Below are 57,671 nucleotides of genomic sequence, written 5' to 3' on the forward strand. Positions count from 1 at the left end.
CATTATCGAGAGAAAATCGAGAATTATCTTTTTTGCAAACAGCAACTAGGTTTCGATAAAATCACCCAAAAAGGTGATTTCATCTCAACAAGTTGCAGTATAATGCGAAAAAAGATAACATAGGTCAAGCTAATAAGAGCATAGGGTGAATGCCTAGGCACCAGAAGCCGATGAAGGACGCGATAAGCTGCGAAAAGCTACGGGCAGGCGCAAATAGCCGTTTAATCCGTAGATGTCCGAATGGGGAAACCCACCTGAGATAAGCACTCAGGTACCTTAACATGAATTCATAGTGTTAAGGAGGGAGACGCGGGGAACTGAAACATCTAAGTACCCGCAGGAAAAGAAAACAAAAGTGATTCCGTAAGTAGTGGCGAGCGAACGCGGAGAAGCCCAAACCGGACTACAGCAATGTAGACCGGGGTTGTGGACTGGCATAATGATTCTTGAGACTTAGCAGAAGCAGTTTGGAAAACTGAACCAAAGAGGGTAAGAGTCCCGTACGCGAAAAGTTGAGAGACAGGCCAGTATCCAGAGTACCACGAGACACGTGAAACCTTGTGGGAAGCAGGGAGGACCACCTCCCAAGGCTAAATACTAACTGGTGACCGATAGTGAAGCAGTACCGTGAGGGAAAGGTGAAAAGAACCCCGGGAGGGGAGTGAAATAGAACCTGAAACCCTATGTTTACAAGCAGTTGTAGAGCATTAAGGCTCGACAGCGTACTTTTTGTAGAACGGTCCGGCGAGTTATTGTACGTAGCAAGGTTAAGTACTTAAAGGTACGGAGCCGAAGGGAAACCGAGTCTTAATAGGGCGATAAGTTACGTGTAATAGACCCGAAACCGGGTGACCTATCCATGGACAGGTTGAAGCGGGAGTAAAATCTCGTGGAGGACCGAACCACATGACCGTTGAAAAGGTCTGGGATGAGCTGTGGATGGCGGAGAAATTCCAATCGAACTCGGAGATAGCTGGTTCTCCCCGAAATAGCTTTAGGGCTAGCCTCAAGGGAGTCTAACGGAGGTAAAGCACTGAATGGGCTAGGGGCCTTACCGGGTTACCGAACCCTATCAAACTCTGAATGCCGTATAGATGCTCCTTGGGAGTCAGACAGCGTGAGATAAGTTTCGTTGTCAAAAGGGAAACAGCCCAGACCATCAGCTAAGGTCCCAAAATCACAGTTAAGTGGAAAAGGATGTGGGTTTGCTAAGACAACTAGGATGTTGGCTTAGAAGCAGCCACTCATTCAAAGAGTGCGTAATAGCTCACTAGTCGAGTGAGCCTGCGCCGAAAATTACCGGGGCTAAAACTGTGTACCGAAGCTATGGCTTTGTGTGTGTTCAATGGTGTTACTTTAATAAGCAGTAAAGTGAAGGGAAGCTTCACGAAAAATATCCTTGTGAAACAAATAAGATATTTTTCGTTAAATTGTCCTCAAGCTAAAGCTGTGAATTAGGGAGCAGCATTGAGCACACACGAGGGGTAGGGGAGCTTACTGTTGTAGGCTGAAGCATGATCGTAAGGACATGTGGACGAAGCAGTAGTGAGAATGCCGGAATAAGTAGCGAGAGTAAAGTGAGAATCTTTACCGTCGAAAACCTAAGGTTTCCTGGGGAAGGTTCGTCCGCCCAGGGTAAGTCGGGACCTAAGCTGAGGCCGAGAGGCGTAGGCGATGGACAACAGGTTGAAATTCCTGTACTACCGTTAGCCGCTATTAGAGAAGTGGGGACGCAGGAGGATAAGTCAAGCGAGTGACTGGAAGAGCTCGTTCAAAGAAGGTAGACAGTTTGGTAGGCAAATCCGCCAGACGGTTCGAATATCTTATGAGGAGGGAAATTAGAGTACCGAAGTGACAGATTCCACGCTGACGAGAAAAGCCACTATCGAGGATGATGGTACCCGTACCGCAAACCGACACAGGTAGGTGAGGAGAGAATCCTAAGACGATCGGGAGAAGCGTTGTTAAGGAACTCGGCAAATTGACCCCGTAAGTTCGCAATAAGGGGTGCCTCAGCAATGAGGTCGCAGAGAATAGGCCCAAGCAACTGTTTATCAAAAACACAGGTCTCTGCTAAATCGAAAGATGAAGTATAGGGGCTGACGCCTGCCCGGTGCTGGAAGGTTACGGGAATCTGTAAGTCGCAAGGCGAAGCAGTGAACTTAAGCCCCAGTAAACGGCGGCCGTAACTATAACGGTCCTAAGGTAGCGAAATTCCTTGTCAGGTAAGTTCTGACCCGCACGAATGGCGTAATGACTTGGGCACTGTCTCAACAACGTACCCGGCGAAATTGTAGTACTTGTGAAGATGCAAGTTACCCGCGACTAGACGGAAAGACCCCATGGAGCTTTACTGTAGCCTGATACTGGGTTTCGGTATTCTTTGTACAGGATAGGTGGGAGGCTTGGAAGTAGTGGCGCTAGCCATTATGGAGCCAATGTTGGGATACCACTCTAAGAGTACTGGAACTCTAACCAGAGTCCGTAATCCGGACTTGGGACAATGTCAGGTGGGCAGTTTGACTGGGGCGGTCGCCTCCCAAAAGGTAACGGAGGCGTCCAAAGGTTACCTCAGCACGGTTGGAAATCGTGCATCGAGTGCAAAGGCATAAGGTAGCCTGACTGCGAGACAAACAAGTCGAGCAGGTACGAAAGTAGGGCTTAGTGATCCGGTGGTATGAAAGTGGAATTGCCATCGCTCAACGGATAAAAGCTACCCTGGGGATAACAGGCTTATCTCCCCCAAGAGTCCACATCGACGGGGAGGTTTGGCACCTCGATGTCGGCTCATCGCATCCTGGAGCTGTAGTAGGTTCCAAGGGTTTGGCTGTTCGCCAATTAAAGCGGTACGCGAGCTGGGTTCAGAACGTCGTGAGACAGTTCGGTCCCTATCTGTCGCGGGCGCAGGATATTTGAAGGGATCTGTCCTTAGTACGAGAGGACCGGGATGGACGAACCTCTAGTGCACCAGTTGTCACACCAGTGGCACAGCTGGGTAGCCAAGTTCGGCAGGGATAAACGCTGAAGGCATCTAAGCGTGAAACCCACCCTAAGATGAGATATCCCACCGTAAGGGTAAGACCCCATGTAGACTACATGGTTGATAGGTCAGGAGTGTAAGTGCAGTAATGCATTAAGCTGACTGATACTAATAGGTCGAGGGCTTGACCAATTAAAACAGGTATTTATAAAGAGAGTCTTTATCATAGTTAAATCATCAATTCTTGTCAATATTACTTCATTATATAGTTTTGAGGGTATATAAGAAATCATTTAGACATTACTTCCGATTCGAGCGGGTGTTGACGAAACTAAGTCAACACATGAGCGAGATTAGCGGAAGTTAGGATAAGAGATTTCAAGAAATCATTTAGACATTACTTCCGATTTGAGCGGGTGTTGACGGAATTAAGTCAACACATGAGCGAGATTAGCGGAAGTTAGGATAAGAGATTTCAAGACCCGATAATTAAATAGTCAAAAGTTGATAGGCAAAAGCCTTATCAATTAAATTTTCTGGTGATGATTACGAGAAGGTCACACCCGTTCCCATCCCGAACACGGCAGTTAAGCTTCTTAGTGCCGACGATACTTAGACGGTTGCGTCTTGGTAAAATAGGTAGTCGCCAGATTTATATCAGAGCCTTATGTTAATAGCATAAGGCTCTGTTTGTATTTTGGAAAATAAATATCAAGATTACATAAGAGAATTATTTAACATTGTTTAATTACATCAGAATGTTGGAATTTATTAATAGTCACAAAATACTTTTAGCTATTTATTAGTTTAACCTTTGAAGCATATATTGGCGATTTGTATAAAGTTAAAACATTAATAATAGTAACATTGATCACTATAATATGGTATAATGTGAGTTGACTTAATATAATGAAGCACACAATTTTGAATTAAATAGGGATAAAAATATTGTTATGACTTATACAAATAAGGGGGATAAAAGTGCCGTTAAATGAGAGCATAATGAAAAGCTTTATAAGCAAGGTAAAAAATGGGCTTTATAAAAAGGTTATTCTTAACTTATTTAAGTCATCAAGTAAAATTGTATTACTTTACATTACTCTAAGTTCAGTATGGATTTTATTTTCCGACTCTTTTTTAAAATCTTTAAAATTAAGCAGTTCCACAATGGCTCACTTATCTATTGTAAAGGGATGGTTCTTTGTAGCAGTAACGGGTGTTATGCTGTATGTACTAATTGATCGAAGTATGAAAAAATTAAAATTATCTGAGGAAGAGTTAAGAAAAAAGGACGAAATGTATAGATTGGTCATTAACGGGACTACTGACGGTCTTTGGGAGTGTAATATTGAGAATAATAGTTTATATATTTCACCGAATCTTGAGGATAAGATTGATGCTAAATTTAATGATATTTCAAACCCTTTGGATATTTGGAACAAAATTGTTCACCCAGATGATATAAACGTACTGTTAAATAGCATGGAGGACTATATTAGCAGAAAAATAAGTAAGCTTTCATGTGAATGCCGAGTGAAAAACAAAGAAGGTGATTATTTTTGGATTCAACTCAAAGGCCAGGGGATTTGGAACAGTCATGGAAAAATACATAGTATTATAGGAACGCATACTGATATAACAGAAAAAAAGCTGGTTGAAGAGAAGCTTAAACATGCTAGCCATGAAAACCTTAGATTGTTAAATGAAATAATAGAGTACGATAGGCTCAAAACTGAGTTTTTTACAAATATATCTCATGAGTTTCGAACTCCTTTAAATGTTATACTGGGATCTGTACAATTAATCGAATCATACAGGGATAATAAAAATCCAGATGAGATAAAAAACAAACTACATAAGAATATAGCTTCAATCAGACAAAATTGTTACAGGCTTTTAAAAATAATAAATAATCTAATTGACATAACAAAAATCGATTCGGGGTTTCTAGAACTAAATCAGCAAAGCTGTAATATAGTGGATGTTATAGAGCGGGTTACACTGTCGGTTGCCGAGTTTATTGAAAGCAAGTCATTGAGCCTTATTTTTGATACTGATACTGAAGAAAAATATATGGTATGTGATATAAATAAGATTGAAAGGGTAATGCTTAACTTACTTTCAAATGCAACTAAATTTAACAGACCTGGAGGAAGTATATTTGTAAAGCTCACCGATATGGGAGATAATATATTGATTTCAATTAGAGATACTGGAATTGGAGTACCCAAGGATAAAAAGAGCGAAATATTTGAAAGGTTCAGGCAGTTAAATACATCACTGACTAAGGAAAGTGAAGGAAGCGGTATCGGATTATCCATAGTGAAATCACTTATAGACATGCATGGAGGAGAAATTAGTATAGAAAGTGAGTTGGGGCAATTTACTGAGTTTATAATAAAACTCCCTGCCAATGCAGAAACATCATGTGTACAAACGGCCAATGAAGATACGAAATCCAGGAAGTATTTGTATATGGCCAGCGTTGAGTTTTCTGACATATATTCATGATACAGAGATATGATTAATTATAAATTATTATGTATTAAGCAAATGCATAAGTCATTGGCCGAGATTTCCAAGGTTATAAAAATGGAATTCTATATTGAGATTGTACATTCTAGTTATGCTGAGTAATTGCGGAGCAGGTATTATCGCATTAAATGCCTTGTGTTTTAAGGTAAGATACTTATCTTTAAGCATTTTATATAAATATTTGCAATACTGTACAGTAGGGAAATTAACTATTCTACTGCACAGTATTGATAAATGGATACTGTTTGGTAAGGAACTTATTAAGTTGAGGTTAATTTCTGAGCTAACTTAACTGCTTCATAAGCATCCTTTGAATATCCATCTGCACCAATTTCAATAGCATAATTTTCATCAATAACTGCCCCGCCAATCATAAATTTGGCTTGTAGGCCAGCTTGCTTTGCTGCATTAATTACATTTTTCATTTCTACCATTGTTGTTGTCATTAATGCTGAAAGTCCAATAATATCGGCATTCAATTCTTGGGCTTTTGAAATTATTAATTCAGTAGAAACATCCTTGCCAAGATCATAAACATCAAATCCATAATTTCTAAGCATCAGGCATACAATATTTTTGCCTATATCATGTATATCACCTTTGACTGTTGCAAGGATTACTTTGGATTTGTTCGTGTATGATTCCCCAGTATATAATAATGGTTCTAAATGGCTGAAGGCCTTTTTCATTACTTCTGCACCTTTAATTAATTGTGGGAGAAAATATTCTTTTGAATCATAAAGATGTCCTACTTTATTAATTCCAGGTATCAAACTATTATCAACAATTTCACTTGGACTTTTGCCATTGTTTAATGCTTCATCTATAAATGTAATAATTTCTTCTGAGTTACCTTTAACTACTGCTTCGAAGATTCTTTCTTCAATGGGCATTTGAGCAGGACTTTTTTGAATATTGTGCTCTTTATTCTTTTTGTCAGGGTTATTTTCAGCAAAATGCTTTATGTAGTTATTTGCACTTTTATCATGTTTTATAAGTACATCACAAGCAAATTTTAGATTGGATACCATATCACTTGATGGGTTTGCTATAGCCATAGAAAGGCCTTTACATATGCCCATTGCGAGGAAGGCTGAGTTTATCCAGTTTCTTTCAGGTAGCCCAAAGGAAACATTTGATAGTCCAACTATTGTATTACATCCAAAAGTACGCGAGCACCATTCAATTACTTCAAGAGTTTCAAGTGCAGCATTTTCATCTACTGAGACAGTCATTACAAGACCATCTACAACAATGTCACTTTTGGTATATCCGTATTTCTGTGCTATATCATAAATATCTTCGACTAAACGGCATCTTTGAATGGCAGTCTTGGGAACTCCATCATCACTTAGAGGTAAGATAACAAACATAGCTCCATATTTAGCTGCAATTGGAAGTAATTTTTCAATTTTTATCTTTTCAGCAGAGATTGAATTTATTAAAGCTCTTCCTGGATATAGCCTTAAGGCTGCCTCAATGACATCTGGGGAGGATGAATCTATGCAAAGCGGCAAATCAACCATATTACTTAAGAGATTTACAACTTTAAGCATGGTTTCCTTTTCATCAATTCCAGGCATACCTACATTTACGTCCAATATTCCGGCACCTTTATCAACCTGCTCTGTTGCAAGACGTCTTACTTCTAGAGTATTTCCTAAAATCAAGTCCTGCTGTAGCTTTTTCTTACCGGTTGGATTTATTCTTTCCCCAACTATAACTAAAGGATTGTTGTCACCTATGAAAACTGTCTTTTTTGAAGAGGTAACAGCAGAAAACTTAGACTGAATATTTGGAGAAGGTTTTAAGGCTTTCGTTTTTTCACTTATTTGTGCTATATAATCAGGTGATGTTCCACAGCAACCACCCAATATGTTTGCTCCGACTTCTATGAATTTAGGCCCATATGAACCAAATTCTTCAGCACCCATATCAAATACCGTTTTGTTATCAACAAGTTTTGGCATACCGGCATTTGGTTTTGCCAGAATAGGTACTCTAGCATACGGTTTCATTGCCGATATTATATCCAGCATACCATCTGGTCCAACAGAACAGTTGCAACCAACAGCATCTGCTCCTAAACTTTGTAATATTATAAGTGCAGTGACAGGATCAGTCCCTGTTAATGTTCTCATATTATTATCGAAGGTCATAGAAACACAAACAGGCAAATCACAACTTTCCTTAACAGCTAGCAAAGCTGCTCTTGCCTCCTGAATATCCAACATAGTTTCTATAAAGAAAAAATCAACTCTGCCTTCCAGTAATCCCCTAATTTGCTCTTTATATATATCAACGGCTGCATCAAAAGCTAATGATCCAAATGGTTCAATAAGTAATCCGGTAGGTGCAATATCACCTGCAACTAAACAATTAGGGCCAGCAATATTTTTTGAGAGTGCTGCTAACTTTTTATTAATTTCAACAGTTTTATCTCCTAGACCAAACTCATTTAATTTGGTACTATTACCTCCAAATGTGCACGATAGTATAGCATTAGAACCAGATTTTATATAATTTGTTTGTATTTCTACAAGAGTATCGGGATGTTCCAATACCCATTTTTCAGGACATTCGCCCTTAGGAAGGCCAAGTTTTTGCAACTCTGTGCCGGTAGCACCATCTAGTATCATTATGTTTTCAGTTAAAAACTGTTTGAATTGTTTCTTATCCATTAATGCTCATCCTTTCTATTCCGCTTATTGCGATTACTGATTTTTCTGGTTCAAGCATACAGCTATCGGTAATTTTTACGCCTAAATTATCAAGCTCTAAAAGGTCAAATATAATCTTTTGAAAATGAAGGGATAAATCGCCATAACCTGGACTATATCTGTATTTAGTAAGCTTTTCTTGATTTCTTTTCAATAACTTATTAATGAATTCAGTTATCCACCCCACAGCAGCATCTGCTGTTTGGGAAGCTGCAGAATCCAATATTACACCCAAGGATGCATCTCCGGAAGATATTTCATAGTTTATTCTTTCCGAAACTTCATATCCTACTGTAGCAAACATAAAGACGGCTTTTTTACTGTCTTTCAATAATTCTGAAAGATTGGAACTTTCAATTTTCATGTTATTTTCAAAAGAAATAATACTACCATCATTTTCAATGATGTCTAGAATACAATATATACCCTGAGGCTGGCAGAGAATTAATCCTTCTTTGATTCCATTATTAAGAAATTCTTTTTCGCTGTCACATAAAGTAGTAACATTGTTTTTATACCCTAAACGAGTTAATATCATTTCCTTTTTAGGGTTTGAAGGAATATATTGAAAATAGTGTTTTCTCATTAAAATCACCTAGATTCTTTTAAATTCAATTAAATACTACCTAAATACCATTAAATGCAAATTTTAGTATGAGTATATATTAAATTGCTAATATAGTCAATAGTTAAATGAGAGATTCATTTTTTCATGCATACCAAATAAAAAGTATAAATTAATGCATTACATTTTATAGAAAGTATTGACAAATTAAGTATATTAGCCTAGAATTAAATTACTATATAAGAAAAAATTAATATAATAATATAAAAGGGAGTGGAAACATGAGTGAAGGTTGTTCTTTATGTGATCCTACAAAAATAATGTTGTTTGCTTGTTCTGGTGGCGGAGCTAATGTAGGTCAGATATCTAACCAAGTAGCATTAGAACTAACAAAAGAAGGAAAAGGAAAAATGTACTGTCTTGCAGGTTTGGGTGGGCATGTACAGGGACTAATCGATAACACATTAAAAGCTGATAAGGTGATAGTAATTGATGGGTGCTCTGTAGCTTGTGCTAAGAAGCTAGTAGAACACGTAGGAGTAAAAATTGACGGCTATATAGATATAACTCAAGCTGGTATAGAAAAAACTCCAGGTAAATATGAGATTTCTGATGAAGATATAACTAAAATTAAATCTTTGGTAGAAGAGATGTTGTAGAAAAGAGTTAACTACAATAATCTGAACATTTATATCAATTAAATAAAGCCTCTGAAGTAATTAATTACGTCAGAGGCTTTATTTAACTTGGTGGGTATTAGATCAAATATTTCCAGATATATATTTAATAATAAAATTTATACATAATTCGTCAAAATTTTCTATGTAGTATTGACGATTATATAGAATTCTGATAGTATAATTATGTAAATAAGTAGATTATAATATACTAAATTAGATGTTGCTAATATAAAGAAATGATAAATAGATTGTTTTGATAATTTAAAGGGGAGTTTTAAGTCTCATTCTTTTACCTTCTATTAACTTGATTTGAAATTACTTAGGGGTGTTTTATATTTACACTTTCTTAATCATTAAGTAGCCTGTTTAGTAGATAGTCAGAATTAATGAAGTACTTAAAGAATCTTCTCTAAATTATCTTTACATAGAAAATAATTTTATTGAGGAGGTTTTAAAATGAAAAAATTTTTGACTATTCTAGGCTCTCTAACTTTGGTTCTTGGGATAGCCTGTCTAACGGGAGAGATCATAGGCTGTTTTATGACCCCTATTGATGGATTCCTGTATCTTTTTGGCACTACAAGCCATAATACAATGGCATTTCTGCTAGACATCCCGCAATATCTTATTAGTGCAGGTATAATTATACTTGCTATAGCTTTTATCATGAAAGGAAAAGGTTCTAAAGAAGATGACAAACTAAATTTGCAACTGGCAAACACATCAAAATTCGGGCCATGGAAAAAGAAAAGAACTGTATTTCAGTATGCTGTTTTAGTAATAATATTTGTTCATCTCATATTGACTGTCCTAGGTTTGACTAATATTAAAGGAGTTTGTCCGAGATCTCTTGGTGATATGGCTGTAAAAGGTGAGCTTGGGATATCAGCAGTATTTTGGACTTCAATAATTGTTCTTTCACTTGTATGGGGAAGGGTTTTATGTGGTTGGTTATGTGTTTATGCCCCAGTACAAGAGACAGCAGCAAATATGCTGACTGGTATTGGAGCTAATCCATTAAAAAAGAAGTTTGTAAAGAAGGGGCTTATTTATATTACAACCATAGCCTTTTGGGGAAGTATTTTATTCAATATCATAAAAAATATAAACCATATAGATTTTAATATTAATAATGGTGACAGTGTAAATAATATCTGGTTGTATGTTGGTGGATTAATCACAATGCTTCCTTTGACCTTACTTTTTACCCACTTATTTGGAAACAGATTCTTCTGCAAATATATATGTCCAATAGGAGGTTTGCAAAGTATTTGGAATAAAGTAAGCTTATTAAAAGTTAAAATAGATCATAAAAAGTGTGTTAATTGTAATGCATGCACAAAGAATTGCCAAATGGGAGTAGCTATTGATAATTATATAAAAGAAGGAGACTCATGTGTTAGAGATGGCAATTGTATAATGTGTGGTGATTGTATTGACAAATGCCCCAAAAACGCATTAAAGTTTGGTATTATTGAAAGAAAAAGTTCATCTCAAATCAATGAAAATGAAAAAAGAAAAACAGCCTAAACTTTAAAGAATTCATAAACAAGATCGTTTGTGCAAGAAACGATCTTGTTTTTTTATGTCTAGGAAATTCAAAAAACCAAAACCTCTGTTCTTGGTTTTACATTAATATAATTCCCAGTTGCAATCTTTCAAGATGAGCCTCCAAAAATTATTATATCATAATATTTTTTTAAGCTTCAAATAAAGTCAAATGTTATAATAGGTCAAAAATGGAGTTTAAGTAAATTTACTTGAAAATTATAGGTCTATTCGTCTTTCTGATATCAATTTTTTGATAATATATTTTGTACAATTAACAGGTATTTTTAGCTTTAAAGCAATATCCAATGAGTCTATACTTTTAGTTTCATTTACATATAATAACACTTCGTCTTCAACCATTTTGAGCCACTCATTAAAACATACTTCTATTTCCGGATCTACTTCAGTTGAAGTGGATTTGTTAGATTCTGAATTAAAAAATATACTCATCATGTTGCGGCACATATCCATCATATTATTTGACTGCTGCTTTGATTCCCCTTCAGCATTATTGCTGAAGAAATTATACATTCTGCCTAGCATATTTGTCTGCCGCCTCCTAATAAATGTATTAGTTATTAACATATAAAAATTTGATTAAGTTTCATCCTTGTTCAAATTTATCTTTTTTTCTTTACTTAACTTTTCTATAAAGTACATGGCACTACTACGTGATATTTTAAGTTTTAGTGCAATTTGATCAGGATTTAAATCTTGTGTTTCATTTATATATGTTAGTATTTCACTTTCCACTTGATTTAACCAATCAGTAAATAAATTTTTCAAGTCATTATCTGCATTGTCTGAATGTGATGATGAATTCCGTGGCATTCCCATCATCATATTCATCATATCCATCATTGACCAGTTCCCATTTCTCTGGTTGCTTTTTTGATTAGATGAAGATCCACCCCCCATCATCATATTCATCATGTCCATCATTGACCAATTGCTTGATCCTTGGTTAGTGCTTGTATCTCCGGAAGTGCTTGAAAAATTGCCCATCATTCGGCTCATCATTTCTGACATTAGCTGTCTTTTTTCTTCTTGACTCATACTCGCAAAAAAAGAATCCATCATTGAACTCATCATATTCTTTTTGTCTTCAGTAGACATGCCCTCAAACATTGATTCCATCATTGAACCAGGAAAATTCATATTAATTCCCTCCCATCATATACTTAATCATTTTTGGCATCATGTGATACATAATTCCTATTTTTTCATCGTCGCTCATGTTTGTGAAAAACTTGCCACTCATTTCGTTCATCATACGGTCTTTCTCATGATCAGGTGAGTTTGCCATCATTACATCCATCATAGATCTCATAACAATAGGCATCATTTCATGTATAATACTTAGTTTTGCGTTGTTACCGACATTTTCAAATGTTCTATGAACCATTTCTTCCGGATTATTAGGGTTAAATGCCCCTGCTTGCATAAAGTATGGTGCTATTTTAGGCATCATATAGTTTTTGATTCTTTCTTTCTGCTCCCAAGATATGTTCGCAAAGCATTTGTCCATCATTTCACTCATCATTCCGATCTTTTGATCATAAGACATGTTTTCCATTAATCAGGCATCCTTTCGTTTAGATATTTTTTTGTTACTCGGTAAAATTAAGCATATTCTCTAGCATTCTTTTCCATATAGGTGGGCATTGAAATACTACATTATCTGTCGATTCAATAGTTTCTCTAGGTAGTAGCTCCCAAAATAAACCTAAGACATCCAATAGTTTTGGATTTTTAAGAATATGATACACAAATGGCCCATCTCTTAAAGTTTCAAGTATTTGATTATCTCTTAGCACCTTTAAATGGTGGGATACAAGTGGCTGAGAGAGACCCGTCTCCTCTACTATTTCAGAGACAGTTCTTTTGTTATTTCCTATAAAATTTATAACTCTAAGCCTGTTTGCATCACCAAGAATCTGAAAATACTTTTGCATCATTTGTTCTTGTCTCATATATTTTTACCCGCATATAAATATTTATTTATATAAATAATTATTTATATAAATGACGGTTTATATTTATAATTTATCATTAATTCTTTTTATTGTCAATTATTAATTTCAAATAATTAAATTTAGTAGATATTTATTTCAATATAAAGGAATGCAAGGGCAATTCTCAAAAACGGTTTTACTGCACTTTTCGAATATATTGACAATATATAGTGATAAATATATAATACGTAATATTAGAATCAACTAATATAGTCATGATCAAAAAATCATGCCATAGTAAAGGGACAAAAATTATATGTTAAATAGATGTGGTTGTAAACCTTCAGAAATTGTGATTTTTGTTTGTGCTGGTGGAGAAAATGTGGGGCAAATTGCATATAATTCTGCACTTAGCATTACGAAAAGAGGTAAAGCTACAACTTATTGCTTGATTGGCATAGGGGCTCATGTTCCTGGAATAGTAAAGTTAGCTAAAAGTGCTAAAAAAGTTATAGCGGTAGATGGTTGCCAATCATCATGTTCTAAAAAGACACTTAAGCATGCAGGGGTAAAAATCCATGATCATATAATTGTGACTAATGAAGGTATTGTTAAAAAAGAACATGCATCTGACATTACAAAGAATGATATTGAAAAAATAAGAGTTATAATAGAGTCAAAGTTTGAGTGATAGAATTGAATTATATAGTAAGGAGTATGGAGTATGGGAAATATGGGAAATCAGCTAGTAGCCAATATTTTTAAAGCTTTATCACATCCAACAAGGCTACAAATATTACGGATTCTTAAAGAAAAGCCACTTTGTGTATGTGACATTCTTCCAATGATAGAATCAGAACAGTCTAATGCATCACAGCACCTTTCAGTTTTAAGAAACCAGGGAATTGTGGAAAGTAGAAAAGATGGGTTAATGGTCATATATAAAGTAAAAAGTCCAGAGATTTATCAAATGATCGAAATTGCTGAAGCTATTTTAATTCGTCAGATCGATGAGACTAGAAATTCCTTAGGAAAGTAACCCAATAGCTTAACAAATCTTTAAAAAATCCATTAATGCACCTATAATAAAGATAATTAAATTGTTATTATAATTATTTATTGACAATTCTCAGCATATTAGCTAATATTATATTCATAATATTAGATTTTACTAATATACTAAATATAAAGGTATTACATTTATTACATAATATGGATGAGAAAAGATTGTACAATATATCAATAAGGTTAATCAGATTTTCTTGAAAAACCTTTTTGTAATTTAACCATCTCAAAAAATGTATATTGAAAGGGGTTTTATTAAAATGTCGAAAACATGGTATCCGGTTATTAGTTATGAAAACTGCACTGAATGTTTGGCTTGCTTTAACAAATGTAAAAATGGTGTTTTTACATTAAAAAATTCATGTCCGGTTGTTGTTAACCCTGAGGGATGTGTTCAGGGATGTCATGGATGTGGTAATCTCTGTCCGGTTGGAGCTATAGAGTATGTTGGAGATGATACAGGCTGGGTTCCGCCAGGCAAGAAAAACGCAGAAAGTGAATCTTCTTGCTGCGAAGCTGGTAAGATTAACTGTTGTGAGGGTTAGGAGTTGCAGTAATTAAAGGGGTTGATAATTTTGTTTGTATTCCAATGGTTAAATGAGCAATTGCTTAAAATGGAGTGGCTTTCCACGTTAATAAAAGTTTTAGTTGAGAAAGTATTTGGTTTGAATACCCAGGAACGATTGGGTGGAAGTATTCACTTTTTCATATATGATGTAATTAAAATATTTATATTGCTTACACTTCTGATTTTTGCTATTTCATATATCCAAAGTTTTTTCCCCCAGAAAGAACGAGAAAAATATTAGGCAGATATAACGGAATTTCAGCAAACATTTTAGGAGCTCTGCTTGGTACTGTAACACCATTTTGTTCATGTTCCTCAATACCATTATTCATTGGATTTACAAGTGCCGGTTTACCTATAGGGGTTACGTTTTCATTTTAATATCATCTCCTTTAGTAGATTTAGCTTCTGTAATAATGTTAGCAAGTATATTTAATTGGAAAATTGCTATAGCATATGTTATTGTAGGAGTTATCCTAGCTGTAATAGGAGGAACTGTGATAAGCAAATTGAAACTTGAAAAGTACGTAGAACCGTTCGTTTTTAACAACAAGGTCCTTGATGTTTCTCAGGAAGAATTAACTATGCGAGATAGAATTGACTTCTCCAAGGATCAGGTGCTAAATATCATAAAAAAGGTTTGGCTCTATGTTTTTATTGGTGTTGGGATAGGAGCAGCTATACACAATTGGATTCCTGAATCCATAATATCTGCAGTTCTTGGTCAGGACAAATGGTATTCAGTTATATTAGCAACGATATTTGGTGTTCCAATGTATGCTGATATTTTCGGAACCCTTCCGGTTGCCAGGGAACTTGTTCTAAAAGGTGTAGGAATTGGACTGCTCTATCGTTAATGATGGCTGTAACCGCCCTTTCATTGCCATCAATGACTATGCTCAATAAAGTGGTTAAAGTAAAGCTTCTAGCTATATTTGCAGGTGTTGTTACCATTGGTATTATTATTATTGGGTATATTTTCAATGCTTTTAGTCATCTTTTGTATTAAGTTTAGTTTATAAATTAATAAGTGGAGGAGTAAGTGTTGTGAGTGAAAATAGTAATTCAAATACTAAAATAGGCAGTGTTATAAAAATTATTATTCCTGTAGTTATATTATGCATTCTTGTTGGTTTATGGTTTATTAAGAATAATAGAAACCATTCCGGTTTGGATGAAACTGTAAATTCTGGAACACTACAAACAGGTAACTCAGATTATGATCTTGATGTTACAGAGAAGATCGATCTCGAGAAACTTAAGTCATTTGGTCTTCCTATTGTTATAGACTTTGGTGCAGACTCATGTATTCCCTGCAAACAAATGGCTCCAGTATTAAAGGAGTTAAATGAGGAATTAAAGGGAAAAGCTATTATTAAATTTGTTGATGTATGGAAGTATCAGGAATTAGCTCAAGGATATCCTATAAGCCTTATACCAACACAGATATTAATTGATTCTAACGGTAAGCCATATAAGCCAAAAGATCCAAATGCTTTGCAGATTAAGGAATATAAATCAAGAGAAACCGGTGAACATATATTTACTGCACATGAGGGAGGAATAACAAAAGAGCAATTATTAAGTGTCTTAAAGGAAATGGGGCTAAAATAATGGATACTGTAATTAACAGTTGGCTTGAATCGTTTTCAGCTAATATAACTCAAAATTCATGGATGGCTCCACTTTTTGCATTACTTGCTGGAATTCTTACTTCATTTACTCCTTGTGCACTTTCAAGCGTTCCACTTGTTATTGGTTATGTAGGAGGAACCGGACAAAAGGATATAAAAAGATCCTTTTTGCTGTCAGTAGTATTTTCAAGCGGCATGGCTGTTACTTTTACTATTTTAGGTACAGCTGCATCCCTTCTTGGGAGACTTATGCAGGGAACAGGTTCATGGTGGTATATTATTCTTGGAATACTAATGATGCTGATGGCACTTCAAACATGGGAAATATATAATTTTATACCATCTACCTATGCAATTAATAAAAATGCAAAAAAAGGCTTTGTTGGAGCTTTTATTACAGGAGTATTAGGAGGCTTTTTTTCATCTCCATGTGCTACACCTGTACTTGTTGTATTGCTTGCCATAGTGGCTAAAGAAGGAAGTATGCTTTGGGGAATATTATTATTACTGTTATATTCACTAGGACATAGTTTTTTGGTATTGATTGCAGGTACATATGTTGGTTTTGTTCATAAGATGTCATCAAATGAAAAGTACGGTGCAGCGAGTAAAATACTGCGTATTATTACAGGTTCGCTAATTATGCTTATAGCTTTTTATATGTTTTACTTAGGATTTTAAATAATGTTAAGGAGAGGAATATTATGATAATTAAAATTTTAGGCTCTGGATGTAAGAATTGTGAAACTTTAAGGGCGAATACTGAAATTGCACTAAAAGAAACAGGCATTAATGCAGAAGTTGTTAAGGTAACAGATTTTAAGGATATAATGGCGTATGGTGTAATGTCTACTCCGGCATTAGTAATTGATGAGAAGGTTGTGTCTTTTGGTAAGGTATTAAAACCAAAGGATATTGAGAAAATTCTTAATACGATAACTTAACACTGCTTTAGCGAGTACGAAGGGTCCTTATTCTTTCATAGGAGAATTTCCAAAATATCTTTTATTTTAATATGTCACATTATTCTGCTCTAGCAATATATTGTTAGAGGATACTACCCAAAATATAAAGGTTCTACAAAATGTTATTTAGGGATTGTCCAATATTTTTATTCCTAATGTAGATATTTATAAATTTAATATGAGGGGTATGAATATGTGTGATAGCATGAATAAAACAGTTTCCTGCTGCGATGTAGGAAATTGCGAAAGTTCAAATAAGAGTATTATAAATATTGACTACGAAGTTATAAATATTGAAAAGACTAAAAATGTTTGCTCTCTATGTGAGGATTATGCAAAGGAACAATCTGAAAAGCCTATTGTTATTATGAGTTGCGAAGGTGCATGTTTACGAGGAGAGGTTTCAAGGCGTGCTGCAAATATTATATGTCATTCACTTCTTCCTGAAAAGACAGTAAGGTTATGTTTAGGTGGTGCATTTACTAAAGATGGAGGACAGCGAAATCTGGTCCGTAATTCAAAAAAGGTTGTTGCATTAGAAGGTTGCCTTATTAAATGTGCTTCAAGGATGATGAAAGGTGTTATTAGTGACCTTAACCCTGACATAATTATTACTGATAAACTTTTTAGTTTTGATACAAATATTTTTGGAATCAACGAAATGCCTGAGGAAGATATAGCTGCAAACTCACTTGAAGTAGCTAAGAAAATTGCTGAAAAATTATAATATTTAAAAATGTTATATTCTTGCGGACAGTAGGAAAGTTTTAAAATACTATATCCTACTGTCTTCCCACGCATAAACTCTTTATTCTCCATGTGAGTTCAGATAAAATGACTTGTAAACATATATGTTGAATAACTGTTCAATATATAGTAAAATTATCCTTAATCTTAAAGGAGGATGTTTTCATGGAGAATAAAGCTAATTATGCAATAGATAATTTTGATTGTGGATTTAATTGTTCCCAAGCAGTATTTTCTGCTTTTTGTGAAGAATTGGGACTTAATAAAAAAATCGCATTAAAAATAGCTTGCTCTTTTGGAGGGGGTATGGCACTTGGTGAGGTATGCGGAGCAGTTACCGGTGCTTTTTTAGTTCTAGGCTTAAAATATGGTAATAATGATCCAGAAGATAAGTTTTCTAAAGCAAAGAATAGATTACTTAACAGAGATTTTACAGCTAGATTTAGAAAATTACACGGATACATAACCTGCAAAGAACTATTGAATTACGATATAACTGATGATAAACAATTGAACGCTGCAAGACAATCTGGGATATTCAAAACAAAGTGTCCCAACTATGTAAGGGATACAGTATTATTACTTGAAGAAATAATAGCAGAAAACACATAATGGATTTCTCCTTGTATATCAGCACTACATTCAACATTTATATCTAATAACTTTATCTGTGAATATTATACCATCCAAATGATCTATTTCATGGCATAACACCCTTGCTAGAAGTCCTTCTCCAGATACAATTATTTTTTCCCCTTTACGATTTAATCCTTCTACTATAATATTTTGAGGTCTTTTAACATCACCGTATCTTCCCGGTAGACTTACAGAGCCTTCCTCACCTATCTGCTCCCCTGATTCACTTATAATTTTGGGATTTATAATTTCTATAAGACCTTCTCCTATATCTGCAACGACTATTCTCTTCAGAACACCTACATGCATAGCAGAAAGACCTATGGCATTTTCTTTCCTCATTGTTTCTACCAAGTCATCAAGGAATGTTAATATTTTATTATCAATAACATTTACTTCTCTCGCTTTTTTTCTAAAGATTTCATCATCTAGTTTCCTGATATTTCTCAAAGCCATTTAAATGTCCTCCATGTTTTAATGCCAATTTGTGTTGTTTTTAACGGTTTCAAGTTACTTCATCTTTGCTCCCAGCCAATTAAATGGTATATCGATATTGAAATAAATTTTGTGTTGATTTCCTTCTTTGTCAACTGCTTCTAACAAATCATAACTTCGTTCATTGTGTTTTATTAGGCTTTGTGTAGTTCTTCTTAGACCTAAGCAGCCTAACAAGGCATATTCTTCATCAGTATTTATAACAATAAAAGCGGTTTCGGGTGTTTTACCATCTCCGGAATTTAATATGGAGTCCACTAATTTATTTATTATGAAACCATGAAATGCTGATATTTTTTCATCATTTACCTGCTCAGCAGCTGAGAAAACTACCATATGGAAATCAATATCAACGAATTTAGCAGTTAATAGTTTAGGAGCTTTGTTAATAATTTCTTTAAATTTACCTTCTTCAAATAAATTGGATAATTCATTAAGTTCATTTCTACTTCCATATGGGTTATAATAATTCGTTTTCGTATAAGCCATTCTTAATTGTAAATAGTCTATCTCTGTTGGATTTTTCTTTAAAATATCCTCATAATTAAGAGATGCTTTCTGTTTGTTTTTAAAGAACCACATAATTTTATTCTCCTTAAAATAAATATTGAATGGCTAAAGAGGTATTTTACTAATCTTCCCTGCGAAGAGTATCATTTTAAAACTAAGTCTGAGTAAACTTGATAATGATCAATATAATCACCAAACTGAGAACTGGAAATTCCGTGTTCAATATCATCCCAAGTGACAGTATTATCATTTACCAGAACATAATAGGTGTACTCCGAAAAAATAGCGGTTGGACTTTTGGGCTGTCCTTCATATTTCATTAGATATTTATATTCTTTCGAAATCAGCTTACCGTCCTCAATGCCTTTAATGATATATTTTTTTCCATCAAAGGTCAAATCCGTAATATAAAGAACAGGGTAATCATCTTTTATTTCTTGATACAAATCCTTTGAATATTTTGAAGGGTCGCCAAGTGTATAATAATATGCTAATCTGACAATCGAGGGTTTACTATCGTCTGTTGCTGTAATAAAATCATCCCATGTAGACTGGCCATGCGTAATATCACCATTTTCAAAAACAACGCAGTTACCAGACTTTGCATCTTCAAGGGTATAATCGGCTGGCAGCTGCATCAAAGAAGTGTTCTCTCCATTCTTTGAGCAAGAGGTTAATAAAAAGATAATTGTTAATAAAATAATTACTGCTAACTTTCTCATTTAATTCACCCACTTAATATAAAAATTATAAATTCCTGTAGGTTCTCTTTGAGTTATGATAGAGAAGTATGTATAATTTTTGCATTCTCTATCATTCTTTGCCCAAATTCTTTAAAAATTTTAAGCTGCTATTGAAGGTGGATTTACCGCTATTTTGCCTATCTTGACATATGCGGCATAGCAGTATTTCTATATAAACATTTTATCAGATTGTACCAGTAATTCAAGTTATCCATTCTTTTTTGAAAGCAAAATCAGTAAGAAAATTTCCAACACTTTTACGGAGGTGATATTATCAGGATGTACTATGCCAATTATCTTAGACAATCCAAGTGTTATGAACGCATATCTTAACATTGCTGTGAATGCTTCAGTAGCACCGATAATTTCTCCGCTATGCTTTTAAGCAACAGCAAAGAAATGTCTGAAATCTACTATAATAACAATAATTTTACCACGCTTTAATGTAAATATAAAATAGATGTAATAAATTTATATATATGGGTAGTTAATGATAAATTTGACAATAACATGCAAAAATGTTTATATATAAATGTCAGATATTATATTAATCGCACTTATTTTAAAATAAATGGTGCAAATAGTGTAATTTAACTATCTAAAATTTATACAAGGAGTTGAGACGATGTTTAAACACGCAAGAAAAACAGTATTCTCTGCAGCACTTATCTCAGGAGCCATTTTACTAGGTTCATCAACAGCATCTGCTGCACCTTACTCAGGTGATTTATTCAATCTGATACAGCCTGATGGTTCATTTGTAAGTGTTAAAGTATTTGGGGATGAATTTTACCAGAAGGTTGAGAGCATTGACGGTTACACACTGATCCGTGACCCTAAGACAAATTGGATATGTTACGCAGATTTAAACAGTGAGGGAACCGAGTTTGTTTCTACAGGAGTGGTATATAAAAATTCAGAAAAAGTAACTCCTCCTGCAAAATTAGATTTAGAAAAGGGGTTGGATATTTCTGAAGAGTCTGTAATTGATAAAGTAAATGAAGCTAAAAAAGAAGTTAACTGGGATAAACTTCTTGATGATTCATCAGAAGCAGCAAAGGAAAGTACAAAAAATGGAGTAAATGTAGTAAAAGGTGCATCTTCTTCAGTAATGAGAAGCATGGCACCGGCTGGTGAAACAATCAGAAATGTAACAGGCTTGACTTTGCTAATAGATTTTTCCGACCAGAAGTCTGATTTCACTCAGCAGCAAATTTCCGATATGTTAAATAGGGTAGGATATAAAGATTATGGCAATAATGGCTCTGTACATGACTACTACACCTTCTTTTCAGATGGAAAAATGAATTATACCAATTCAGTGACTGCATTTTATACTGCAAAGAATCCTAAAACATATTATGATGATAAAGATGCAGGAAAAGCGGGTGAGCTTATTGTGGAAGCCCTGGATAGTTTGAAAGCTAAAGGGTTTGATTTTACAAAGCTTACAGTAGATCCGGAAGGGACAGACACAGCAGGTACAGTAACAGCGTTTAATGTTCTGTATGCAGGAAACCCATCATGGGGGTGGTCTAAAGGACTTTGGCCTCATGCAGGCGGTATACCGCAGTATCAGGTTGGTGGAGTTAAGCTTTCAAGATACCAGATAACCAATATAGGAGACGATTTGAACATAGGAACTATTGTGCATGAAAACGGGCATATGCTTTGTGGATGGCCTGATACTTACGATTATGGCGGTGAATCCAGTGGTACGGGAGGGTTTGACTTGATGTCAAGCGGCAACGGGAAAAATCCTCAGCCTCCAAATCCATATTTCCGTTCTATCCGTTCCGGTTGGGGAACTCCGATTGAATTGGACTTGTTAGCTGATGGCAGTATAGTTGATGTTCCTCAGAATTCCCTTAACCCCTATGTTGTAAAGAATGCGGACACAAAAGAATATTTTATGATTGAGAGTATAAAACAAGAGGGTTACAGAACAAACATGCCGGGAGAAGGGTTACTTATTTGGCATATTGATGAAAAAGGAAATAATAGCCTTGAGAATATGACTCCAAGCAAGCATTATATGGTTTCTGTCGAGCAGGCTGATGGCAAGTATGATCTTGAAAATAAACGGGGCAGTGATGCCAATGACTTTTTCAAGGCCGGTAATAATGCTAGCTTCGGTCTCAACACAATACCTGATTCCAGATGGTGGAATGGAAATTACAATCAAACTATAAGCCTTACAAATATTAATGCTGCAGGTACCCAGTTTACATATAACAGAGCTTTATCACCAGATATTACTGAGGGAGGAACAGCTTCGAGCAATAATGCTTTTGATAACAACACAGGGACTCAAACCAGTGTAATATCTCCAGCAGGAACAGTTCAATATGAATTTAATGATACTGCGTATGTTGTTACCAGTTACTCAATAACTACTTCTGCCGATTTGGCTGATATGGACCCCAAAAGCTGGACTTTGGAAGGCTCAAATGACAACACAAGTTGGGAGGCTGTAGATACTAGAAGTGATATTTCCTTTTTGAAGAGATCTGAGACCAAATATTTTACCATTAATAATGTAAATCCGTATAAATACTATAGATTCAAAATGGATAGCAGAAGCGGCAATACTGTTAAAATATCGGAAATTCAAATGTTCGGTTACAAATTTGATCAACAGAAAGTGTTTGCAAGCGGAGATAATGCAGCTATAGGAGAAGGAATGGACAAGGCCTTTGACGGCAATCCCCAAACTAAGTGGCTTACATTTGCGAAAACAGGCTGGATAACTTATAATTTCCAGAAGCCCACAAAAGTGACTAACTATTCACTGACATCTGCCAACGACTATAATGTCAGAGACCCAAAAGACTGGGAGCTATTAGCATCCAATGACAATATAAACTGGGTGGTATTGGATACCAGAAGCAATCAGACATTCAAGAGCAGATTTGTTAAGAAATTATATTCTATTGAAAATGATACAAGCTATGTTTTCTATAAGCTAAATATCCTTGGCAATAATTCGGGCGAAGAGATTCAGTTAGGTGAATTTGATCTGTGTGAGGTAACTGCAGGTGGAGAAAATCAGCCTTTAGAAGGAAAGGAAAAAGCTTTTGACGGTTTGACAAATACCAAATGGTTAACATTTAACAGCACAGATGCAATAACTATAAAATATTTAAATCCTTTTGTAATGAGTAGCTATGCCTTGACATCAGCTAATGATTCTCCGGGTAGAAACCCAAAAGACTGGGTGTTGTATGGCTCTAACGATAATATTGAGTGGGTTGAATTGGATAGAAAGAGCGGAGAGACATTCACTGATTACTTCCAGAGAAAGGTATACAATACAGCCAATACAATTCCATATATGTACTACAAGCTTGATATAACAAAAAATAATGGAGATGGAATCATACAGCTTGCAGAAATAGAATATTTGCAAGAGTCATCTATACCTCCTGTTGAAGAAAAATTACAAGTTGATTTCTATAATGGGAACATATCATCTTTAACAAATAATTGCAGCATGAATTATAAAATAACTAATACAAGTACTGACCTGGTAAATCTATCAGATGTAACGGTAAGATATTATTATACTATTGATTCCATGGATTCACAGGTGCTTTATTGTGATTGGTCAAGCAGGGGAACACAATATGTCAAAGGAAACTTCTTTGCGATAGATAATACTTCAGGCACAGCAGATTACTATGTGGAAATTGGATTTGATACAGCTGCAGGTGTTCTTGCTCCTGGAGAAAGCGTGGAATTAAGAACAAGAATGGCTAAAGCTTATTGGGGCGATTACGATCAGAGAAACGACTACTCTTTCAATGGTATAAGTGGTAATTATGAAAAATGGACAAAGACTCCAGCATATATTTCTGGAAATATAACATGGGGAAACGAGCCATAAAGATTTTGAAAAAGTAATATATTAAAAGTGCTAATAAAAAATGTTCTTGGTGACATCACTGAGAACATTTTTTGTTTATAATATTTTACCTTGAATTGGAAGTTTATTAAGTTAGTAGTGCTGTAAACCATGAAAAACAAAATGGTAGATATTTAAGAATTATAAACGAAAATAGCATTAGCATTTTTTTGTAAATCAGTATATAATAATTTACATAATGGAAATTTTAAGGGGGAAGAGTATGATAAAAAAACTATCAGCCGGACTATTATTTATTATTGTATTACTGGTTGTAAATGCAACCTGCAACGCGTATCTGTTGCAGAAAAAGGTCTTTTCAGGAACAGGCAGCTCACTTGCCTGGACCTTCTATGAAAGTGCTCCCGATAATGCATATACTGGGGTTGAGGACGATATGTATGTGGTACATATCAATAATAAAGGTCAAAATGAGTCTGATATTAAAGTAAGTTATAGAGGTTTTTCACTTTACAAAGGTGTCACTTATAATATAGCTTTTAAACTGACTGCAACAAAAGATTGCAAGTTTAATGCTAAAATAATGGAATATACCGAGCCATACACCGAAGTCTTTAACAGTTATCTGACTCCATACTCAATAAAAGCAAATGAGATACTAAGTGTTAGTCAAAAGTTTACCACTCCCAAAGATATTGCCAATGCCGAGCTGTCATTTGAGTTTGGAGGCAGACTTGCAGGGGAATCGCCTTATGATGTTAAGATTATATCTGTTACTCTTTCAGGCAATAATCCTGCAACACCTACACCTGCTCCATTAAGGGATATTCGTGTGAACCAGCTTGGATATTTCCCATCCGGTCCTAAAAAGGCAACACTAAATTTGCAGGGGCAGGAAATATCTACCCCCTTAACGTGGAAACTCAAAAATAGTACTGGTGAGGTTGTAGCAACCGGTATGACAACTCCTTCGGGAAGCGATCATTCATCAGGTGAGAATGTACATATTATTGACTTTACCAGTTATACCGGATATGGTAAAGGTTATGAACTTGCTGTTGGAAATTCGGTAAGCCATAAGTTTGATATTACACAGGATCTTTATTCACAAATGAAATATGATTCACTGAAATATTTTTATCATGCAAGAAGCGGCATAAAAATTGAGATGCCATATTGTGTTGAAAGTCAGTGGGCCCGTCCGGCAGGACATGCAGATGATACTGCAAGCTTAAAGGAAGGTACAGGTTATACCGGACCAATAACACTTAATTGCTCAGGCGGATGGTACGATAGTGCAGATCATAATAAGTACCTTGTAAACGGTGGACTTTCATTATGGCTTCTGCAAAATCAATATGAGCATTCAAAACTTCAAGGCACGGATTCTATTTTTTTAAATCTTAATATTCCTGAAAGCGTTAACTATATAAATGATTTGATGGATGAAACCAGATGGGAAATGGAATGGATGCTTAAGATGCAAATTCCTTCAGGCTATGATAAAGAAGGAATGGCAGCACACAAGGTTGCGGATGAAAACTGGACAGGACTTGCTACAAGGCCTGATCAGGACACACAAAAACGAATTTATTCTCCGCCTTCAACGGCTGCTACATTAAACCTTGCAGCATGTGCAGCACAAGCAGCACGTATCTGGAAGGATGTTGATTCTGCCTTTTCGAATAAATGCCTTACAGCTGCTGTAAAAGCCTACAATGCAGCAAAAGAAAACCCTGCCATGTTTGTGAAAAACGGTCAGGAAACCGGAAGTACTGCTTATGGTGATAACTATTTGGAAGATGAATTTTACTGGGCCGCATGTGAACTGTATGCAACAACCAGGGAACAAAAGTATCTTGCAGATATAAAATCCTATAAAAATTGCTTTGAAATACCTGACGAATTGTCAGGCGAGGATCAGGGGATAAAGGGATGTTTTAACTGTTCATCTACCGGTGCTCTTGGAACTATTACACTTGCACTTATTACTGGGTATGAATTTCCTCAAACTATAGAAAGCATAATAAAGGCAGCTGATATATTCATAAGTGAGCAAAAGAAAGAAAGCTACGGTATGCCTCTTCCGGAATCAACATTTAAAACAAGCTTCTTTGACATAATAGAAGAATATTATGGTTATCCTACTGAATCAAACTCATATATAGTTTACAAGGCAGTTGTTCTGGCATATGCCTATGATTTTGCCAGAAAGAATAAATACATATCGAGCATAATGGAGTCGATGGATTACCTACTTGGCCGCAATGCAAACAATAAATCATACATAACAGGATATGGTGACGATCCGGCAAAATACCCAAACCACCGGTTTTTCTGTCCAAATGCAGAACCATCATTTCCTCCTGTTCCTCCAGGATTCCTTGTAAGCGGGCCAAACTCCAGCGGGCAGGATCACTTGACATTGGTGTACCGTATGAAGGAACTGAAATTTCCAGCACAAAAGTGCTACTTTGACAATGAACAGTCATGGTCAACCAATGTGGTAAAAATTAACCTTAATGCCGGTCTGGCGTGGGCTGCGTATTATATTGATGCTTATTGTTCCAAAGGACAGATTTATTTAAAGGAGGATATAAACAAAGACTTTACAATAAATATGGCGGATGTTGTAATGATTGCAAAGGCTTTTGGGTTTGCCAAAGCCAATACCAATTTTGACTCTAGATGTGATTTGAATGGAGATAATTCCGTTAACATGTCTGATGTTATTAAGTTAGCTTTAAAATTCGGTTACTCATATTAAGTAGTGATTAAAGTTTAATCAAAAACAACTGGTAATTATTGTACAATGCCGGTTGTTTTTGATTTGAGCTTTTTTATAAGCTATGATTTTTTACTTTATATAAATATTCAATCATATTGGTATCTTCAGTGACATTATAGATATATCCAAAACGATTGGCAACGGGCTGGGCAATTGTTCTGAACAACTCGCAGGCAATAAATATTGAGGTCCAAAAGTTGTTGTAATCACTGTTGGAATATGTTTTTGTATACATTTCATAAATATCTTCTTCAAGATACTTTTTATAATACTTTCCGCTCATTCCCACAGATACAGAAAAGCCTACATTTATTCCTATATACCAATCAATCATTTTTACAAGCATATCGCGAACAACTACATTGTACATCCACATAGCATATGGAAGTTGATCTCTGGCAATTCCTTTGGCAACATTATTCAAGCACCACCAGAATTCATTACAGCAGCCTTTATATTGCTGCGGTGTAGGTTTCCTTATATGATAATCGGAATCATTAGAGGCGGGTATCTGAGGCAAACAATTGTCTTTATCCAAAAGCGGTATTGTTAAGCTGTCACTTACATATTTTTCGAGCATAACTTCTTTTATCTGAATATTCAAATCGATACGGATACCGTCTTTAAATAATATTAGCCATGTATAAGAACGATTAAAGTCTGCATTTATACCCCAACTAAAGTCGTTGCTATCTGGCTCTTGAACAATTGCTATATCGCCAAACACAGAAATCCAATCTTTGTTATCTAAGAACGACTTGGTTTCTGTGACCACATATACAATGTCATAATCCTGGTAAATATCTTTTTCGACATTGGGATTTGTACGAGAGCCATTCATGTAAACTACCCGTACACGTTTGTCTGCCTGTGCAACACCGATTATTAAATCAAACATTTCCTGTTCGCTTCTCAAAGGGTTTCCCTCCCTCCAACAAATTATTGAGTTGTTACCTTCATTAATGCATGATTGAAATATTACTTATCGTTTTGAGCGTGTTCACGAGTTAAGTTAACACGAAAGCGAAATTATACGGGAAGTTACATTTGGGGCATGCCTAAACGGATTTTCTCAAATATAGTAAAGCAAATGCCGCCAAAAACAAAACCTGCTATATTGGTTATGATATCATTTATATCAAAGATTCCACGATAAGTTATCCGCTGGGTTGCTTCAAGAAGCAATATGTAAGGCATGAAACACATAGCCAGTTTCAAATTAGTCATATTGAATTTATATTTTATGTACATACCGAGAGGAACATATATTAACAGATTTCCAATAAGAATAATCAAGGTATGGTTAAAATAACGATCAAAATCATTTATTATAGTCAGAGGATTTAAATTTATAAAAATATAATTGTGGTATTCTCTTAAGAGTGAAAGGACTAGAACCATCAGAAAGTAAATGCCTGCAAGCAGATCTATATGTATTTTGGATATTTTTCTATCAATAATATAGATACTGGCTATGTATAAAACATAGGCAAATGAAACCCGTAATCCAATATTGGTTAAGAATGATGTATTGATAATACAGACAAAGAAATCATCGAATAGATAGTAAAACAGGAGCTGTGAGACAACCAAACAGAGTAACAATATTAAAGAGTATTTTATAATTTTTCCTGGGGCATGGCACACAAATCTCCTTGGTAATATAGTTTATGGCTTAAAATATATCCATAGCATTTCCATTATAGCACATTTTCTATATTACCTGGTGCCCTGCTAATATGCAAAATTGTAAATACTGTATGATACGATGACATTGGGATACAAATAAGATTGATTTGTCTGAAATATAAAAAAAGCCGGCGGTAGTTGAGGTATGTAAAGTTTTATACCTATAAAATTTTCATCCTGGCTAATAATGTACTACCTGAGGATTTAAATCGTTATGGTTACAAAGAGTAATTTTTAGAGAGTTTTTTTACTACCGCCGTAGTGTTGTCAATAAAATCTACTTTATATATAATACACCTACGGAAGTATTTAAAAATTACAAAATAGTTAAAAATTATTACAAAGCGGTAACCTTTATCAAATTATTTGAGATTTACAAACCCCTTTGCTGCTTTTTCAATGTTTTCTAATAAAATATTATTATTTGATTGAAATGGTAATTTTTTATTATTGCTAAATTCTATGTATAAACGGTAACTTGCAGGTCCTTCACTGGAGTTTTCCGTAAACAATTTAACCGAACAACTCCTTACTTCAGATAAAGGTTTCACAGAAACATACTTATTTATAAGATTTTGATGCGTAACAGTAACTTTTTGATCATTTTTGTTAAATATACACTCTACTGGCTCTTTATTGACAACTAAATAGCAAATTGCAAGTATCAAAAAAGCTGCAAGCCAATCATAAGAGGTAAATATTATTAATAGTATACTTCCGAAAACACATAATGAACTTAAAAAATATCGTGAAAGTCCAGAAAAAGGAGACTGAATTTTCAGCTCATCTTCAGAACATTGGTACATTATATCTTCCACTATCAATTCCTCACCTTTTGTTTTATAGTATAATAAAACCGCCTACTTTATAAGCAGTGCCAGCTTATTTACAGTATTTGCATTTCGTATGGTCAGTTTATCGTATAAAGATGAACTGGTAACCTTTGACCATCTTGTCCTTGAAAATGTCTTTATTGGTGCAGACCAGAAAATAACCCTTCCATAAAAATCTACTTTTTCATATTCCGGTTTTGCTGCACCTATATCTTTAAATACTTCATCTACAGTAATAGGTGGTATTACAAAGATTGCGTTGTGTTTTGAATCTTCCTCTTTATTCCACCAAGATGGAGCATTGTCTAGTGCATCTAAAAGATCTTTACCAGGAATGATTGCGACAGGTATTTTGAAATAAAACTTATCTACAATAAATGCTTCGCACTCTTTTTTTATTTCTTCCATGTCGAATCTATTACTTGAAAATATAACATTACCGCTATTTATATACGTCATAACATCAACAAAGCCATTTTGCTCAAATAGTATTTTTAATTCAGGCATAGGAACTTTGTTTTTGCCGCCTACGTTTATACCTCGCAAAAATGCAATGTATTTTGTCAATATTCAACTTCCTTTCTAAGTTATACCCGGATTTAACTATTGATGGTTCGTGCCCACTCTCTAGTTTTTCTAATGCTTTCTTCCTTAGAATTTAAAGGGGACTTCAATTCCAATTCACCTAAAAATTGATTGCCCTTTAGTACATTCTTCATATTCTCAAAGGTTTTTCCCTGGGAGCCTCCACAGCAGCAGTATAATGCAATCTTCTTACCATTAATTTGAACTTTAGAAAAGAATGTATTAAGGGGTGAGGCATAAGAGCTTGCCCAAACAGGAGTGCCTATAATGATAAGATCATAATCCGTTGGATTCTTATCAAATGGAAGCAGTTCGGGCTTGGACTTAAATATAACCTGCATTCCCCCTATAAAAAGCTTAAAGAAAGTAGCTTTGGGCAGACTTTTCCTGGTCTTGATTTCCAGAGTGTCAGCTTTTATTTCCTGTGCAATGGTTTCTGCTATAAATTTGCTATTACCTGATTGGGAGAAGTATACAACCAGTGATTTGTTATTTGACACAAAAATCCCTCCTTAAAATAGATTAATTATGCTGATGTTTATTCTAATGCCGGATTGCAACTTGTACAATTTGTTTTTCGCCGTTTTTCTCAAAATGTTTATAAACCTTCATACCAATCTTCTCGGCAACTCTCTGTGAGGGAATATTCCGTATTGTGGTGTATGAAAATATCTTTGGGTAATTTAAATCATTAAATGCATATTCCTTGCAAGCAAGAGCAGCTTCAGTTGCATAGCCCATATTGCAATATTCTTTAATAATATGAAAGCCAATCTCCGGTACAATTTCATTTTCGATATTTTGCATTGTTATACCGCAATCTCCTATAAATGTACCATCTTCTTTTAATATTACAGCCCAAAGCCCGTGTTTGTATTTTTTATAGTTTTGGATATTCCACTGAATCCAGTTTTCTACCTCCTCTTCACTAAATGGATGGGGATAGAATTCCATAGACGCTGGATTAGAGAGCACTTTCATTAATTCCTTTTTATCATCAAGTAATAGTTCTCTAAGGTATAACCTTTTAGTCTCAATTATTCCCATTATTTATCACCTATAATTGTATTGCTACAAAGTCACGAAGCCTTGATTTAACCTGCATAATACCCATGCTTTATATGTAGCAACTCATGGATACATTATTACATAGATTTACTCCAATAATCAAGGACTACCCTAGGTTTTTATTTTTAATCGCTCCTGGAATTCTTGATATGGGAAGACATATTGATACTTTTGTACCAATACCCTCATGACTTGAAATCAAAAGTTTTCCCCCATGTTTAAGAATAACATTGCTGCTATAAGCAAGCCCTAATCCAAAGTTAGTTGTATTGTTTTTTGTTGTAAAAAAGGGATGTACTATTCTTTTTAAATTATTCTTATTTATTCCACAACCATTATCAATAACTTCTATTATGATAAATTTATTATTTCTTTTGGTTTTAATAAGAATTTCACCTTTATGATTTATAGCTTCAACTGAGTTCTTGAGCAAGCTTAGCAATACTTCCTGAATATGAGAACAATCGGCAATCATGTTTGTACAATATCCAAAATCTTTTATAATACTTATGTGTTTTTTTTCAATATATGGATTCATCATCTCAACGACTTTTTCAATTATATTTGTTAACTCAAAATTACTTTCAACAATCGAAAAATCATATGTGTATTTTTTAATTCTACTAACCATATTCAAAATATGTTCACTTGAGTTCTTTATTGAATTAACATTTCGGTCAATTATTTCATTTTGTTTATTGGTCTGAACTTTGATGTTATTACAGCATATATCTATCTTATTCATTTCGTTTTTTAGTGTATGATTCAGTATGGATATACCTGTATCCATTGTCATTAGATTTATAATAGGATTGTATTTTTCAAAAAAAATTCTTAATCCAAAAAAGCCATATCTTATACAAAAATATAGAAAACAAATAAACAGTATTACCGAAAAACAAAAATCATAGGTATTTTTTATTTTAAGAATAGGTATTATATGGTTTGATAAAACGCCATATGAAGTAGCAAAAAATAGTAAAAGAAAAATATAAAACTTCTGATGTTTTAAAATTGGTATTTTCTCTTGAAGAAACTGATTAAATAAATTGTAATCTCCAACAAAGTAATATATAATTGCCCAAAGTGTTATAAAAAACCGAAGGTATAAATCATTTCCACTTTCATCCTTACCATAGAGCAGATTATAGAAAATAATACACATCCCAAAGGAGAAGACTGGCAATATTGGAGTAACAAACCTGCTAAAAAATATACTTCTCACTTTCATTTTAGTATTGGATTCAACATAACGAATACTGGCTATTAAAAAGAAATATGGTGCAAAACAATAAGAAAATATATATAATATGTTACCAATCAGCAAAAAATCTTTATGATTATTTAAATATGTACCTAATATGCCTATAGATACGATAAATCCCATATAACTGAACCAAATCATGCCTTTGTTTTTATAGTTATATATAAATACTATGCTGGAAATAGTAAAAACCATAATTAATGCTATAAGTCTATCCATATTATGCTTCCTTTAATATTGATGCGCTTTTCAGTTTGAATACTAGCCAAGGAAATCACTTTTAATAAATATATTAAAGAATGTAGTAAAGATGAAAAGTAGTGTTAATGGTTGTTAAAAAGTCCTTTTCTATTAACTTTCTTTATTGCATCCTGTATTTTGCTTACACCCAATTTTTTTATTATTCTTCTGATATGTATTTTTAAAGTGTTCTCCGAAATATAAAGCCTTTCCAGAACGTTCTTCCTGGAAAAACCTTTTTCCAGCAAATAATATATATGCTTTTCTGATGTAGTCAGTTTTTCCAACTGCTCATCTTTTTTTAATCTGTTAAATTCTTTTAAAAGTACTTTATATGGAGAATTATCAGCTTTTGCTGTACGTATGGCACGAGCTACTTCTGATAGATTCCCTTTTGGTATATAGTTTATGGCACCTGCAATAAAAGAATTAAGAATAACTTCATTCTCACTTAAAGAAGTAACCATTAATATTTTAGCTTTACTAATTTCAGATATTTCTGCAGCCGCATAAATGCCATCAAGTCTGTTACCTTCCAGATTAATATCCATTAAGATCACATCGAATAGCTGATTTTTAGCCAAAGTAAATGCATCTGCTCTATTTGTAGCTTTAGCTTTTACTATAATATCATCCTCATGCTGTAACAAATCAGCTATAGTATTTATCCAATCAGGATCGTCTTCTACAATAAGAACATTAATTTTATCCAAAAATTTTCCTCCCTATAAGAAAGCTCATGCTTATTCTGAAGAGGTTTTACTTTCAATCGGTAGTTATAAAATATTCTCCATAATTATAACTATTTATGCAATTAATTACAAGCATTTTGATGTAAGATAATTACTTTTAGTCTTTGCTATTATTAAATGAGGGTTATATTTGTCTTTTTTATTTTTCTGCTATGTTAGGGTTACAAAAAATAATCCTACCAATAATAGTATAAGTTGTATATTATGTCATAGTAGGACGAAATCGTATATTTGCTTTGGAAAACAAAAGTTGGGGGTTGATGCTGTAGAAAAATATTATGGTTGCACCATATTAAATTTAAGAGAAAACTATACTTAAATAATATTTACGACAATCAGTTTCTTTAATGCTTTTCTGGCAAATTTTTACGATGTATAAATCAATGTGGGGTTAATTACCATATTTATTGGTTTATAAACATTAGTGTCTTACAAAATAAATTAGTTATTAGCATATTTTGTTAATTAAATTTCTAATAAAGGAGAGTTTTTATGAATAAAAAATCAAGTAAAATTGTAGCTTTTTTGATGGTTATTACATTAATTTTATCAGTAGGTTTGAATTCCTTCGCATGGTCTTCTGATATTAATAAAAATCCTGAGAATCACAAATCACTTGTTACAGGTCTTAGTTCTTCATATTTCACAAAAGATGGTGTTAATTACAAAACAATCGTAGCCAATGCCGCTATATATACAGATTCTGAAGATTATATGGATGCATCCAGTATTCAAAAGGTGGGTAATTCTTATATAATTTCCCCATATCATGCAAAAGCTAATTTAAGTTGCACAACTGTTCAGGCTACCAGCACTACTAATTCTTCTTCACATGGTTATAGTTTTACTACAGTTCTGAATACTGCCAGCTTTCTTTATGATCTGGCTCAAACAGGTATACAGGGATATTCTATAAATTTAAACCCAGATTCATATACTTCAAATGTTGAAAAGAGAATAGTACAGGATTTGCAAAAATTAATTAATAATAAATTTAGTGGAACAACTTCGTATACAAAAAAAGGATTTATAATACTTGGTGTTTTTTTGCATTTAATCCAGGATGTATATGCTCATAGAGCATCAGTTACAGTAGATAGAATAAAAAATATCGGCTCTGCTAATTTTAGCAACTATTCCGGTGCAATTAATGCAGCAAATAGTTATAACGGAATAGTTATGATAAGATTAAAAGATTATGGTCCTAAAGCTAGCTCATTTGAAGACAATTCAGACTATTGGCCTGAAAGATATTCTGCAGCAGAAAGTGCTACATTAGATCAGGTTACTAGAATAACTAGCAACTCATATTTTTCTTTCAATAGATATGGTATAAATTTAAAGTAAAATTAAAAAGAAAAAATACTTTATGAATACTAAATATGGGAATTGGAGTGAAATATTATGAGAAAAAAGTTAAAATTGTTACTAGTTTTTACATTATGTATAACTTCATTATTCTGTGCAGGTAAAAATGTATATGCTGGCACTATGGGATCAATTCCATTATGCTGTTATGACTATTGGTGTTTTTAATACATCTGGGACTTTTATAAAGCAATATAGCACAACTGTTTATAATACTCATACAGTATCACTTAATATTCCAGCACAAGGTGCAGACCGAAATTTTAGGATAAATATAAGTTCTTCTGGTAACGCTCGTGTTTGTGAGTATGGGTTATTTTCAAATGTTCAATGGTAATGACAAATAATTTTTGTAAAGTTACTTAATAGTATACATAAATAAATAGTTTAAGTGAGCTTAAGAAAAAGTTATAAAATTTTACTCAAAGCCTTCTGTAATGTAATTATAGGAGGCTTTAACATGTTAAGTTTTTTTGAATAAAATAGAACCTCAGCTACAGCTTCTATAGTTGAATCATCCCTATAATATAAATTCTTCCACCTTCAATTGTTTTACCAGATTGCATCATTCTACGTCTATATTTATAGACTTGTGTACATATTTGCATTAAAATTATATATATTGAGATTAAAAAAGAGGTGTTTACATGCCAACAATTGGAATAGATCTTGGCACTACTAATAGCCTTGTGGCCTACTGGACAGATGAAGGGCCCAGGTTAATCCCAAATGTGCTGGGGTCAAATCTTACGCCGTCGGTAGTCAGTGTTGATGAAAACGGAGAAATATATGTAGGGCAGATAGCTAAGGAACGAAAAATTACACACCCGCATCTAACGGCTTCTTCCTTTAAACGATTTATGGGAACGGAAAAAGTTTTTCATCTTGGACAATACTCATTCACACCTGAAGATTTATCCTCCTTTGTTGTACGTTCTTTAAAAGCTGATGCGGAGGCTTATTTCGGTAGTGAGGTAACCGAAGCTGTAATCAGTGTTCCGGCTTATTTCAATGATGTCCAGAGGAAAGCAACAAAGCGTTCGGCGGAGTTGGCAGGGCTCAAGGTAGAACGGCTTGTCAGCGAACCTACTGCTGCTGCAATATCGTACGGACTTCATCAGAAAGAATCTGAAACCAGTTTCCTTGTTTTCGATTTGGGAGGAGGCACCTTTGATGTATCTATCCTAGAGCTGTTTGAAGGTGTTATGCAGGTAAAGTCCATTGCAGGAGATAATTTTCTCGGCGGAGAAGATTTTACCGATACTTTGGCTGCATATTTTATTGAACGTCATGGACTTAGCTTGGATTCCCTTGATTTTAAGGCCAGGTCATTTATAAGCAAGCAGGCTGAGCAGTGCAAATGTGAACTGAGTAATGGTAATAAGGGAAAGATGGCTTTCACCATAAATGATAAAACTTATGAATCAGTTATAGACCGAGAAGAATATGAAAAGCTGGTCCAAGTGCTTCTCATTCGTCTTCGTCATCCTATCGAGCGTGCATTGAGAGATGCAGAGTTAATGCCGGAGGATCTCGATTCAGTCATACTGATAGGCGGTGCTACCAGAATGCATGTTGTCAGGTCTGTTGTATCCAAGATGCTTGGGCGGCTTCCTAATTCCAGTATTAATCCTGATGAGGCGGTTGCATTGGGTACAGCTATTCAGGTTGCTCTTAAAGAACGTAATCAGGCACTCAATGAAGTTATACTCACAGATGTTTGCCCTTACTCACTTGGTACAAACATTGCAAAAGACATGGGTGGCGGTAAATATGAGACCGGGTACTTCCTTCCGATAATAGAGCGAAATACGCCCATACCTGTAAGTAAGGTGGAAACCTTGTCTACATTATATGATAATCAATCGGAGTTGCACGTAGAAGTATATCAGGGGGAAAGCAGAAGGGTGGAAGGCAATATAAAAATAGGTGAACTCAACATACCTTTAAACCCCGAACGTACAGGAAAGCAGCTTGTTGATGTAAGATATACATATGACATAAACGGCATTTTGGAGGTTGAGGTGTTGACCCATAAAACTGGGTTAAAAAACAGGCTTGTTATAGAGAAAAGCCCTGGGAGTATGACACAGGAGGAGATTGAGGAGAGGCTTAATCAATTAAAGGGTTTAAAGATTCATCCAAGGGAGAGAACAGAAAACAAGCTTCTTATAGCCAGAGGAGAAAGATTATATGAAGAAGCTCTTGGTGAGATGAGAGAATACATATCAATGATTTTACAGGATTTTGAAAGCATTATGTCCCGCCAGAATGAACTGGAAATTAGAAAGGCCGCTGAAATCCTTAAGAAAAAGCTTGATGAAATTGAAATGAGGTTCTAATTCCAATGAACATGTGGAATATTTTGGGGATAAACCCCACTGATGACATAGTTGTAATAAAAAAAGCATACGCAGCTAAACTGAAAGTCTGCCATCCTGAAGATGATCCACAGGGTTATCAAAGGCTAAGGGAGGCTTTTGACAGTGCCGTAAAATATGCTAAAAATCAGCGGAAAGCTAAAGATGTTGATGCCAGCCAAACAAACGATAATAGGAATGTGGATGATAGTAAAGAACCCCAGACGCCGGTTGATAATGAAATACAGGTATCGGTTGACAATGAAATGCGGGTGCCGATTGATGAAATACAGCCCCCGCAGATAAAATTCAGAAATAATTTCATAACAAATGTTATTGCTTTGGAGTATGCTAACGATGGCTTGATAGATGATGCAGCGGATATTTATAATAACTTTTCATCCAGAATAGATGAGAAAAAGTGGATTGCTTTGTTGGATTGTGATTTGATGTGGAATATAAAAAACCAGGAGCGTCTCAACATTAGAATGCTAACTTTTTTAACAACACATCATTATTTACCCAATAAAATATGGCGATTGTTAGATACTCACTTTGATTGGAGTAAAAGCCTTGAGCATCTTTACTATTATTATCCCAAGACGTTCATAGAGTATGTAAAAAGAAGGGTAACCGAGAAGCAATATCTTCATTATTCTCATCTTGCAGGCACTAATATTATAAATCTGGAAAAGTATCTTGAGCTTAGAGAAGCTGCTTTTGATGAGATAAATAAAAAAGATTATAATAATGCGTACATATCATTAACACAAGCTGAAGAAATTTATAATGAAGATCCAGAGCTATGGAAGTTGCAAGGGATGTATCGTTTTCATATGGGAAATATTGATGCAGCATATGATTTGTTTAAACGGTGTTTGAAATTTAGACCAGATGATATTATAAATTTATTCTATTCCATACACATTCTTTACAAGAAGGAGAAGTATTATGAGGCTGTTAATCTGTTTGAAAAACTGAAGGAAATAGATGACTTGAATACAGAACAGCTTGGATTACTATCAATATGCTACATTAAGGTCAAAAGATTTGAAGAAGCCAAAAATCATCTTCGAGAGGCCCTAGAAATTGACCCGGAAAATAAAACTATAAGAAATCTTTTTTGTGATCTTAACGATAAAATTAAGAAGGAAATTAAGGAGGAAAGCCGGAGAAATCGTAAAGACGAGGAGTTAAGGCTCGAACTTGCTCGGATAGACCATGAAATTGAATTGTTATTACATGCTGATGACATAAATGGTAATAAAGCATCATATGAAAGTGTGTTAGAACATGGAAAAGCCAAAATACTTCTTATTGTTGCAATAATTTTTGCTGTCTTTGTTGTACAGTTTGCCTTGTCACGAAACAATGGAACAAGAAATAATTCTGTCGATTACGTCAAGTCAACCATAGAAGCTATAAATACACCAAAACCGTCTTTAAATGATGATTCCTATATTGAAATTACAAATGCATATGCATTATCAGCCGATGGTAATGAACATAGTATTATCCATAGTGAATTGGTTGGACTTAACCTAATGTGCAAATATGTAATGGGTACAGATCAAATTCTCGGAATGTCTTTCAAAGAGTTAGATATGAGCGATCCTTCAAAGTTAAGCAACGAGGATTTTGTTGTACGTGTAGGAGTGTTAAACAGTAAAAAAATTATTGTACTAACTAGCCTAATCGATTATATTCAGAAGAATGCCTTCAAAAAAGCAGTTGTGAGAGGCCAAGTTATAGATATTAAGCCTGATGTTTTAGCTGAAGTAAGGGAAAGGATGAAACAGAAGGGAATTTCTACTGACGATTTGATTCCTGATAAATATATACTTACGTCTATTGATTTTAGCTATGTTGATATTAGTAATGGTATAAGTAATACAGAAATATATAAAAGTTCCTCTTCAGAACCGAATTTGCTTGGCCTATACAAATTGATTGTTCCATTAATAATAGTTTTTGTAGTTGCAATTCGACGTAGTAGAAGTTGACCTATAGTGACTTAAAGATACCGGACCTATATATACTTAACTGTACGGTATCTTTAATGAAACACTTAAAAATTACTGAATGATTAAAAGGTTCACTGCTTACTTCCAAGCAAATTTAGGGTATGCTCTATTAAATTAATGCCTCCCCATTTACCGTGGCCCGGTATTACAGTTTCAGCGTCTTCTTTATACTTATCAAATACATTTTTAACGGATTTTGGCCACTGCTCAATATTTGCATCCGTTGTGCTTCCTAAATCCTTTGAATCTTCAGATTTTATCAGGCACCCGCCAAATAATACTTTGTATTTTGGCAGCCAAACAGTTATATTGTCTTTTGAGTGACCCTCACCGGGATAAAACGTTTCTATTACTGTATCTCCTACCTCAATCACGGGCTCTAAATCAAGCTTTGGTTCTGGTTTCTTGAAACCGTTCTTTTCTGCTTCCTTGACAGTTAGGCTGGTACTTCTCACATCCATGTTCTGTTCAAGTAATGTGGAGATTCCGCCAATCCTGTCAGCATGGGCATGTGTTATGACTGCTAAGACGATTTCCATATTAAAAGTATCCTTTGTTAGCTTTAATAATTCCTTGGTTTGAATAGGGTTCCAAGGAGTATCTATCAGAACAATACCCTTGGATGTGATTACTAACAGTCCATTTGATGGACTTCTGCTCCCTTTGTAGTCTGAATAACTTGTATGTACCCATACATTATCATTAATTTTGGATAACTCAACATATTCATTGTCATTTGATCCGCTTTGAAAGAAGTTTTCTGTAACCTTGAAATCATCAGGTACAATTGATTCACTTGAACAGCCTGTTGATATTGCTACAATACATATCAAAAGCAAGTATATTAAAAAACTTCTTTTTATCATTATTTTCATAAATGCCTCCTAACAACTAAACTGTTTAAAACAAATTTGAAAGGTATATCACTTTTAATATAATTGAATTTTACCACGATTTCCAGTACAAGTAAATTCAAAAGAAAAGGGGCTTTTGCAAAATGTATTTTAATCACTTCATGATGTGATTATATATTGTTTTGCAACAGCCCTGTTATTCTGTGAAATGTAAGATTATAAACACCTTTAAGAATGCCTTAATATAAATTATTGAGCACTACTTTTTATATTTATACTGACTTTTATATATCTATTTCTTTCATAAGGCATATCCTTTTGCCTAAGGCTTAATAATAAAAATGCATTCCGTCCATTTTTTTGTATAACGTGATCCGTTTGCTTTTAAAGGGAACATCGCAAAAATACAAGCATTTACCTATATTATTGACACCCTCATAAGCCATTTTTGCTGCTGTTATGCATTCCTGAGTAGGAACAAGGGTTTTGAATCCGGATTTGTATGCCGGCGGGAACTGGCCTCTTTGGAATATAACACCTTGAACTGTGTCAGGATAAGAAGGACTCTTTATTCTATTTAATACAACATTTGCTATAGCTACTTTGGTATCAAGTGATAAGCCTTTTCCTTCAACATAAATTATTCTTGCAAGCCAAAGCAAATCATCATCCGTATATGATCTTTTGTAAACTGAGGAAACGGGAACGGTTAGTTTATCATTATTAATAGACAGGGTATAATACTTGGGGTCCCAATCAACTTTACATCCAAGGGTTTCAGATATAAACCTTAAAGGAACCATGGTACGGTTATTATTAATTTCGACTGATGAATCAATGGTGAATGTTTCACCGTTAATAAGTATTTCTTTTTTTCCAACAAACAATTCCATGAGACTTTTCTCTGTTACAACAAGGGCCTTATTTTCTTCCTTAACCCAGCTTATATCAGCTCCTAAAGCCTGGCTAATAAACCGCAGCGACACATATGTACGGCCGTTTTTGATGTAAGGGGGTGCATCGGTTTTGATATATTTGCCGTTAACTTTCAGGCTGATAAAAACCTGCTTGTTCAACGCATTTGTCGGAATGTGATAACTAAAACACAACAAGATCAAAACTAAAAAAAACACTACTGGCCTTGCATAATTAATTTTTCTCATACTCATCTCCTCTTTGAAATATTTTGCATTTGTTTGAAGATTACTTTTGATCAAAATTAAATATTTTATATAAATATATTATGTATCAATGCTATTTATAAATATAAAGTGAAAAATATAAATAAATGCAATTTTGGCATTATAATATCATAACACTAGGAAGCAGGCAAGAGATGGCTTTTATACAGTGATTTGAACAAGTAACATCATGTGTCCAAAATCCTTGTGTATCAATGCCTCTGCGGAAAGTGCGGCAAAATTCATTTTTGAAAAATGACAAAATAATTACTTGAAATAACTATTTAACCATTCCTTAATAAATATTATATTCGACATGCTTATTAGCTGAATCCTGTACCCATTGTTCAAGCAATTTCAGGCTAAAAAAGTAATTGTACCCAATTTTCGCATATGGTAGCCCTTCAAATTTACCATTAGTTATGGCAAATTTTAAATCATTCTCAGATATGTAATCAAATGAAGGTTTTGTTAAATAAAAAAGTGATCCTACAGCTAAATTGATTTAGCTATAAAATCACTTTTTATCGTAAGATCAAGGTTACTTATTTCTCAAAGCTAAGTTCACACAAATTGTTTTCGCTATTGCCATTAGCAGCCTTAAGCACGGGATAGAGCTGGAATTTCCTCTTACCGTTTTCCGAATCGTTATCGGATATGGATAAATTCCATGGTATTGTTGTGCCGGCAAGATCTTCCACTGGAAGTTCTACAGCCGCTTCCAAAACTTTGCCGTCTTTACTCCATGCAGCACTTGCTTTACCATTATAGTTGCCTGTGTCAATATCTTTACCTACAATTGTACGGAGAATGTTTACCGTATCTTCAGGTCTTATTGATATTTCAACATTGTCGTTTTCTGCAGGGTCAGCATTATTTGTAACTGTTTTATCGTCAGCCCTGGTGATATAAAGGAAGAGGGTGTTTTTGTCATATATGGCCTTCCATTCAGCATAGCAGTCATTGTTGTTCTTTGGAGACGATTGATCTTTGAGATTTAGCTGGTTATATGCCAGCTTGTATTTAACGGCATTATCCCACACACCCGGATCTTCAACACCATCAATGGTAGGGGCTTTTAATGCTTTGCGTGCCATAAACGGTGGTAATGTATATTCTTTTGTAGCAGGCTTCTGTTGTTCGCTCACGAAGTTTAATGCTGCAAGATCTTTTCCCTGCCAACTGGTGTTTGCTCCACTTACCGGATACAGCTGGGATGTTCTTCCGCCTGTAAAGTCATCACTGTCTGTCAGTGCTGTATTCCATCCTATTGTAATTCCTGCCAAATCCTTCTCGGCGGGCATTTCAATAGAGAATTCAACAACCTTTCCATCCTTGCTCCATACTGCTTTTCTTTCACCTGCAGCAGGGTTGAAGGACCAATCCTGTCCTATTAGGCTTCTAATCTGGTTGATTTCTCCGTTATGCTCTAAAAATAACTCAACACAGTCATTTTCATATTCTGTTGCAGCTTCCGAAACAGTCTTGTTATCATTTCGTTCTATCATTCCGTAGAACTTGTTTTTATTATAAACAATCCTCCAAGATCCGCTGACATTCTTCAAGTCCTCAGGAGGTCGCTGGTCGCTTTCATTTAACTGGTTATATGCAAACGGATATACTAATGCATCTTTCCATTCATCAGGATCATACTTACCGTCTATGACAGGAGGCTTGGAAACGGGGTTGGCAGCAAATGGAGGAACGACGACCCTCTTTTTCAAAGCTTCCTTTTTAAGCTTTTCATAGTCTATTTTTACAGGACCTTGCTTTAAAGCATTGACTAAAGAAGTGTATGCCGGCTTGGGTTTGTACTCTTTGTCAAAAATATGAGCATCCCCGGATTCAGGATATGTTACAGGTACCCATGAGTGCTTGTCTGTAAGTCCCCACATTGTAAATACCTTTACCTTATCAAAGTTTAAGGCTATATTCATCAATTGAGAGTAAGCTTCTGCTTGATTTTTAAGCTGGGTTTCATCGCCATAACCGTATATGCGGAAGTCTACTTCGGTAAAATCAACGTCCAACCCCAACTCAACAAATCTTTTTACATTATCATAAATGCTGCCCATATCGGGAGGGGTTTGCATATCGAAATGGCATTGGAAGCCAATTCCATCAATAGGTACTTTTTTGTCAAGGAGCTCTTTTACGAACTTGTAATAATAGTCGGACTTAACTCCTTTTTCTTCGATGAAAAAGTCATTCATATAAAGTTTGGCATCCGGATCGGCTTCGTGAGCCCATTGAAATGCCTTTTCTATGTATTCCGGACCGATTTTTTCCAGCCATAAAGTATTTCTTAAAGTATAAACATCGATAACCTCGTTCACAACATCCCAGGCATGGACCTTACCTTTGTAGTGACCTACAACGGTTTTGATATGGTTTTCCAGAATCTTTAGAAGTTCTTCCTTGGAGAAATTGCCGCTGGTGAGCCAAGAAGGGTTTTCAATATGCCATACAAGGGTGTGTCCTCTTACTTTCATTTTGTTGTCTAATGCAAAGTCAACAATTTTATCTGCACCTTTAAAATCAAAGGTATCCTTTTTAGGATGGATGAATCCCCATTTCATCCTGTTTTCCGGTGTTATAAAATTGTAATTTTCTTTCAAAGTCTTTGCGTACTGGGGTTCATCAAGATGATTTGGTTCTATGGCAGCACCGACAAGCATGCCGCGTTGATCAGCTAATTGCCTGAGATTATCGGTTACATTGCTGGAGCTTTGGCTGCTGCTTGCCGGGCTTACTGAAGCTGTGGCATTGGGCTTTTTGTTACTGCTGCTACATCCTGCCAATAAAAAGGAAGCAAGAAAAAGCAGTGAAAGTGTAAGGTGTAATAGTTTTTTCAAAAGAATTCCTCCCTTGGATTCGCTTGAATTAATAAAAATGGCTTACATATGCCTGTTAAAGGATATGCAAGCCATAAAGAATTTATCTTAAAACTTATCAATAACCTTTGTCAAATAGGTTTTAAAATCATCTTTTATATCATCCCTGGTTAATGCATATTCAACAGTGGCTTCTAAGAAACCCAGCCTATTTCCTACATCATATCTTTTTCCTTCAAAGTCATAGGCATATATTGCCTCATTGCTTATAAGACTCTTAAGGGCGTCAGTCAATTGAATTTCTCCGCCTTTACCCGGTGTGGCACTTTCCAGGAATTCGAATATATGTGGAGATATAATGTATCTTCCAAGAATAGCTATGTTGGAAGGTGCATTTTCAATATCAGGTTTTTCTACAAGATCCTTCACCTTGTAAACCCTGTCATCAACCTGTTTGCAGCTTACTATTCCATACTTTGGAACATCTTCTTGCGGTACATGTTGAACTCCTAAAACTGTAGTTTTGTACTCGTTATATATGGAAATCATCTGTTTTAAGCAAGGAACCTCAGAGTTGACAATATCATCGCCCAGCAAGACTGCAAAGGGTTCGTTTCCAATAAAAGATTTCGCACAATATATAGCATGTCCCAAGCCTTTTGGTTCTTTTTGCCTTATGTAATGAATATCGACCAGATTGGATATGTCCTGTACCTGGGCCAACAGATCCTGTTTTTCCTTTTTCCTGAGTTCTTCCTCAAGCTCATAGGACTTGTCAAAGTGGTCTTCAATGGCACGTTTGTTTCTTCCGGTAACGATAATAATATCTTCTATACCTGAATCGATAGCTTCCTCAACAATGTATTGTATTGTCGGTTTGTCTACGATAGGAAGCATTTCTTTAGGTTGTGCTTTTGTTGCAGGTAAAAACCTTGTGCCTAGTCCTGCTGCTGGAATTATGGCTTTACGTACTCTCAAAATCAACACCTCTTTCGTCGTGAAGGTTTGTAAAATTGAATGCTATTTATACTACTTTAAATATACCAAATTATATAATAATCGGCAAATTAAAATAATTTACATAATGAATAAAGAGAATTATGTACTAATGATTAAACATTCTTGCTCTTTTTGTAATTGTAAAAAGCTAGAGAAAACCATGCTGCGGTTAAAACAAAAGAAGTAATGGCTTTGATTAGATCAGATCTGACTCCCGATGCCATTGACATTCTTAAATAAACAATACCTCCTGTTAAAAAAAGAAAACCTAGAAAAATATTAAGTTTATAATCAAATTTCCTATCTGGTATTCTAGCCATCATTAACCTCGTAAAATTTATTCTTGATAGTCTAATTTTACATTAACAAGGCGGATAATTCAATGAATTTTATTTATAGCTTGGGAAAATTATAACTTGCGTAAAACCGCAAAAAAGTTGCGGGACTACGCAATTCTTTTGCGGGATATACAATTAATGCTTTCGGTGACAATTTTTTTCATAGATTGTATAATTCAAAGTGGTATATGATGACAATTTGTTAATTATTAAATGTAAACTAGGAAGGTGATGTTTTTGGAAAAGGCTCAAGCAGCGGTCAAATTAGAAAGTTTAAGCAAAAGAATCGGCAAAAAACTAATAATTGATAATATATCCATGTCAATGAACTTTGGCGAGGTATTTGGTCTTTTGGGTCCAAACGGAGCTGGAAAAACAACAATAATTAGAATGATTGCAGGGCTTATTAAGCCGACATGCGGCAATGTTTATATCAATGGAGTAGATGTGCAACGTGATTTTGAAAAAGCAATATCCAATATTGGAACTATTATTGAAAACCCTGAGTTTTACAAGCACTTAAGCGGGTATCTGAATCTCAAAATCATGGCAAACATGTATCCTGATGTGAATACTGACAGAATAAATGAAGTTGTAAAAATGGTAGGATTGACAAATAGTATAAAAGATAGGGTAAGAGGATATTCCCTGGGAATGAGGCAGCGTCTGGGTATTGCAGCGGCACTTTTGAATAATCCCAGGGTATTGGTACTGGACGAGCCTACAAACGGACTTGATCCTGCAGGTATCAGGGAAATGCGAGACAGGTTAAGAGAATTGGCACATAAGGATGGCATATGTGTGATTATATCCAGCCACCTATTAAGTGAAATGGAGCTGATTTGTGACAGGTTTGCAATAATTGACAAGGGTATACATATTGAAACTAAAGATATTGAAATGACAGGTGATAATGAAAACCTAAGCGTAAGTATTGAGATGTTAAAACCGGTAAATCCGGCTAAACTGGAAAAGATTTTATCTGAATTGGGTATAAGAGCCAATTCTATATCTGAAACAAATTTAGACATTGAGCAAAGCCGTGAGGTGATATCAAAAGTTATCGGTCAACTTGTAAGGGCAGAAGTGGATATAGTTTCTGTTATTCCAAGCAAAAAGACCCTTGAAGAATACTTTATTGAAAAAACGGGGGCAAACTAAATATGAAACAATTAAAAGTTTTTTTAAAGTTGATAAGCAATGAATTATATAAAACATTCTTTCAAATAAAGACCATTGTATTTATTTGCTTAATGGTTGCACTTGTTGGGCTGGTCGCCTACTTGAGCGTGTCGACAGATAAGGGTGATAAGTGGAGGGATGATACACAAAAGCAAATTGAGACTATTAAAAAGTCTATTTCGGAAACTGAATCTAAGAAGGATAAAGACGAATTTGATATAACAATGCTTAACTTTGAAAAAGATCAGTTTAAAGTTTTGGAATACAGGCTCCAACATAACATACCGGGAAATGCTATTACGCCTTTGAGGTTTGTATATAGCTGCAGCGAATTGATGGTATTAATAGTGCTTTTTATGGCTATTTTTGCGTCCAACATTGTTGCAAATGAATACTCACAAGGGACAATACGTCAATTGCTGGTTAAACCTATAAAACGGTGGAAGATATTTATTGCCAAATACCTTTCAGCTGTTTTGGTAAGCATGGTTTTAACTATGATTTTGTTCATTGTTTCTTTAGCATTAGGATTTATATTGTTTCAGAAAAATAGTAATTCAATTTATGATGTAGTTCTTGTAAATGGAAATATTGTAGAAAGAAATATGTTAAGCCATATTTTAGCTGTTGCATTTTCCAAACTCTTTTCCATTTCAATAATAAGTGCATTGGCATTTTTTATATCAACAATTGTAAGGACTACTGGCCTTGCAATTATAGCCAGCTTGGGTATATATTTTGCAGGGTTTGTAGGCGGTATTATATTGAACAAATATCCGTTATATAAATTCTTTATAACGCCAAACCTTGATTTGCATCGTTATTTACCTGGAGAATCCTTGCCATATGCAGGGGCTACATTCACATTCTCCATAGTGGTATGTATTGTTTATCTTATGGCATTTCTGGCTAGCGGCTTAATTGTTTTTAATAAGAGGGATGTTTTTTAAGCTTGTTTAATCTCTAAACTATAAAAGTAATAATTAACAATTTCGTAACTATTTTTAAAATATAATATGTTATAATCACTGCCAAATATATAAAATTATGTAATAGCTTCAGTTTATTTCGATAAGATTGGAGAGTGTTTTGTGAATTTCATAAAGATTTCAGGACTTAGAAAGGTTTATAGAATAGGAAACAGTGAAAAGGTTGTAGCACTTGATAATATTGAACTTGAAGTTGAACGTGGGGAAATAATATGTATATTAGGAACATCGGGCTCGGGAAAATCCACTTTGCTGAATATGCTTGCAGGACTTGAAAAACCTACACGAGGAGAAATTTTTATTAACGGCAAGAATATTGCAAAAATGAGTGAAAATCAGCTTGCCATGTTTAGAAGGTCAACCATGGGATTTGTATTCCAGTCATATAATCTGATGCCTCATCTCACGGCATTGGAGAATGTAGCTTTTCCTCTCATGCTCAAAAACGTTTCAAAGAGGGTCAGGGATAAGAAAGCAAAAGAAATGCTGGAGCTTGTGGGATTACATAAGCAAATTAAAAGAAAACCTTCGCAGATGAGTGGAGGTCAGCAGCAAAGGGTTGGTATAGCAAGAGCATTAGTGTCCAATCCAAAGTTAATTTTTGCTGATGAACCCACAGGAAACCTGGATTCAAAAACTACAAAGGAAGTTATGGAGCTTATTTTGTCAAAGGTTAAAGAAAATAATCAGACACTTATAATTGTTACCCATGACGTAAACATTGCCAGATATGCAGACAGGATAATTCATATCTTCGATGGCAACATATCCAAAGTGGAGTTGGTAGATAGGCAGCAGTGTGCAGAGCAGATATAGATAAATTTTATATTAAATGAGGAGAAATGTTTATGAGGAAATTAGTCGCATTGATATTAATTTTAGCAATTTCATGTATGGGTGTTTATGTTAATTCGGAGGGAGAAACGAATTTAGATGTGATTATTACTAGTTTCTCAACCTCCGGTACCCAAGTTACCAAAGGAAATTTTGATTTAACACTTAATTTAAAAAATAATTCGGGTAAGAATCTTGAAGACATGTATATTGAGTTAGGTGATAACAATTCATTTTCCTTTGCAACCACCGGATCAAGGATGCCAGTGGGAGTAATCCAAGTTCCTAAAGATCCAAATGACCCAAAAGACCCTAATATAAAGACATGTACGCTTAAATTAAGATACAATGGTGGGCCTGATGCAAAACTCCCAATCAAATTTATATACAAAAAGGATGGGGTTCAAACAACAGCCACTGACTTCATAAACCTTCATGTCGTACCATATACCGAACCAGCGCCAGTAATTACCCAAGTACCACAACCTGTGGACACCACGAAGTATGCTCCAAGCCTTATTATAGCCGACGCAAAAGCAATACCTTCAGGTAAGGCAGGAGAAAAAATTACAATAACCCTTCCGATAAGGAATATTAGCTCTTATGAAGCTAGAAACGTAATTATTACAACTGAGGCTGATGACAAGTTGCCTATCAGTACAGATAAATTAGCTTCCGCTCAGATAATTGACTCTGTCAAAGCGGGAGAAACAAGGGAGGCAACAGTAACATTTGATATTTCTCCCAATGCCCAGGAAAAGGTTTATACGATGAAACTTAATCTGCAGTATACAAATACCAGCAATGATGCCTACACATCCAAGGACAGCATAAATATAAAAGTTTTAAATTCATTGAAAAACTCCAGGGTGGTGGTTTCTTCAATAACATCCAGCCCATCTTCAATAAATGCAGGTGAGAGCACAAAGGTGACGGTTAATATTCAGAACTATGGAAATTTACCTGCAAACGATATAAAAGTTTCATTAACCGGATTAAAAAGTGAAAGCTTTGGTCTTTCTGATTCCACTGACTCCAGATACATAGAGAAAATGAACGGCGGGGATAAGCAAACTCTCGTGTTTTCCATTAATTCGTCTTCCAAAATGGAGTCAGGAAGCTATGGCCTCGGAGTGAAGGTTGAATACAAGGATACTTCCAACACTCAGTTGTCCGAAGAGTCCCAATTTTTTATTTCAGTGAATAAGCCTGAAGAATCAACATCTTCACCCGATGTATCAATAACCAATCTTACAGCACCAGCTAATGCATTAAAGCCAGGCGATAGCTTTTCGGTGGTTTTTGATATAGTAAATACAGGTACTGCCAAGTTGCCTAATCTGAAGGTTTCAACGGCAAGTGACAAGGAAGTTGTTCCTAAGTCATTGAGTACAAAGATAATACCTTTACTTGAAGTAGGAAAACCCCAGAGGTTGAAGTTTGATTATCTGGTTACTGATGAGGCTGTTACAAAGAACTATCCCATTTCAATAAATATTGAGTATGAGACAGGCAAGGAACCAAACAAGGTAAAACAGATTGCAAACCAGTATGTTGGGGTATATGTTGAGGGGGTCAAGGATAAGGATAAAAAATCTGCCCCAAAGGTCATAATAAGCAGGTGTGTATGCAGCCCGGATTTAATTAAACCGGGAACAAATTTTAATCTGGATGTCACATTCCAAAATACAAGCAGGTTATCGGATATATCAAATCTAAAAATTGTACTTACACCTGCAGATGGAGTTTTTATACCTGTCAACAGCGGCGGAACCTTATTTATTGATCAAATTTCCAAGGGCGGATCGGTCCAGAAAACTATTACAATGTATGTTAAGCCTGATACACAGACAAAAGCATACCCAATTGCTGTGGACTATGATTATGAGGATGAGAAGGGCACAGCTATAACTGCAAAGGATACTGTCAGCGTGCCAGTAAATGTTGAGGCAAGAATGGTAATCGGAGAACTTAATATACCGATGGATACCTTTGTAGGGCAGCCGGTAGTAATTCCGGTTAATTTCTTCAACATGGGCAAATCTACGGTTTATAATGTACTGATAAAGGCTGAGGGTGATTTTCAGGTTCAGTCTCCCGAATATTATGGAGGTAACTTTGAATCAGGAAAGTCAGACAACTATGAGGTTCAATTGACACCAAACAAGCCTGGCAGCAATGCAGGAAAATTAGTACTTACATTTGAGGATGGAAATGGAAAAAGCCAAAAGATTGAAAAGCCTTTTACCATAAGTGTTATGGATCAAATGCCAATGGATGAAAAAATGGCTGCTATGCCTGGAATGCCTGGAGCACCTGGAATGCCAGGCGACGCACCTGCAAAGAAAGGAATAAATACTCTTTATCTGGCCATTGGTGGAGGAGCAGGATTCTTGGTAATCCTTATCACTGTAATTGCGTTAGTGAGGAGATCCAGACGTAGGAAGGAAATGGCACTAGATGAATAATATAGATTTGTTAAAAACAGGCTTAAAAAACTTAAAAAGGAGAAAGGCACGAACCTTTCTAACAGTACTTGGGGTTCTTATAGGAACAACCTCAATAGTCATTATGATATCCTTCGGTATTGGCATTAAACACAGTATAAACAACCAAATGCTGAGCATTGGAAGCTTGAGGGTTATAGATGTTAATAATTATGGCTTTTTTCCTGAAATGGGAGGTCAAAAAACTGTAACCAAGAAGGAAAAACTAAATGATGCACTAATAAGAAGGATAGCCGAATGGGAGGGAGTAGAGGCTGTAACACCTCTATTGGAAGCAAATTTAAAATGTGTTGCGGGAAAATATATGTCGCAATTGATGGTTTTAGGAATAAATCCCGATGTGCTTGAAAAATTTGAGTTTTCTGCTCAGGAAGGAAGGCTTCTAACTAAAACCGATGACTTAAGTTTATTGGTAGGATCGATGGTTCCCATGAATTTTTATAACCCTAAAAGGATGAATTCATATCAGGGTATGATGATGATGGGAGGGCCTAATGCCAAGCCTCCAGTTGATCTCATGAATGAAAAGCTGGTGCTTACTTTCGACTTTTCCTATGGAGAGAAAGTGCCAAAAGACCCAATGGGAGCACAGCCCACAGAAAATAAAAAACCGCCCAAACTATATAAAGCAAAAGCTGTAGGTATTATAAAGCAAAGCAATAATGAAAAAGATTATAATGTATATATGAATCTTGAAAGTGTCAGAAAGCTTATTAAGGAGAATGCAAAAGGCCAGCAGAACTCCGGAATGATGATGGGTATGGGCGGCATGTCTGTAAACCCGAATGAGTACCAGAGGGCTCAAATACTAGTAAAAGACATAAAGTATATTGATGATATTCAAAACAGGCTGAAGGAAATGGGACTTGGTGCCAACAGTGTCATGGATATGGCTAAGGAAATGGAAAAGGCTGCAAACATGATTCAGATGATACTGGGAGCACTTGGTGCAATATCACTCTTTGTGGCTGCTATAGGTATTGGAAATACAATGGTTATGTCGGTTTATGAGAGAACCAGAGAAATAGGAATTATGAAAGTTCTTGGAGCTACCTTCGGGGATATCAGAAAACTTTTTCTTTTAGAGGCAGCATTAATAGGCTTTTTTGGGGGAATGGTCGGTATTGGCTTGAGCTATGGCACATCAAGCATAATTAATACTGTTATAAATTCCATGTCGCAGGGAAATCCAGAAATGGGAGGGGAGGCCCTGGTATAGCATCTGTAATACCTGTGTGGCTGGCTGTTATGGCAGTAGCATTTTCATCCTTTATCGGTATCCTATCAGGTATCTATCCTGCCATAAGAGCTATGAGGCTTAGTGCACTTGAGGCAATAAAGACAGATTAAGGCATGATTAAAAATTACTTCCGCTTTCTAAGCGACTGGTCGTTTAGCTTCGCTAAACTGCTCGCCATGCATCCTGGGTGTTGACGAGTTAAGTTAACATATGAGCGAAATCAATAGCGGAAGTTATTTTTGGGTCATGCCTAAAACAATTCTATTCAGTCGGTTGATTTTGAGATGGTATTCATCATAAAATAATGTTATATTGTGAATATGTAAGTGATTAATAACTTTTCGTCTCTATAATAACAAAAATTATACAAACCGTAAAAAGGAGAGCTAATGAAGAGATTTAAAAGGTTACTGACTGTGATGTTAGCAGGTATAATTATGATGAGTAGTTTTAACGGCTGTAATACAAAAAAAGATTATGAGGCTTTAAAATCTGGTAAAAATGCTGATAATAATAAAGATAAAATCAATTCATTGGAGAAGGTAGAAATCGGCGGATTAGAACAATGGATTTATATTAACGGGAATGATGACACTAATCCTGTTCTTTTATTTTTGCATGGCGGACCTGGCTATGCCATGTTACCCATACTCCACCAGAAGAATTCCCAGTTGGAGGATAAATTTGTTGTTGTAAACTGGGACCAGAGGGGTGCAGGTCTTTCCTACTCCAAGAGTGTTCCTAAGAAAACCATGACACTAAAGCAATTTGAGGAGGACGTACATGAACTGACTCAGTACTTAAAAGCAAGGTTCAACCAGCAGAAAATTTATGTTGTAGGACATTCTTTTGGAACAGTATTGGCATTAAAGGCTGTAGAAGCCTATCCGGAGGATTACTGGGCTTATGTTGGCAGCGGGCAGATGGTAGACATAGCTGATAATGAGAAACTTTGCTACCAATTTGCATTAGATATGGCTAAGACCTATGATGTTCAACAGGCTATTGATGAACTTACGGAAATAGGACCGCCTGATAATAATGGAAATTATAAGGATGATGATGCCTATGATATTACAATAAGCTGGGTTGAATACTTTGGAGGAGACGTGTGGGGTAAAGCCGGACCGGAAGAAATGGAATACTTTATGCAAAGTGATCCTGTTTACCAAGGTAAAAAGGACCAGTGGGAAAAGGGGACTGAATTTTCCCAGATATTATTTGAGGATGAAAGATTGCACAGTATCGACCTTAGAAAGCAGTTGAAAAAAGTAGAAGTACCGGTGTACATTCTTGCGGGCAGATATGATTATGACACACCCTTTGCTTTGGCACAGGAATACTTTAACATATTGGAGGCACCTAAAAAAGAATTCATCTGGTTTGAATACTCTGCTCACTTTCCATTTTATGAAGAACCTGAGACATTCAACAGTGTTTTGATTGATAAGGTTCTTGCACAGACCTATAAGAAATAAAAGATCTAAAATATAAAATTCAAACAATGAAACCGTATCTCTCGAGGATATGGTTTTAGCATCCGGCAAATTATGGTGAGTTCTGCACCATAATTTTTTTTATTTCCCCCTCCAAAAAGTTCAAAGTATATGAATATCTATACTGAAGAAAACGAAAAGAAAAGACACTTACAATTTTTACTCTTAATTGTGAAAGGTTGGTTAGTATTTATGAGGGTTTTAGACAACATCTTTAGAAGGCAGCCGGTTAATACTAAGAGACAGGTAGAAATGGATATCGCAAGAGGACTTGCTGTATTTTTTATGATTTTAGTCCATGTATTAGGTGATTTGTCAAGTGCTGCTGCAGGTGACACTATTTTTGGCAAGGTAATAGATTTCTTTGGATCCATTCCTGCAGCACCTGTGTTTATGTTTTTGATGGGTATTGGCTTTGTTTATTCAAAAAATCAAAAGCCAATTGTTCTTTTTAAAAGAGGTGTTATGATATTTATTGGAGGGTATGTTCTTAACCTGTTTAGAGGTCTCATACCATTATTTATCGGCAGTAAAATGGGGTATTACTCCATCAATATAGACGGAACTCCCTGGTATTACTATTTGATAGAGGGAGACATATTACAATTTGCAGGCCTTGCAATGATGTTTACTGCATTTCTGAAAAAGCTTAGGGTTAGTGAATTTTATTATCCTATTATAGCTTTGGTTATTGCTATTGCCACTCCATTTGTAGCAGGTTTAAACACAGGAGTTTTCATTATAGATGCATTCCTTCTTACTATATTCGGTAAGTACGGATATGTATTTCATCCTTTCTTTTCATGGATGGTTTATCCGTTGATGGGTTCTTTCTTTGGCTGGATGTTAATGAGAACAGAGAACAAGAACAAATTTTATTTAAAGGCCGCTTGTGTTTCAGTAGTGGTGGCAATTCCCGGGATTATTTATTGCATAATGAATCCAGGTATTGATATTGGAATCGTATTTGGAGACATTAGCAACTATTATCAACATGGAATTCTTTCTAATTCATTATTTGTTCCCTTTGTTGTTATATGGCTGGCAATTTGGCATTTAACTGCCTCGATAATACCCAATTTTGTTAAGAACAGGCTCTTTTTCTGGAGCAAGGAGGTTACTATCATATATGTTGTACACTGGCTGATTGTTGGATGGTCAGAGTTCCTGTTTATTGAAGAATTAAGCCTTGGTAATACAATTATTGCTATGGTTTTTATAACATTTTTTACAGACAGGATTACTGATCTATATATAAAAATCAGAGAAAGGTTAAATGAACGCAATGATCCTGTTTTAAATCCCCATATGAATTAGTAGTGAATTTTTTGAAAGCGTTAATAGAGATATAAAAAGATAGCTTGTCAATTGGGCATTTAAAAGGATTAGATCTTTACATAGAAATAAATGTTAAATGCCTTAAAATAAATTTTTTGATATATAGAGGTGCGGTATAATGAAGGCAACGAGGAAACCTATTAAGAAACCTAAGATATTACCATTTAAATTAAATCGTGAACTTGAAGCAATTAGAGAGGGAGTAAAAGAGAAAAGCCGTGCTATTTTGCACGGTAAAAGAATGCCGGAGTTCATCAGGGATGAATGCCTTTTTGAGGTGTTTGAGGCTACTGCCAGGGAGTATCCTGACAATAAAGCCATAATTTTTGACAAAACCAATATTTCCTACAGAGATCTTAATGCAATGGCAAACAGAATTGCTCATCTTCTAAGAGAGAAAGGTGTTCGCAAAGATGACAGGGTTGCTTTGCTTATGCCCAAATCCATAGAATGCTATGGTGCTATTATTGGTATTATGAAAGCCGGAGCTTGTTACATCCCCCTTGATGTTGGGTATCCTGAGGATAGGATTAAATATATATCCGAAAACAGCGGAGCCAGGTATGTTCTTGTACTGGACGGATATACAGCTTTTGGTAATGTTGAAAATATAATATCAATAAGCAGGGACAAGCTTAAGTCGTTTCCCGATAACAATATTCCAAGAACTGTTAGTGGTGCGGATAAGAATTCACTTGCGTATATCATATATACATCCGGTTCTACAGGCAGGCCAAAGGGCGTAATGATTGAGCATAAATCCGTTTGTAACCTGATACGTGCATCCCAGGAAATTTATAAGGTAACTCCGGAAGATAGAGTATATCAAGGCTTTACCCTTGCATTTGATGCATCTGTGGAAGAATTGTGGATGGCATTTTTAAATGGTGCTGCCTTGGTACCCCAAACAGATAGGATGAAAAAGTCCGGGCCTGATTTATTTAAGATTCTTGGAGAGTATGGGGTCAGTGCAATATCTTGTGTTCCCACACTCCTGTCAATGGTAAATGACGAGCTTGAGTCTCTAAGGCTTCTCATACTTGGAGGAGAAGCATGTCCAATGTCTATTGTCGAAAGGTTCGGTAAACCCGGCAGGCGAATACTAAATACCTATGGACCAACAGAAGCTACTGTCATTGCCACATGGTCAGAGATGCAGCTGAATGAAAAAGTTACAATCGGTAAACCTTTGGCAAACTACTCCGTATATGTAATTAAGGAAAACAATGAGGTTGCTGAGATTGGCGAGCCGGGAGAGCTTCTTATAGGAGGAATTGGGCTTGCAAGGGGTTATATAGGAAGAGATGATCTTAATAGGGAAAAGTTCATTGAAAATATATTTGATGATGGTATCGATTATCCTGTAATGCTTTATAGATCCGGAGATCTGGTTGTTATGGACGAAGAAGGAAATTTGGAGTTTCATGGAAGAATTGATGACCAGATAAAAATCAGGGGATTCAGGGTTGAACTCTCTGAAATAGAAAACGTAGCCAATAGCTATCCAGGGATAAAATCGTCGGTTGTTAAACTCAATAAATTCGATGATTCTACTGAAGGATTGTGTCTATATATTGTCATAGATGGTGACAAAAATGAATTTAACAGAGAAGAACTTTTTAAGACAATGAAAGAAAAGCTTCCTGCCTATATGATGCCTCAGCATTTAATGATGCTTGATGAGATACCTATGCTTCCAAGCGGCAAGGCAGACCGTTCCAAACTTCCTTTGCCTATAGGGGGCAATTTTTCAGTTGAAAGAGGCGGAACTCCTCCTATTGGAAAAGTGGAGCAGAAAATTGCAGATGTATTAAAGCAGGTTTTTAAAATAGACAATATCTCAAGGGAGGATCACTTCTTCAATGATCTTGGAGGTCATTCGCTTTTTGCAGCACAGACTGTTTCTCAACTGAGGAAGGAGCCGGAATTTTATGACCTTAATATATCTGACTTGTATGAATGCCCTTCTATTGAAATGCTGTCAGCTAAATTTAATATAGATGATAAAGAAATTTGCACATCAAAAAACAATAAAAGCAATGGCGTTAAGAGTAAAAAGGGTAAGAAAAATAAATCTATTAATAAAGTAAACGGAAAAACTGAAAATAAAATAAATGATAAAAGATCCAGAAAAAGAACAGAAACATTTAAAGAAAGCTCAAGTCTGGCACATTTCATATGCGGAGTTTTCCAAGCTCTATCCATAATAATCTTAACGTTTTTTATCTGTATACCTGCTGGTTATGTTATAATAAATGTGTTAAAGAGAAGTTTTGATGTTCAGAAAACACTTTTAGTATTACTTTCTTATGGCTTATTGTATATACCTGTCACATGTGTTGCAGCCTTATTATCCAAGTGGCTTATTATAGGAAGATACAAAGAAGGAAGTTATCCATTATGGGGAGTATATTACTTCCGCTGGTGGCTTTCAAGACTTCTGCAAGGGCTTTTCCCAATGCATCTGATAAGCGGAACGCCATTAATGCCGCTTTATCTTAAAGCAATGGGTATGAAGGTTGGTAAGGACTGCTTTATAGGAACCCATCATTTTGGCAGCTTTGACATTATAAGCATCGGTGATAACAGCAGCATAGGCCAGGATACTCAGGTTCTTGGTTATATTGTTGAGTCGGGTTATTTGAAGATTGGAAGGATAGAAATTGGTAAAGGGTGCTATGTGGGAACCCATTC

General features: G+C 35.2%; 48 protein-coding genes, 2 rRNA genes and 1 pseudogene (2 of these 51 running past the window's edge). 28 read left to right on the plus strand and 23 right to left on the minus strand.

Annotated elements, in window-relative coordinates; all coding sequences use genetic code 11:
- From Bccel_RS29330 to Bccel_RS26925, 4 genes are all read left to right on the plus strand, one after another.
- Window positions 1-123, plus strand: the 3' portion of a protein-coding gene (locus Bccel_RS29330; protein WP_082225172.1) for a hypothetical protein. 219 nt of this gene lie to the left of the window's left edge; 123 of the gene's 342 nt are visible here — the last part of the coding sequence; its start codon lies off the left edge, out of view; its stop codon occupies window positions 121-123.
- Window positions 123-3,172 (plus strand): 23S ribosomal RNA (locus Bccel_RS26915). Before Bccel_RS29330 ends, Bccel_RS26915 begins: the two co-directional genes overlap by 1 nt.
- 343 nt (window positions 3,173-3,515) lie before the next feature.
- Window positions 3,516-3,632, plus strand: a 5S ribosomal RNA gene (gene rrf, locus Bccel_RS26920).
- A 329-nt stretch (window positions 3,633-3,961) separates the two neighbouring features.
- Window positions 3,962-5,491 carry a PAS domain-containing sensor histidine kinase gene (locus Bccel_RS26925; protein ID WP_050753925.1) on the plus strand — a complete coding sequence of 510 codons (1,530 nt, stop codon included), beginning with the start codon at window positions 3,962-3,964 and terminating at the stop codon, window positions 5,489-5,491.
- A gap of 284 nt (window positions 5,492-5,775) precedes the next feature.
- Here the strand turns inward: Bccel_RS26925 and Bccel_RS26930 are convergent, their stop codons facing one another.
- Together Bccel_RS26930 and Bccel_RS26935 are read right to left on the minus strand one after the other, a co-directional pair.
- Window positions 5,776-8,196, minus strand: a complete 2,421-nt coding sequence (locus Bccel_RS26930) for a homocysteine S-methyltransferase family protein (protein WP_036939860.1) — start codon at window positions 8,194-8,196, stop codon at window positions 5,776-5,778.
- Window positions 8,189-8,821 (minus strand): vitamin B12 dependent-methionine synthase activation domain-containing protein, encoded by a 633-nt coding sequence (locus Bccel_RS26935; RefSeq protein ID WP_036939861.1) that lies wholly within the window; start codon window positions 8,819-8,821, stop codon window positions 8,189-8,191. Before Bccel_RS26935 ends, Bccel_RS26930 begins: the two co-directional genes overlap by 8 nt.
- A gap of 260 nt (window positions 8,822-9,081) precedes the next feature.
- On the opposite strand from Bccel_RS26935, the gene Bccel_RS26940 reads away from it, so the two are divergent.
- Window positions 9,082-9,459: a putative zinc-binding protein gene (locus tag Bccel_RS26940; RefSeq protein ID WP_036939862.1), complete on the plus strand. Its 378-nt coding sequence runs from the start codon at window positions 9,082-9,084 to the stop codon at window positions 9,457-9,459.
- Between the two features lie 477 nt (window positions 9,460-9,936).
- The gene (locus tag Bccel_RS26945) at window positions 9,937-11,010 is read left to right on the plus strand and encodes a 4Fe-4S binding protein (protein ID WP_036939863.1); all 1,074 of its coding nucleotides are present in this window, start codon (window positions 9,937-9,939) and stop codon (window positions 11,008-11,010) included.
- Window positions 11,011-11,247: 237 nt separating this feature from the next.
- Here the strand turns inward: Bccel_RS26945 and Bccel_RS26950 are convergent, their stop codons facing one another.
- From Bccel_RS26950 to Bccel_RS26965, 4 genes are read right to left on the minus strand one after another with little or no spacing between them, the layout of a single operon-like run.
- Window positions 11,248-11,574: a hypothetical protein gene (locus Bccel_RS26950; RefSeq protein WP_036939864.1), complete on the minus strand. Its 327-nt coding sequence runs from the start codon at window positions 11,572-11,574 to the stop codon at window positions 11,248-11,250.
- 54 nt (window positions 11,575-11,628) lie between these two features.
- Entirely contained in the window at window positions 11,629-12,189 is a 561-nt protein-coding gene (locus tag Bccel_RS26955) for a hypothetical protein (RefSeq protein WP_036939865.1), read from the minus strand.
- A gap of 1 nt (window position 12,190) precedes the next feature.
- Window positions 12,191-12,607, minus strand: coding sequence for a hypothetical protein (locus Bccel_RS26960; RefSeq protein ID WP_036939866.1), 417 nt, complete (start codon window positions 12,605-12,607; stop codon window positions 12,191-12,193).
- 34 nt (window positions 12,608-12,641) lie between these two features.
- On the minus strand, window positions 12,642-13,004 hold the full coding sequence (locus Bccel_RS26965) for an ArsR/SmtB family transcription factor (protein WP_050753926.1): 363 nt from the start codon (window positions 13,002-13,004) through the stop codon (window positions 12,642-12,644).
- A gap of 298 nt (window positions 13,005-13,302) precedes the next feature.
- On the opposite strand from Bccel_RS26965, the gene Bccel_RS26970 reads away from it, so the two are divergent.
- The 9 genes and pseudogenes from Bccel_RS26970 (at window position 13,303) to Bccel_RS27010 (ending at window position 18,577) form a co-directional block, all read left to right on the plus strand.
- On the plus strand, window positions 13,303-13,677 hold the full coding sequence (locus tag Bccel_RS26970) for a putative zinc-binding protein (RefSeq protein WP_036939867.1): 375 nt from the start codon (window positions 13,303-13,305) through the stop codon (window positions 13,675-13,677).
- Between the two features lie 33 nt (window positions 13,678-13,710).
- Window positions 13,711-14,025, plus strand: coding sequence for an ArsR/SmtB family transcription factor (locus Bccel_RS26975; RefSeq protein WP_036939868.1), 315 nt, complete (start codon window positions 13,711-13,713; stop codon window positions 14,023-14,025).
- A 286-nt stretch (window positions 14,026-14,311) separates the two neighbouring features.
- On the plus strand, window positions 14,312-14,596 hold the full coding sequence (locus Bccel_RS26980) for an ATP-binding protein (RefSeq protein WP_201781982.1): 285 nt from the start codon (window positions 14,312-14,314) through the stop codon (window positions 14,594-14,596).
- Between the two features lie 30 nt (window positions 14,597-14,626).
- A pseudogene (locus Bccel_RS26985) lies at window positions 14,627-15,628 on the plus strand (permease).
- 38 nt (window positions 15,629-15,666) lie between these two features.
- The gene (locus Bccel_RS26990; RefSeq protein WP_050753927.1) at window positions 15,667-16,233 is read left to right on the plus strand and encodes a thioredoxin family protein; all 567 of its coding nucleotides are present in this window, start codon (window positions 15,667-15,669) and stop codon (window positions 16,231-16,233) included.
- The gene (locus Bccel_RS26995; RefSeq protein WP_036939870.1) at window positions 16,233-16,934 is read left to right on the plus strand and encodes a cytochrome c biogenesis CcdA family protein; all 702 of its coding nucleotides are present in this window, start codon (window positions 16,233-16,235) and stop codon (window positions 16,932-16,934) included. The genes Bccel_RS26990 and Bccel_RS26995 overlap by 1 nt, the downstream gene beginning before the upstream one ends.
- A 23-nt stretch (window positions 16,935-16,957) precedes the next feature.
- Complete coding sequence (locus Bccel_RS27000; protein WP_036939871.1) at window positions 16,958-17,197, plus strand: thioredoxin family protein; 240 nt, start codon at window positions 16,958-16,960, stop codon at window positions 17,195-17,197.
- Between the two features lie 214 nt (window positions 17,198-17,411).
- Window positions 17,412-17,945 carry a putative zinc-binding protein gene (locus Bccel_RS27005; RefSeq protein WP_201781983.1) on the plus strand — a complete coding sequence of 178 codons (534 nt, stop codon included), beginning with the start codon at window positions 17,412-17,414 and terminating at the stop codon, window positions 17,943-17,945.
- 185 nt (window positions 17,946-18,130) lie between these two features.
- On the plus strand, window positions 18,131-18,577 hold the full coding sequence (locus tag Bccel_RS27010) for a C-GCAxxG-C-C family protein (RefSeq protein ID WP_036939873.1): 447 nt from the start codon (window positions 18,131-18,133) through the stop codon (window positions 18,575-18,577).
- Window positions 18,578-18,607: 30 nt separating this feature from the next.
- Here the strand turns inward: Bccel_RS27010 and def are convergent, their stop codons facing one another.
- The 4 genes from def to Bccel_RS32730 all read right to left on the minus strand — a co-directional run bounded on the left by def (window position 18,608) and on the right by Bccel_RS32730 (window position 20,655).
- Window positions 18,608-19,057 carry a peptide deformylase gene (gene def / locus Bccel_RS27015; RefSeq protein ID WP_036939875.1) on the minus strand — a complete coding sequence of 150 codons (450 nt, stop codon included), beginning with the start codon at window positions 19,055-19,057 and terminating at the stop codon, window positions 18,608-18,610.
- Window positions 19,058-19,111: 54 nt separating this feature from the next.
- Complete coding sequence (locus tag Bccel_RS27020; RefSeq protein WP_036939878.1) at window positions 19,112-19,678, minus strand: DUF4919 domain-containing protein; 567 nt, start codon at window positions 19,676-19,678, stop codon at window positions 19,112-19,114.
- A 71-nt stretch (window positions 19,679-19,749) separates the two neighbouring features.
- Window positions 19,750-20,328, minus strand: a complete 579-nt coding sequence (locus tag Bccel_RS27025) for a hypothetical protein (RefSeq protein ID WP_036939880.1) — start codon at window positions 20,326-20,328, stop codon at window positions 19,750-19,752.
- 228 nt (window positions 20,329-20,556) lie between these two features.
- The gene (locus Bccel_RS32730) at window positions 20,557-20,655 is read right to left on the minus strand and encodes a hypothetical protein (RefSeq protein ID WP_409372122.1); all 99 of its coding nucleotides are present in this window, start codon (window positions 20,653-20,655) and stop codon (window positions 20,557-20,559) included.
- A 319-nt stretch (window positions 20,656-20,974) separates the two neighbouring features.
- On the opposite strand from Bccel_RS32730, the gene Bccel_RS27030 reads away from it, so the two are divergent.
- Together Bccel_RS27030 and Bccel_RS27035 are read left to right on the plus strand one after the other, a co-directional pair.
- Window positions 20,975-24,235, plus strand: coding sequence for a M6 family metalloprotease domain-containing protein (locus Bccel_RS27030; RefSeq protein WP_050753928.1), 3,261 nt, complete (start codon window positions 20,975-20,977; stop codon window positions 24,233-24,235).
- Window positions 24,236-24,476: 241 nt separating this feature from the next.
- Complete coding sequence (locus Bccel_RS27035) at window positions 24,477-26,981, plus strand: glycoside hydrolase family 9 protein (RefSeq protein ID WP_036939882.1); 2,505 nt, start codon at window positions 24,477-24,479, stop codon at window positions 26,979-26,981.
- A 73-nt stretch (window positions 26,982-27,054) separates the two neighbouring features.
- Here Bccel_RS27035 and Bccel_RS27040 read toward each other — a convergent pair whose 3' ends face one another.
- From Bccel_RS27040 to Bccel_RS27075, 8 genes are all read right to left on the minus strand, one after another.
- Window positions 27,055-27,918 carry an aminoglycoside 6-adenylyltransferase gene (locus Bccel_RS27040; RefSeq protein WP_036939884.1) on the minus strand — a complete coding sequence of 288 codons (864 nt, stop codon included), beginning with the start codon at window positions 27,916-27,918 and terminating at the stop codon, window positions 27,055-27,057.
- A 125-nt stretch (window positions 27,919-28,043) separates the two neighbouring features.
- Complete coding sequence (locus tag Bccel_RS32735; protein ID WP_242853099.1) at window positions 28,044-28,403, minus strand: VanZ family protein; 360 nt, start codon at window positions 28,401-28,403, stop codon at window positions 28,044-28,046.
- A gap of 650 nt (window positions 28,404-29,053) precedes the next feature.
- On the minus strand, window positions 29,054-29,509 hold the full coding sequence (locus Bccel_RS27050; protein ID WP_036939888.1) for a hypothetical protein: 456 nt from the start codon (window positions 29,507-29,509) through the stop codon (window positions 29,054-29,056).
- 42 nt (window positions 29,510-29,551) lie between these two features.
- Window positions 29,552-30,091 (minus strand): DUF1697 domain-containing protein, encoded by a 540-nt coding sequence (locus Bccel_RS27055; RefSeq protein WP_036939890.1) that lies wholly within the window; start codon window positions 30,089-30,091, stop codon window positions 29,552-29,554.
- Window positions 30,092-30,123: 32 nt separating this feature from the next.
- Window positions 30,124-30,609, minus strand: coding sequence for a flavodoxin family protein (locus Bccel_RS27060; RefSeq protein ID WP_036939892.1), 486 nt, complete (start codon window positions 30,607-30,609; stop codon window positions 30,124-30,126).
- Between the two features lie 43 nt (window positions 30,610-30,652).
- Window positions 30,653-31,156, minus strand: coding sequence for a GNAT family N-acetyltransferase (locus Bccel_RS27065; protein ID WP_036939894.1), 504 nt, complete (start codon window positions 31,154-31,156; stop codon window positions 30,653-30,655).
- 127 nt (window positions 31,157-31,283) lie between these two features.
- Window positions 31,284-32,660, minus strand: a complete 1,377-nt coding sequence (locus Bccel_RS27070; protein ID WP_036939903.1) for a sensor histidine kinase — start codon at window positions 32,658-32,660, stop codon at window positions 31,284-31,286.
- Window positions 32,661-32,764: 104 nt separating this feature from the next.
- A complete protein-coding gene (locus Bccel_RS27075) occupies window positions 32,765-33,394 on the minus strand; it encodes a response regulator transcription factor (protein ID WP_036939910.1) in 630 nt (209 codons plus the stop codon).
- A 531-nt stretch (window positions 33,395-33,925) separates the two neighbouring features.
- On the opposite strand from Bccel_RS27075, the gene Bccel_RS27080 reads away from it, so the two are divergent.
- The 3 genes from Bccel_RS27080 (at window position 33,926) to Bccel_RS27095 (ending at window position 39,164) form a co-directional block, all read left to right on the plus strand.
- On the plus strand, window positions 33,926-34,780 hold the full coding sequence (locus Bccel_RS27080) for a hypothetical protein (RefSeq protein ID WP_036939912.1): 855 nt from the start codon (window positions 33,926-33,928) through the stop codon (window positions 34,778-34,780).
- Between the two features lie 668 nt (window positions 34,781-35,448).
- Window positions 35,449-37,143: a molecular chaperone HscC gene (locus Bccel_RS27090; RefSeq protein ID WP_036939916.1), complete on the plus strand. Its 1,695-nt coding sequence runs from the start codon at window positions 35,449-35,451 to the stop codon at window positions 37,141-37,143.
- 5 nt (window positions 37,144-37,148) lie between these two features.
- Window positions 37,149-39,164, plus strand: coding sequence for a J domain-containing protein (locus tag Bccel_RS27095; protein WP_036939918.1), 2,016 nt, complete (start codon window positions 37,149-37,151; stop codon window positions 39,162-39,164).
- A 92-nt stretch (window positions 39,165-39,256) separates the two neighbouring features.
- Here the strand turns inward: Bccel_RS27095 and bla are convergent, their stop codons facing one another.
- The 5 genes from bla to Bccel_RS27120 form a co-directional block, all read right to left on the minus strand.
- Window positions 39,257-40,060, minus strand: coding sequence for a subclass B1 metallo-beta-lactamase (gene bla / locus Bccel_RS27100; protein WP_036939920.1), 804 nt, complete (start codon window positions 40,058-40,060; stop codon window positions 39,257-39,259).
- A 308-nt stretch (window positions 40,061-40,368) separates the two neighbouring features.
- On the minus strand, window positions 40,369-41,202 hold the full coding sequence (locus tag Bccel_RS27105) for a stalk domain-containing protein (RefSeq protein WP_081926849.1): 834 nt from the start codon (window positions 41,200-41,202) through the stop codon (window positions 40,369-40,371).
- A 563-nt stretch (window positions 41,203-41,765) separates the two neighbouring features.
- Window positions 41,766-44,075, minus strand: coding sequence for an endo-1,4-beta-xylanase (locus tag Bccel_RS27110; protein WP_050753930.1), 2,310 nt, complete (start codon window positions 44,073-44,075; stop codon window positions 41,766-41,768).
- Window positions 44,076-44,162: 87 nt separating this feature from the next.
- Entirely contained in the window at window positions 44,163-45,032 is an 870-nt protein-coding gene (gene galU, locus Bccel_RS27115) for a UTP--glucose-1-phosphate uridylyltransferase GalU (protein WP_036939924.1), read from the minus strand.
- Window positions 45,033-45,166: 134 nt separating this feature from the next.
- Window positions 45,167-45,373, minus strand: coding sequence for a hypothetical protein (locus Bccel_RS27120; RefSeq protein WP_036939926.1), 207 nt, complete (start codon window positions 45,371-45,373; stop codon window positions 45,167-45,169).
- Between the two features lie 255 nt (window positions 45,374-45,628).
- Here Bccel_RS27120 and Bccel_RS27125 point away from each other — a divergent pair, with 255 nt between their 5' ends.
- The 8 genes from Bccel_RS27125 to Bccel_RS27160 all read left to right on the plus strand — a co-directional run.
- The gene (locus Bccel_RS27125) at window positions 45,629-46,552 is read left to right on the plus strand and encodes an ABC transporter ATP-binding protein (protein WP_201781984.1); all 924 of its coding nucleotides are present in this window, start codon (window positions 45,629-45,631) and stop codon (window positions 46,550-46,552) included.
- A gap of 2 nt (window positions 46,553-46,554) precedes the next feature.
- Window positions 46,555-47,523, plus strand: coding sequence for an ABC transporter permease (locus Bccel_RS27130; protein WP_036939930.1), 969 nt, complete (start codon window positions 46,555-46,557; stop codon window positions 47,521-47,523).
- Between the two features lie 141 nt (window positions 47,524-47,664).
- On the plus strand, window positions 47,665-48,378 hold the full coding sequence (locus tag Bccel_RS27135; protein WP_152966107.1) for an ABC transporter ATP-binding protein: 714 nt from the start codon (window positions 47,665-47,667) through the stop codon (window positions 48,376-48,378).
- Window positions 48,379-48,410: 32 nt separating this feature from the next.
- Window positions 48,411-50,864, plus strand: a complete 2,454-nt coding sequence (locus Bccel_RS27140; RefSeq protein WP_036939939.1) for a COG1361 S-layer family protein — start codon at window positions 48,411-48,413, stop codon at window positions 50,862-50,864.
- Window positions 50,857-52,122 (plus strand): ABC transporter permease, encoded by a 1,266-nt coding sequence (locus Bccel_RS27145; protein ID WP_050753931.1) that lies wholly within the window; start codon window positions 50,857-50,859, stop codon window positions 52,120-52,122. The genes Bccel_RS27140 and Bccel_RS27145 overlap by 8 nt, the downstream gene beginning before the upstream one ends.
- A 410-nt stretch (window positions 52,123-52,532) precedes the next feature.
- Window positions 52,533-53,621: an alpha/beta fold hydrolase gene (locus tag Bccel_RS27150; RefSeq protein ID WP_050753932.1), complete on the plus strand. Its 1,089-nt coding sequence runs from the start codon at window positions 52,533-52,535 to the stop codon at window positions 53,619-53,621.
- Window positions 53,622-53,831: 210 nt separating this feature from the next.
- Complete coding sequence (locus Bccel_RS27155; RefSeq protein WP_036939943.1) at window positions 53,832-54,956, plus strand: heparan-alpha-glucosaminide N-acetyltransferase domain-containing protein; 1,125 nt, start codon at window positions 53,832-53,834, stop codon at window positions 54,954-54,956.
- Between the two features lie 139 nt (window positions 54,957-55,095).
- Window positions 55,096-57,671 carry the 5' portion of a Pls/PosA family non-ribosomal peptide synthetase gene (locus Bccel_RS27160; protein ID WP_036939945.1) on the plus strand. Its footprint extends 1,564 nt past the window's final position, so the window shows 2,576 of its 4,140 coding nt (coding positions 1-2,576); the start codon lies at window positions 55,096-55,098; its stop codon lies off the right edge, out of view.

Source organism: Pseudobacteroides cellulosolvens ATCC 35603 = DSM 2933, from assembly GCF_001262605.1.
In the GTDB taxonomy this organism is placed as follows: domain Bacteria; phylum Bacillota; class Clostridia; order Acetivibrionales; family DSM-2933; genus Pseudobacteroides; species Pseudobacteroides cellulosolvens.

Excerpts from the sequence above, each read along its gene's own strand:
- Bccel_RS26995 (WP_036939870.1), top strand. The coding sequence starts at position 16,233 with ATGGATACTGTAATTAACAGTTGGCTTGAATCGTTTTCAGCTAATATA.
- Bccel_RS27130 (WP_036939930.1), top strand. The coding sequence starts at position 46,555 with ATGAAACAATTAAAAGTTTTTTTAAAGTTGATAAGCAATGAATTATAT.
- Bccel_RS26970 (WP_036939867.1), top strand. The coding sequence starts at position 13,303 with ATGTTAAATAGATGTGGTTGTAAACCTTCAGAAATTGTGATTTTTGTT.
- def (WP_036939875.1), bottom strand. The coding sequence starts at position 19,057 with ATGGCTTTGAGAAATATCAGGAAACTAGATGATGAAATCTTTAGAAAA.
- Bccel_RS27140 (WP_036939939.1), top strand. The coding sequence starts at position 48,411 with ATGAGGAAATTAGTCGCATTGATATTAATTTTAGCAATTTCATGTATG.
- Bccel_RS27005 (WP_201781983.1), top strand. The coding sequence starts at position 17,412 with ATGTGTGATAGCATGAATAAAACAGTTTCCTGCTGCGATGTAGGAAAT.
- Bccel_RS27025 (WP_036939880.1), bottom strand. The coding sequence starts at position 20,328 with ATGAGAAAGTTAGCAGTAATTATTTTATTAACAATTATCTTTTTATTA.
- Bccel_RS27155 (WP_036939943.1), top strand. The coding sequence starts at position 53,832 with ATGAGGGTTTTAGACAACATCTTTAGAAGGCAGCCGGTTAATACTAAG.
- Bccel_RS26955 (WP_036939865.1), bottom strand. The coding sequence starts at position 12,189 with ATGAATTTTCCTGGTTCAATGATGGAATCAATGTTTGAGGGCATGTCT.
- Bccel_RS27120 (WP_036939926.1), bottom strand. The coding sequence starts at position 45,373 with ATGGCTAGAATACCAGATAGGAAATTTGATTATAAACTTAATATTTTT.
- bla (WP_036939920.1), bottom strand. The coding sequence starts at position 40,060 with ATGAAAATAATGATAAAAAGAAGTTTTTTAATATACTTGCTTTTGATA.
- Bccel_RS32735 (WP_242853099.1), bottom strand. The coding sequence starts at position 28,403 with ATGGTTCTAGTCCTTTCACTCTTAAGAGAATACCACAATTATATTTTT.
- Bccel_RS27000 (WP_036939871.1), top strand. The coding sequence starts at position 16,958 with ATGATAATTAAAATTTTAGGCTCTGGATGTAAGAATTGTGAAACTTTA.
- Bccel_RS26945 (WP_036939863.1), top strand. The coding sequence starts at position 9,937 with ATGAAAAAATTTTTGACTATTCTAGGCTCTCTAACTTTGGTTCTTGGG.
- Bccel_RS26980 (WP_201781982.1), top strand. The coding sequence starts at position 14,312 with ATGTCGAAAACATGGTATCCGGTTATTAGTTATGAAAACTGCACTGAA.
- Bccel_RS27065 (WP_036939894.1), bottom strand. The coding sequence starts at position 31,156 with ATGGGAATAATTGAGACTAAAAGGTTATACCTTAGAGAACTATTACTT.
- Bccel_RS26960 (WP_036939866.1), bottom strand. The coding sequence starts at position 12,607 with ATGGAAAACATGTCTTATGATCAAAAGATCGGAATGATGAGTGAAATG.
- Bccel_RS26950 (WP_036939864.1), bottom strand. The coding sequence starts at position 11,574 with ATGCTAGGCAGAATGTATAATTTCTTCAGCAATAATGCTGAAGGGGAA.
- Bccel_RS26965 (WP_050753926.1), bottom strand. The coding sequence starts at position 13,004 with ATGAGACAAGAACAAATGATGCAAAAGTATTTTCAGATTCTTGGTGAT.
- Bccel_RS26975 (WP_036939868.1), top strand. The coding sequence starts at position 13,711 with ATGGGAAATATGGGAAATCAGCTAGTAGCCAATATTTTTAAAGCTTTA.
- Bccel_RS27090 (WP_036939916.1), top strand. The coding sequence starts at position 35,449 with ATGCCAACAATTGGAATAGATCTTGGCACTACTAATAGCCTTGTGGCC.
- Bccel_RS27020 (WP_036939878.1), bottom strand. The coding sequence starts at position 19,678 with ATGTGGTTCTTTAAAAACAAACAGAAAGCATCTCTTAATTATGAGGAT.
- Bccel_RS26940 (WP_036939862.1), top strand. The coding sequence starts at position 9,082 with ATGAGTGAAGGTTGTTCTTTATGTGATCCTACAAAAATAATGTTGTTT.
- Bccel_RS27105 (WP_081926849.1), bottom strand. The coding sequence starts at position 41,202 with ATGAGAAAAATTAATTATGCAAGGCCAGTAGTGTTTTTTTTAGTTTTG.
- Bccel_RS26930 (WP_036939860.1), bottom strand. The coding sequence starts at position 8,196 with ATGGATAAGAAACAATTCAAACAGTTTTTAACTGAAAACATAATGATA.
- Bccel_RS27145 (WP_050753931.1), top strand. The coding sequence starts at position 50,857 with ATGAATAATATAGATTTGTTAAAAACAGGCTTAAAAAACTTAAAAAGG.
- Bccel_RS27080 (WP_036939912.1), top strand. The coding sequence starts at position 33,926 with ATGAATAAAAAATCAAGTAAAATTGTAGCTTTTTTGATGGTTATTACA.
- Bccel_RS27150 (WP_050753932.1), top strand. The coding sequence starts at position 52,533 with ATGAAGAGATTTAAAAGGTTACTGACTGTGATGTTAGCAGGTATAATT.
- Bccel_RS27035 (WP_036939882.1), top strand. The coding sequence starts at position 24,477 with ATGATAAAAAAACTATCAGCCGGACTATTATTTATTATTGTATTACTG.
- Bccel_RS27095 (WP_036939918.1), top strand. The coding sequence starts at position 37,149 with ATGAACATGTGGAATATTTTGGGGATAAACCCCACTGATGACATAGTT.
- Bccel_RS27030 (WP_050753928.1), top strand. The coding sequence starts at position 20,975 with ATGTTTAAACACGCAAGAAAAACAGTATTCTCTGCAGCACTTATCTCA.
- Bccel_RS27010 (WP_036939873.1), top strand. The coding sequence starts at position 18,131 with ATGGAGAATAAAGCTAATTATGCAATAGATAATTTTGATTGTGGATTT.
- Bccel_RS27070 (WP_036939903.1), bottom strand. The coding sequence starts at position 32,660 with ATGGATAGACTTATAGCATTAATTATGGTTTTTACTATTTCCAGCATA.
- Bccel_RS26935 (WP_036939861.1), bottom strand. The coding sequence starts at position 8,821 with ATGAGAAAACACTATTTTCAATATATTCCTTCAAACCCTAAAAAGGAA.